The organism is Enterobacter cloacae complex sp. 302F9 (assembly GCF_050030335.1).
Lineage (GTDB): Bacteria > Pseudomonadota > Gammaproteobacteria > Enterobacterales > Enterobacteriaceae > Enterobacter > Enterobacter hormaechei_C.
Genome location: NZ_JBLGUC010000001.1, coordinates 4,112,635 through 4,169,451 on the forward strand (window position 1 = coordinate 4,112,635; position 56,817 = coordinate 4,169,451).

General features: G+C 57.2%; 53 protein-coding genes and 1 other RNA gene (2 of these 54 cut by a window edge). 30 read left to right on the plus strand and 24 right to left on the minus strand.

All coding sequences use genetic code 11. The features are described 5' to 3' along the window. The 6 genes in view from ACQG0T_RS19955 to ACQG0T_RS19980 are tightly spaced (at most 60 nt apart) and all read left to right on the plus strand, a layout consistent with a single transcriptional unit that may run on beyond the window. Positions 1-225: the 3' portion of a fimbria/pilus periplasmic chaperone gene (locus ACQG0T_RS19955; protein WP_017382407.1), read on the plus strand. 486 nt of this gene lie to the left of the window's left edge; the window shows 225 of its 711 coding nt (coding positions 487-711); its start codon lies beyond the left edge, outside the window; it ends in the stop codon at positions 223-225. Positions 226-285: 60 nt separating this feature from the next. Next, positions 286-2,910, plus strand: coding sequence for a fimbrial biogenesis usher protein (locus ACQG0T_RS19960; protein ID WP_271040465.1), 2,625 nt, complete (start codon positions 286-288; stop codon positions 2,908-2,910). Next, a complete protein-coding gene (locus ACQG0T_RS19965; RefSeq protein WP_017382409.1) occupies positions 2,911-3,918 on the plus strand; it encodes a fimbrial protein in 1,008 nt (335 codons plus the stop codon). A 9-nt stretch (positions 3,919-3,927) separates the two neighbouring features. After that, positions 3,928-4,473 carry a fimbrial protein gene (locus ACQG0T_RS19970; RefSeq protein ID WP_252052047.1) on the plus strand — a complete coding sequence of 182 codons (546 nt, stop codon included), beginning with the start codon at positions 3,928-3,930 and terminating at the stop codon, positions 4,471-4,473. Between the two features lie 9 nt (positions 4,474-4,482). After that, a complete protein-coding gene (locus ACQG0T_RS19975; RefSeq protein WP_017692635.1) occupies positions 4,483-5,004 on the plus strand; it encodes a fimbrial protein in 522 nt (173 codons plus the stop codon). Then, positions 4,997-5,713 (plus strand): fimbria/pilus periplasmic chaperone, encoded by a 717-nt coding sequence (locus ACQG0T_RS19980; RefSeq protein WP_023295473.1) that lies wholly within the window; start codon positions 4,997-4,999, stop codon positions 5,711-5,713. The genes ACQG0T_RS19975 and ACQG0T_RS19980 overlap by 8 nt, the downstream gene beginning before the upstream one ends. A 34-nt stretch (positions 5,714-5,747) precedes the next feature. Here the strand turns inward: ACQG0T_RS19980 and ACQG0T_RS19985 are convergent, their stop codons facing one another. Further along, on the minus strand, positions 5,748-6,350 hold the full coding sequence (locus ACQG0T_RS19985) for a helix-turn-helix domain-containing protein (protein WP_032655173.1): 603 nt from the start codon (positions 6,348-6,350) through the stop codon (positions 5,748-5,750). 42 nt (positions 6,351-6,392) lie between these two features. On the opposite strand from ACQG0T_RS19985, the gene ACQG0T_RS19990 reads away from it, so the two are divergent. Further along, positions 6,393-7,082, plus strand: coding sequence for a B3/B4 domain-containing protein (locus ACQG0T_RS19990; RefSeq protein ID WP_252052042.1), 690 nt, complete (start codon positions 6,393-6,395; stop codon positions 7,080-7,082). A gap of 138 nt (positions 7,083-7,220) precedes the next feature. On the opposite strand, the gene lsrG is transcribed toward ACQG0T_RS19990, so the two are convergent. The 6 genes from lsrG to lsrA are packed head-to-tail and all read right to left on the minus strand — an operon-like array spanning position 7,221 to position 12,906. Next, the gene (lsrG, locus tag ACQG0T_RS19995) at positions 7,221-7,514 is read right to left on the minus strand and encodes a (4S)-4-hydroxy-5-phosphonooxypentane-2,3-dione isomerase (RefSeq protein ID WP_023295476.1); all 294 of its coding nucleotides are present in this window, start codon (positions 7,512-7,514) and stop codon (positions 7,221-7,223) included. Beyond that, positions 7,511-8,398, minus strand: a complete 888-nt coding sequence (gene lsrF, locus ACQG0T_RS20000) for a 3-hydroxy-5-phosphonooxypentane-2,4-dione thiolase (protein ID WP_022649459.1) — start codon at positions 8,396-8,398, stop codon at positions 7,511-7,513. The genes lsrG and lsrF overlap by 4 nt, the downstream gene beginning before the upstream one ends. 11 nt (positions 8,399-8,409) lie before the next feature. Next, positions 8,410-9,411, minus strand: a complete 1,002-nt coding sequence (gene lsrB, locus ACQG0T_RS20005; RefSeq protein WP_017382416.1) for an autoinducer 2 ABC transporter substrate-binding protein LsrB — start codon at positions 9,409-9,411, stop codon at positions 8,410-8,412. 1 nt (position 9,412) lies between these two features. Then, positions 9,413-10,390 carry an autoinducer 2 ABC transporter permease LsrD gene (gene lsrD / locus ACQG0T_RS20010; RefSeq protein WP_023304471.1) on the minus strand — a complete coding sequence of 326 codons (978 nt, stop codon included), beginning with the start codon at positions 10,388-10,390 and terminating at the stop codon, positions 9,413-9,415. Further along, on the minus strand, positions 10,391-11,422 hold the full coding sequence (gene lsrC, locus ACQG0T_RS20015) for an autoinducer 2 ABC transporter permease LsrC (RefSeq protein WP_252052040.1): 1,032 nt from the start codon (positions 11,420-11,422) through the stop codon (positions 10,391-10,393). Further along, the gene (gene lsrA / locus ACQG0T_RS20020) at positions 11,419-12,906 is read right to left on the minus strand and encodes an autoinducer 2 ABC transporter ATP-binding protein LsrA (protein WP_032655185.1); all 1,488 of its coding nucleotides are present in this window, start codon (positions 12,904-12,906) and stop codon (positions 11,419-11,421) included. Before lsrA ends, lsrC begins: the two co-directional genes overlap by 4 nt. Positions 12,907-13,121: 215 nt before the next feature. Here lsrA and lsrR point away from each other — a divergent pair, with 215 nt between their 5' ends. From lsrR to ACQG0T_RS20035, 3 genes are all read left to right on the plus strand, one after another. Continuing rightward, positions 13,122-14,093, plus strand: a complete 972-nt coding sequence (lsrR, locus tag ACQG0T_RS20025; protein WP_015571933.1) for a transcriptional regulator LsrR — start codon at positions 13,122-13,124, stop codon at positions 14,091-14,093. Between the two features lie 32 nt (positions 14,094-14,125). Next, positions 14,126-15,721, plus strand: a complete 1,596-nt coding sequence (gene lsrK / locus ACQG0T_RS20030) for an autoinducer-2 kinase (protein ID WP_271040466.1) — start codon at positions 14,126-14,128, stop codon at positions 15,719-15,721. A gap of 178 nt (positions 15,722-15,899) precedes the next feature. After that, positions 15,900-17,921 (plus strand): NADPH-dependent 2,4-dienoyl-CoA reductase, encoded by a 2,022-nt coding sequence (locus ACQG0T_RS20035; RefSeq protein ID WP_109937790.1) that lies wholly within the window; start codon positions 15,900-15,902, stop codon positions 17,919-17,921. A gap of 103 nt (positions 17,922-18,024) precedes the next feature. On the opposite strand, the gene rlmG is transcribed toward ACQG0T_RS20035, so the two are convergent. Continuing rightward, positions 18,025-19,161, minus strand: coding sequence for a 23S rRNA (guanine(1835)-N(2))-methyltransferase RlmG (rlmG, locus tag ACQG0T_RS20040; protein ID WP_032649625.1), 1,137 nt, complete (start codon positions 19,159-19,161; stop codon positions 18,025-18,027). A gap of 83 nt (positions 19,162-19,244) precedes the next feature. Between rlmG and ACQG0T_RS20045 the strand changes: the two genes are divergently transcribed. The 4 genes from ACQG0T_RS20045 (at position 19,245) to sstT (ending at position 23,551) form a co-directional block, all read left to right on the plus strand. After that, positions 19,245-19,748 carry a YgjP-like metallopeptidase domain-containing protein gene (locus ACQG0T_RS20045; protein ID WP_426723863.1) on the plus strand — a complete coding sequence of 168 codons (504 nt, stop codon included), beginning with the start codon at positions 19,245-19,247 and terminating at the stop codon, positions 19,746-19,748. 70 nt (positions 19,749-19,818) lie between these two features. Next, positions 19,819-20,817 (plus strand): Gfo/Idh/MocA family protein, encoded by a 999-nt coding sequence (locus ACQG0T_RS20050; protein WP_003862623.1) that lies wholly within the window; start codon positions 19,819-19,821, stop codon positions 20,815-20,817. 251 nt (positions 20,818-21,068) lie between these two features. Further along, positions 21,069-22,034: a TerC family protein gene (locus ACQG0T_RS20055; RefSeq protein WP_017382424.1), complete on the plus strand. Its 966-nt coding sequence runs from the start codon at positions 21,069-21,071 to the stop codon at positions 22,032-22,034. Positions 22,035-22,309: 275 nt separating this feature from the next. Beyond that, complete coding sequence (gene sstT, locus ACQG0T_RS20060) at positions 22,310-23,551, plus strand: serine/threonine transporter SstT (protein ID WP_017382425.1); 1,242 nt, start codon at positions 22,310-22,312, stop codon at positions 23,549-23,551. An 86-nt stretch (positions 23,552-23,637) separates the two neighbouring features. On the opposite strand, the gene ACQG0T_RS20065 is transcribed toward sstT, so the two are convergent. After that, positions 23,638-25,125, minus strand: a complete 1,488-nt coding sequence (locus ACQG0T_RS20065) for a UxaA family hydrolase (protein WP_015571940.1) — start codon at positions 25,123-25,125, stop codon at positions 23,638-23,640. A gap of 17 nt (positions 25,126-25,142) precedes the next feature. Beyond that, positions 25,143-26,555: a glucuronate isomerase gene (gene uxaC, locus ACQG0T_RS20070; RefSeq protein ID WP_017382427.1), complete on the minus strand. Its 1,413-nt coding sequence runs from the start codon at positions 26,553-26,555 to the stop codon at positions 25,143-25,145. Positions 26,556-27,030: 475 nt separating this feature from the next. Between uxaC and ACQG0T_RS20075 the strand changes: the two genes are divergently transcribed. Then, positions 27,031-28,329 (plus strand): MFS transporter, encoded by a 1,299-nt coding sequence (locus ACQG0T_RS20075; protein ID WP_015571942.1) that lies wholly within the window; start codon positions 27,031-27,033, stop codon positions 28,327-28,329. Positions 28,330-28,459: 130 nt separating this feature from the next. On the opposite strand, the gene ACQG0T_RS20080 is transcribed toward ACQG0T_RS20075, so the two are convergent. Continuing rightward, a complete protein-coding gene (locus ACQG0T_RS20080) occupies positions 28,460-29,617 on the minus strand; it encodes a DDE-type integrase/transposase/recombinase (protein WP_023295456.1) in 1,158 nt (385 codons plus the stop codon). A gap of 207 nt (positions 29,618-29,824) precedes the next feature. Between ACQG0T_RS20080 and exuR the strand changes: the two genes are divergently transcribed. The 10 genes from exuR to ACQG0T_RS20130 all read left to right on the plus strand — a co-directional run bounded on the left by exuR (position 29,825) and on the right by ACQG0T_RS20130 (position 35,703). Next, the gene (gene exuR, locus ACQG0T_RS20085) at positions 29,825-30,601 is read left to right on the plus strand and encodes a transcriptional regulator ExuR (RefSeq protein WP_003862635.1); all 777 of its coding nucleotides are present in this window, start codon (positions 29,825-29,827) and stop codon (positions 30,599-30,601) included. Positions 30,602-30,942: 341 nt separating this feature from the next. After that, the gene (gene yqjA, locus ACQG0T_RS20090) at positions 30,943-31,605 is read left to right on the plus strand and encodes a DedA family general envelope maintenance protein YqjA (RefSeq protein ID WP_003862638.1); all 663 of its coding nucleotides are present in this window, start codon (positions 30,943-30,945) and stop codon (positions 31,603-31,605) included. A 2-nt stretch (positions 31,606-31,607) separates the two neighbouring features. Beyond that, the gene (gene mzrA / locus ACQG0T_RS20095) at positions 31,608-31,991 is read left to right on the plus strand and encodes an EnvZ/OmpR regulon moderator MzrA (protein WP_003862640.1); all 384 of its coding nucleotides are present in this window, start codon (positions 31,608-31,610) and stop codon (positions 31,989-31,991) included. A 143-nt stretch (positions 31,992-32,134) separates the two neighbouring features. Further along, the gene (locus ACQG0T_RS20100; protein WP_252052036.1) at positions 32,135-32,503 is read left to right on the plus strand and encodes a DUF1090 domain-containing protein; all 369 of its coding nucleotides are present in this window, start codon (positions 32,135-32,137) and stop codon (positions 32,501-32,503) included. A 29-nt stretch (positions 32,504-32,532) separates the two neighbouring features. Next, the gene (locus ACQG0T_RS20105) at positions 32,533-32,838 is read left to right on the plus strand and encodes a DUF883 family protein (protein ID WP_003862645.1); all 306 of its coding nucleotides are present in this window, start codon (positions 32,533-32,535) and stop codon (positions 32,836-32,838) included. A gap of 2 nt (positions 32,839-32,840) precedes the next feature. Next, complete coding sequence (locus ACQG0T_RS20110; RefSeq protein WP_003862647.1) at positions 32,841-33,239, plus strand: phage holin family protein; 399 nt, start codon at positions 32,841-32,843, stop codon at positions 33,237-33,239. After that, positions 33,236-33,532, plus strand: a complete 297-nt coding sequence (locus tag ACQG0T_RS20115; RefSeq protein ID WP_003862649.1) for a YqjK-like family protein — start codon at positions 33,236-33,238, stop codon at positions 33,530-33,532. The genes ACQG0T_RS20110 and ACQG0T_RS20115 overlap by 4 nt, the downstream gene beginning before the upstream one ends. Before the next feature lie 247 nt (positions 33,533-33,779). Continuing rightward, the gene (locus ACQG0T_RS20120) at positions 33,780-34,172 is read left to right on the plus strand and encodes a DoxX family protein (RefSeq protein ID WP_006812075.1); all 393 of its coding nucleotides are present in this window, start codon (positions 33,780-33,782) and stop codon (positions 34,170-34,172) included. Between the two features lie 72 nt (positions 34,173-34,244). Further along, positions 34,245-35,231: a glutathione S-transferase family protein gene (locus tag ACQG0T_RS20125; RefSeq protein WP_252052034.1), complete on the plus strand. Its 987-nt coding sequence runs from the start codon at positions 34,245-34,247 to the stop codon at positions 35,229-35,231. 106 nt (positions 35,232-35,337) lie between these two features. Beyond that, positions 35,338-35,703: a DUF805 domain-containing protein gene (locus ACQG0T_RS20130; RefSeq protein WP_015571946.1), complete on the plus strand. Its 366-nt coding sequence runs from the start codon at positions 35,338-35,340 to the stop codon at positions 35,701-35,703. A gap of 38 nt (positions 35,704-35,741) precedes the next feature. Here the strand turns inward: ACQG0T_RS20130 and yhaJ are convergent, their stop codons facing one another. Continuing rightward, entirely contained in the window at positions 35,742-36,644 is a 903-nt protein-coding gene (yhaJ, locus tag ACQG0T_RS20135) for a DNA-binding transcriptional regulator YhaJ (protein ID WP_003862655.1), read from the minus strand. Between the two features lie 104 nt (positions 36,645-36,748). Between yhaJ and ACQG0T_RS20140 the strand changes: the two genes are divergently transcribed. Beyond that, positions 36,749-37,450, plus strand: a complete 702-nt coding sequence (locus ACQG0T_RS20140; protein WP_017382430.1) for a pirin family protein — start codon at positions 36,749-36,751, stop codon at positions 37,448-37,450. Between the two features lie 80 nt (positions 37,451-37,530). Here the strand turns inward: ACQG0T_RS20140 and ACQG0T_RS20145 are convergent, their stop codons facing one another. From ACQG0T_RS20145 to garL, 11 genes are all read right to left on the minus strand, one after another. Beyond that, the gene (locus ACQG0T_RS20145; RefSeq protein WP_015571948.1) at positions 37,531-38,835 is read right to left on the minus strand and encodes a serine dehydratase subunit alpha family protein; all 1,305 of its coding nucleotides are present in this window, start codon (positions 38,833-38,835) and stop codon (positions 37,531-37,533) included. 20 nt (positions 38,836-38,855) lie between these two features. Next, positions 38,856-40,187 (minus strand): amino acid permease, encoded by a 1,332-nt coding sequence (locus tag ACQG0T_RS20150; RefSeq protein ID WP_017693942.1) that lies wholly within the window; start codon positions 40,185-40,187, stop codon positions 38,856-38,858. A 274-nt stretch (positions 40,188-40,461) separates the two neighbouring features. Then, a complete protein-coding gene (gene pflB, locus ACQG0T_RS20155; RefSeq protein ID WP_045338173.1) occupies positions 40,462-42,756 on the minus strand; it encodes a formate C-acetyltransferase in 2,295 nt (764 codons plus the stop codon). Between the two features lie 15 nt (positions 42,757-42,771). Next, positions 42,772-43,980 (minus strand): propionate kinase, encoded by a 1,209-nt coding sequence (gene tdcD, locus ACQG0T_RS20160; RefSeq protein WP_032618950.1) that lies wholly within the window; start codon positions 43,978-43,980, stop codon positions 42,772-42,774. 30 nt (positions 43,981-44,010) lie between these two features. Next, positions 44,011-45,342 (minus strand): threonine/serine transporter TdcC, encoded by a 1,332-nt coding sequence (tdcC, locus tag ACQG0T_RS20165; RefSeq protein WP_006812083.1) that lies wholly within the window; start codon positions 45,340-45,342, stop codon positions 44,011-44,013. Positions 45,343-45,352: 10 nt separating this feature from the next. Further along, positions 45,353-46,342 carry a bifunctional threonine ammonia-lyase/L-serine ammonia-lyase TdcB gene (tdcB, locus tag ACQG0T_RS20170; RefSeq protein WP_023304478.1) on the minus strand — a complete coding sequence of 330 codons (990 nt, stop codon included), beginning with the start codon at positions 46,340-46,342 and terminating at the stop codon, positions 45,353-45,355. A gap of 96 nt (positions 46,343-46,438) precedes the next feature. Beyond that, positions 46,439-47,359, minus strand: coding sequence for a transcriptional regulator TdcA (gene tdcA / locus ACQG0T_RS20175; RefSeq protein WP_006812085.1), 921 nt, complete (start codon positions 47,357-47,359; stop codon positions 46,439-46,441). 672 nt (positions 47,360-48,031) lie between these two features. Further along, positions 48,032-48,408, minus strand: an RNA gene (gene rnpB / locus ACQG0T_RS20180) — RNase P RNA component class A. Positions 48,409-48,440: 32 nt separating this feature from the next. Next, on the minus strand, positions 48,441-49,586 hold the full coding sequence (gene garK / locus ACQG0T_RS20185; protein ID WP_252052027.1) for a glycerate 2-kinase: 1,146 nt from the start codon (positions 49,584-49,586) through the stop codon (positions 48,441-48,443). Positions 49,587-49,642: 56 nt separating this feature from the next. Then, positions 49,643-50,533 carry a 2-hydroxy-3-oxopropionate reductase gene (gene garR / locus ACQG0T_RS20190; RefSeq protein WP_252052025.1) on the minus strand — a complete coding sequence of 297 codons (891 nt, stop codon included), beginning with the start codon at positions 50,531-50,533 and terminating at the stop codon, positions 49,643-49,645. 21 nt (positions 50,534-50,554) lie between these two features. Continuing rightward, the gene (garL, locus tag ACQG0T_RS20195) at positions 50,555-51,325 is read right to left on the minus strand and encodes a 2-dehydro-3-deoxyglucarate aldolase (protein WP_271040467.1); all 771 of its coding nucleotides are present in this window, start codon (positions 51,323-51,325) and stop codon (positions 50,555-50,557) included. Between the two features lie 367 nt (positions 51,326-51,692). On the opposite strand from garL, the gene garD reads away from it, so the two are divergent. Further along, positions 51,693-53,264: a galactarate dehydratase gene (gene garD / locus ACQG0T_RS20200; protein WP_017382436.1), complete on the plus strand. Its 1,572-nt coding sequence runs from the start codon at positions 51,693-51,695 to the stop codon at positions 53,262-53,264. A gap of 540 nt (positions 53,265-53,804) precedes the next feature. Here garD and ACQG0T_RS20205 read toward each other — a convergent pair. Continuing rightward, the gene (locus tag ACQG0T_RS20205) at positions 53,805-54,608 is read right to left on the minus strand and encodes a DeoR family transcriptional regulator (RefSeq protein ID WP_015571958.1); all 804 of its coding nucleotides are present in this window, start codon (positions 54,606-54,608) and stop codon (positions 53,805-53,807) included. A gap of 239 nt (positions 54,609-54,847) precedes the next feature. Here ACQG0T_RS20205 and kbaZ point away from each other — a divergent pair, with 239 nt between their 5' ends. The 3 genes in view from kbaZ to agaW are tightly spaced (at most 19 nt apart) and all read left to right on the plus strand, a layout consistent with a single transcriptional unit that may run on beyond the window. After that, positions 54,848-56,155 carry a tagatose-bisphosphate aldolase subunit KbaZ gene (gene kbaZ, locus ACQG0T_RS20210; protein ID WP_015571959.1) on the plus strand — a complete coding sequence of 436 codons (1,308 nt, stop codon included), beginning with the start codon at positions 54,848-54,850 and terminating at the stop codon, positions 56,153-56,155. A gap of 19 nt (positions 56,156-56,174) precedes the next feature. Then, positions 56,175-56,648, plus strand: a complete 474-nt coding sequence (gene agaV / locus ACQG0T_RS20215) for a PTS N-acetylgalactosamine transporter subunit IIB (protein ID WP_003861728.1) — start codon at positions 56,175-56,177, stop codon at positions 56,646-56,648. A 10-nt stretch (positions 56,649-56,658) separates the two neighbouring features. Further along, a protein-coding gene (gene agaW / locus ACQG0T_RS20220; RefSeq protein ID WP_003861730.1) for a PTS N-acetylgalactosamine transporter subunit IIC crosses the window boundary here: on the plus strand, positions 56,659-56,817 show its 5' portion. It continues 621 nt past the right edge of the window; 159 of the gene's 780 nt are visible here — the first part of the coding sequence; it begins with the start codon at positions 56,659-56,661; its stop codon lies off the right edge, out of view.

Below are 56,817 nucleotides of genomic sequence, written 5' to 3' on the forward strand. Positions count from 1 at the left end.
TTAACCTGCTCAGTCACCAATGGAAAAGTCACTATTACCAATCCATCGCCTTATTACGTTTCGTTGGTTCAGTTTTTCGTCGGCAACACGCAACTGGCAAATAACATGGTAGCACCCAAAAATAACCTGGTGGTGGAGATCCCCGGTGGCGGCACTGGCAGCGTGAGGTTTCAGACCGTTAATGACTTTGGTGCCAACACGCCCGTTCAGTCATGCGCGAAATAAGTCGTATACGGCGTTACGTATGACGTTTTGTCATTAAAAGCCTCGCAGGTAAGGGAAGACATGAAGCGTGTTCAGCCACGAAGATTTAACGCGCTCGTCAGAGCGTCGCTAACGCCGCTGGCGTTGACGATTGCGGGACTCCTTTCGTCCATCACCGTGCGCGCGGAGTATTTTTTTAACCCGGCATTTTTGTCGAGCGATCCTTCCGCCGTGGCGGATCTCTCCCGTTTTTCAACAAATGGCCAGGCGCCGGGCGTCTATCGCGTGGATCTCTGGCTGAATGGAACATTTGTCACCACCCGCGATATCAACTTTATCGCCAGAACCGTAACGGACGGAGCCGTACAGGGCGACGACACGGGGCTAATGGCCTGCCTGACGCCCAAAGCGTATGAAAACCTGGGCGTCAACGTTCAGGCATTCCCGGCGCTGGCCGCCGCGAAAGCCGACAGCTGCGTGGACATTGCCGCCATTATTCCGGCCGCTGCCACTCTCTTTAATTTCGAACAGCAGCGTCTGGAAATCAGCATTCCGCAGGCCGCATTACGCAACAACGCGCGCGGCTATATCCCGCCAGAGCAGTGGGATGAAGGTATTAACGCTCTGCTGCTGAACTATAACTTTAGCGGCTCATACAGCCGCGATCGCAGCGAAAACGGCACAACCCACAAAAGCTATTTCCTCGGCCTGAACAGCGGGGTGAATCTTGGTGCGTGGCTTCTGCGGGACTACTCGACGTGGAACTACTATAACAGCGACGAGAACCGCCATAGCGAATGGGAACATATCAACACCTATCTTGAGCGGACGGTGATTCCGCTAAAGGGCAGACTGACGGTGGGCGATAGCTATACCTCGTCGGAAATTTTCGACAGCCTTCCCTTTCGCGGCGCGCAGATCGCCTCGGACGACAACATGCTGCCAGACAGCATGAAAGGCTTTGCGCCCACCATTCGCGGGATTGCCAAAAGCAACGCGCAGGTCACCATCAAGCAGAACGGCTATAGTCTTTACCAGAGCTACGTTCCGCCCGGCGCCTTCGCCATTAACGATCTCTTCCCAACCTCCTCCAGCGGCGACCTCACGGTGGAAGTGAAGGAGACGGACGGCAGTATCTCCCGCTATTCCGTTCCTTACTCCGCCGTACCGCTCCTCCAGCGCGAAGGGCGGGTGAAGTATGCCCTGACGGCGGCACAGTACCGCAGCAATAACGGTCAGCAGGACGAGGTGAATTTTGCCCAGGGCACGCTGATTTGGGGGCTACCGCAGGGCGTAACCGTCTATGGCGGCTCACAGCTTTCCGGCGATTATCACGCGCTGGCTCTTGGCGCTGGCCTCAATATGGGCAACTTTGGCGCCGTCTCTCTCGACGTTACCCACGCGCGCAGTACGCTGGCCGACGACACCAGCCATACGGGGCAGTCTCTTCGTTTCCTGTATGCCAAATCCCTCAACAAGATGGGTACGAACTTCCAGCTGCTGGGCTACCGCTACTCCACGTCCGGGTTCTATAACCTGGATGAGACAACCTACACACATATGCAGGGCTATACGGGCGATGCGGAGCAGGATGACGCGAATGAGGCCACGAACTGGCTGGACTACTACAACCTCAACTGGACTAAACGCGGCAAGCTTCAATTCAATATTTCGCAGCAGCTAGGCGGGCTCGGCTCGCTGTTCGTGACCGGAAGCCAGCAGAGCTACTGGCACACGGACGACAAAAACACGCTCGTCCAGGTGGGATACAGCGGTACCTGGGCCGGGATCTCATACAGCCTGACCTACAACTACAACAAATCGCCGGGCATGTCGGATAGCGATGAGATTTATGCGATTAACCTTTCCTTCCCGCTTAGCCAGTGGCTTTCACCTGCCAATGACGTCAGTCAGAAGCGGAACTACGCCTATGCCACCTACGGCATGAGCGCCAATAAACATGGAGAAACATCTCAGAACGCGGGGATTAACGGCACGCTGCTGGCGGAGAACAACCTTAACTACAGCGTGCAGGAAGGTTATGCCAGCCAGGGGGCTGGCTCGCAAGGTTCCGCCAGTCTGGAATACGATGCCGCCTACGGCAACGCCAGCCTGGGCTACAACTACAGCGATAACGGCGATTATCGGGAAGTGACCTACGGCCTGAGCGGAGGCGTGGTAGCCCACCGCAACGGCATCACCTTAAGCCAGCCACTGGGTGATACCAACGTGCTGATTGCCGTACCGGGCGCGGCGGACGTCAGCGTCGAGAATGAACCCGGTATCCATACCGACGGACGCGGCTATGCGGTGGTGCCTTACGCCTCGGCATACCATCTGAACAGGATGGCGCTGGACATTAACTCCCTCTCAGACGCCATGGATATCGATGATGCCGTCACCAGCGTGGTGCCGACCCATGGCGCCATTGTGCGCGCCACGTTTAACGCCCGCCTGGGCGCACGCGCGCTGGTAACGCTGCGCTACCACGGCAAGCCGGTGCCGTTTGGCGCCATGGTTTCCCGCGACGATAACGGCAGCGACACCATCGTAGGCGAAGAAGGCGAAACCTACCTCTCCGGCCTGAGCCAAAAGGGAGTGTTGAAGGCGCAATGGGGAGAAGGGGCGGATAAGCGCTGTACGGCCAACTACCACTTACCTGAAAGCAAACAGCCGCTGCTGCGGATCACCATGGAGTGTTCATAAATGAAATTAAGGATGATGCTTCTCTCTGCCGCTGGGCTACTTTTTTCGCTGAGCAGCCTGGCCGCAACGTGCAAAAACGCTAACGGCGGAATTTCCATGGTGAATTACGATCTGACCACCACGCTCACCACGGATCAAAACATCAAGGGCAACGGTACAGAGCTGAACCGAACCCAGGATATCCACGTCAACGCCACCTGTCCCCCAGGCAACTGGGAGAAGCGCACCTATCGTACCTATATCTCACCTTTCCCCGTGGTCAAAACGGAAGGCGAGTGGAAATATTTACAGCTTGATCCGGATTATATTATCGGTGCGATGAAAATCCATGATGCCACCATCGGCGATTTTTATCCGCCGGTGGAGTATGTCCACATGGGGGGGCACGAAGAGGTGGATACGGGCGGCGTCTTCCCGGTGAACGACAGCAATCTGACCTTCAAAATACAGATTGTCAGGCCGTTCATCGGCTCGGTCGTGATCCCGCCGAAACTGATGTTTAACGTCTATGTCACCACGACGGAAAATGACCGGCCCACCGTAATCGTTTATCAGATCACCTACAGCGGCGTAATAACCGTCCCGCAAAACTGCGTGATTAACGCCGGGCAAACCGTCACCGTCGATTTTGGGGCACTCTACCACGGCGATTTCACCCAGGCCGGACAGCGACCCGACAGCGTAGCGCCAAAAACCTTTACCGTGCCGATCGAATGCAACGCTGATGTCAACTCACCGGCGCAGCTCACCCTGCGGGTACAGGGGACGGCAGACGCTCGTTTCGCCAACGCGCTGGCGACGGATAACCCGGACGTGGCCGTCGTCGTGACCAGCCCGCAGGGCGAGATCCTGCGGCCAAACGTGTTCTCAAGCAGCGTCCCCTTTACCACGGATACGTCAGGACGCGCGGACGTGACGCTGCAAGCCTACCCCATCAGCACCACCGGGCAGTCGCCAGAGCTGGGCGTCTTCAGGGCGCTGGCGCTGTTACGCATTGATTTCGCCTGAGGAAGCGTAATGACCATTTCATGGAAAAACACCGTATGGCTGAGCGTGGCCCTGTTAAACCCGCCGCTGGTGAAGGCTGACGACACAAGCTTTAACGTGCAGTTTATCGGCACCATCGTTGGGGAATCCTGTAACGTCGATACTAACAGCGCAGAGCAAACGATCGACCTGGGTGAATTTACGACAGAGGAATTTCCGCGCGTGGGTGCCACGACACCGGAAAAGCAGTTTGCCATCACGCTCAAAAACTGCACCCGCGCAATCGGCGGCACGACCGTCTGGTTTACCGGCGACGCGGACGCCAACGATCCCACGCTGCTTGCCCTCTCAGATACGGGAAAAGGGACGCAGCACATGATGGCGACCGGACTGGCAGTCGAGCTGCTCGACTGCGCGCGGGCGTCTGTCCCGATCAATAATACCGAGTCGCCGCTATATCCCCTGCTGCCGGGCGATAACACACTGACCTTCTTCCTGCGCTATAAATCTACGCTGCCGACGGTCACCACCGGCAACGCCACCGCCGTGATGTATTTCGATCTGCTTTACCAGTAAGGAGACAGAATGACGATCCTGAACAGGTTATTTATCTGTTGCGCGCTGCTGTTGTCAGGCAAGACGCTCGCCCATGACGGCACGGTCTATATTACCGGCGTGGTGAAAGGCAAAACCTGTATTGTCTCCCCCGGCTCGGAACAGCTGGTAGTGGAGATGCATGATGTGGCGGCCCGCCAGCTGGCCGGGCAAAAAAACGAAACGCCCTATGAGCCGTTCACTATTAACCTTGAAGCCTGCGGCGCCGGGTTATCCGCCGTCAGCACCCATTTTGAAGGCACGCCGGACGGTAACAATAGCGATCTGCTGGCCCTGACCGGCGGGCCGGACTATGCAACCGGCGTGGCTATCGGCCTCTATAATCCTGATAAATCGCTGATCGCCATGGGGGATGAAAGCCTGCCGTTCGCGCTAAGCAATGACCAGACCACCCTGGCGCTGCATTTTTACGCCCGCTACCTCGCCGTGACGAACGCCGTTACGCCGGGGGTGGCTAACGCTGCCGCCACCTTTGTGCTGACCTATGCGTGAGGCCAGCCTGCTGAAAAAAGCGGGGATAGCCCTGCTGACCGCCGCGTCTTTCTGGCTCTTGCCTGCTCAGGCCGGGGTGGTGATTGGCGGCACGCGGTTTGTTTATCCTCAGGATCAGCGCGCTATCAGCGTCACCGTGCGCAATAAGTCCTCGCTGCCGTATCTGATTGGCACAAAAATTTATCGCGGCGGCCGATGGCCGGGGGCGCAGCAGCCCCCCGAAGCGGCCACCGCGTGGTTTACCGCGACGCCGCCACTTTTTGCACTCCAGCCCGGACGTGAGAATAAGATCCGTCTGTTTCGCGCCGATGCGCCGCTTCCTGCCGATCGCGAAACGCTTTTCACGCTAAGCATTGCCTCCATTCCGGCCAGCCAGCGTCACAGCGATAACGTTCAGATGGCGGTACGTTCCAGCATGAAGTTTATCTATCGCCCGGAGGGGCTTCAGGGCGAACCGGCGCTGGCCTATCGTCAGCTACGCTGGCAGCTGACCGCCGACGGGCTGACGGTTGAAAACCCGTCGCCTTATTACGTCACGCTGTATCAGCTTTCCGTTAACGGAACGCGGGTGGATAACGCCGGCGTTGTCGCCCCTCTGAGCCAGCGACAAACGGACTGGTGTAAAGGGACTGCCAGGTGCCAGCTCACCTGGCAGTCGCTGAGCGACGAGGGGCGGATATTGCCCTCGATCGCCCGCACGGTGAAATAATTGCTCGCGGGGGTATCCTGGCAGCGGACCGACACTAGCGGTGAAACTCCGCTACCGTCATGGTAAAGCGCAGCACTTTTTCTCCCTCATTGGCATAGCCGTGCGCCGCTTCCGTTTTCGCTACCGCCGACGCGCCAGCATTAACCTGTACCACCGTCTCGTCCACCGTCAGGGTTAACATGCCTTCGTTCACGTGCAGCAGCTCAAAGGTTCCCGCCGGATGCCCCGAAGAGGTAAAGCGCTCTCCCGGCTGCATCTCCCACTGCCACAGCTCAATCATGTCCGGGCCTGCGGTGCCTGCCAGCAATCTGGCATAACCGCCCTGTGCGCCCTGCCACAGAACCGGGATCGCCTCTTCCTGAATAATGTGTACCTGCGGCTCGCTGGAGACGTTAACGATGTCTGCCACCGAGACGCCAAGCGCGGCGGCCAGTTTGCACAGAATGGCAATGCTGGGGTTGGCAGCCCCTTTTTCGATCTCCACCAGCATGCCTTTGCTGACGCTGGCGCGGCGGGAAAGCTCGTCCAGCGACAGCTTTTTCTCTTTCCGCCAGCTGCGGATACGGTTCGCCACGGCCAGGCTTACCTGGGCAACATCGGCGCCCGCATCGGTCATTATATTGACTTTATCAGTCATTGGTCACTACCATGGTATAAAACAGTCAATACAGGATTATTTATGTCTCTTGTAACACCGTCAATAGATTCGCGTCTTGTCGGGATCGCGCCCGGCTTTCGGGCGTTGAGCATTCAGGTTGAAGCCGCCCCGATTACCCAACCGGAGGTTGCGCCCGCCGCGCTGGCGCGGGCCTGCCAACAGATGCTCAATGATGATCTGCCCTGGGCAGAAAATCACCTCGCCGCCTGGGATGAGGTGTTTAAAGCCTTTGGTGCAAAACCCAAACGTACGCCCTGCTCGGCCTCGGCCCTGCGCAAGCGCGTGATGAGAGACGGTTCGCTGCCGCCGCTCGACCCGGTGGTGGATGTCTATAATGCCATCAGTATCCGCTACGCTATTCCGGTAGGGGGAGAAAATCTGGCGGCTTACTCGGGAGCGCCGCGCCTGACGCTGGCCGACGGCAGCGAGCCGTTTGATACCTTTAAAGAAGGTGAGCCGGTTGTAGAAAATCCGGAGCCAGGCGAAGTTATCTGGCGTGACGATCTCGGCGTCACCTGCCGCCGCTGGAACTGGCGACAGGGGGTACGCACGCGTCTGGACAGCCAGGCGCAATCCATGTGGTTTATTCTCGAAAGCCTGCCGTCGATGCCGCTGGCGGCATTACAGGAAGCTGGCGATGAGCTGGTGAGCAATCTGCAAAAGCTGATGCCGGGCGCGACGGCGCGTGTTCAGTTGCTGGAGCTGGCGTGAACAACGCCGGGTGGCGCTTCGCTTACCCGGCCTACAAATACTGCATATGTAGGCCCGGTAAGCGTTAGCGCCACCGGGCAAACACCGCACCATCTCGCCCCCTAGGCCCGGTAAGCGCAGCGCCACCGGGCAAAGCCGCTACTCCGGCAACAACCCCACAAAACAGCGTTTTTTGCGCGGCTCTGACATCAGCTCTTCAAGCTTATCCACGCACGCCAGATAGTGTGGCGTTTGCTTATGCGCCAGCACCGCCGCTTCGTCTTTATAGGCTTCGTAGATAAAGAAGCGGGTTTTCACCCGCGGGTCCTGCAAGACATCAAAGCGCAGGTTTCCCGGCTCCTTGATGGCCCCCTCGTGGTTGGCGCGAAATACCTCCAGAAACTCGTCCACCCGCTCGGGTTTAATATTAATCTCCACCAGCGTCACGTTCATTTTGCTTCTCCCTGTTTCTCTTCCTGCCAGAACTGGAACGCCTCCCGGGCGCTCATGTTCTCGTGAACGACTTTCTTCACCGCCTTCAGCATGGCGAGTGGCGCGCTGGACTGGAAGATGTTGCGCCCCATGTCCACGCCGGATGCGCCCTGGTCAATCGCCCGCCAGCACATCTCCAGCGCCTCGTGCTCTGGCAGTTTTTTGCCCCCGGCGATGACGATCGGCACCGGGCAGCTGGCGGTCACTTTTTCAAAGCCCTCGTCCACGTAGTAGGTTTTGACGAACTGCGCTCCCATTTCGGCGGCGATGCGGCTGGCAAGCGAGAAATAGCGCGCGTCACGCGCCATCTCTTTCCCCACGCCCGTCACCGCCAGCGTCGGCATGCCGTAGCGCGCCCCCGCATCCACCAGCTTGATGATGTTGTTGATCGACTGATGCTCAAACGGGCTTCCGATATACACCTGCGCCGCCACCGCGCAGACGTTCAGGCGCAGCGCGTCTTCCATCGCCACCGCCACGCACTCGTTGGACAGCTCGCCCAGAATCGAGTTACCGCCGGAGGCGCGCAGCACCACCGGTTTGTTCGTGGCGGCTGGCACCTGGCTCCTGAGGATGCCGCGGGTGCACATCAGCACGTCGGTTTCACCAAACAGCGGCGCGATGGAGAGATCGATACGCTCAAGGCCGGTGGTCGGCCCCTGAAAGTAGCCGTGGTCAAAGGCCAGCATCACCGTGCGGTTGCTCTGTGGGTTGAAGATGCGCGAAAGCCTCGACTGCATGCCCCAGTCCAGCGAGCCGCAGCCCTTCAGGGTGTACGGCACATTCTGCTGCGGCGTGCCGATGCCAAAATCCTTGCCGTCTTTGATGTCATCTAAATCAGCCATTTGCTCCCCCGTCAGAAATCGTATTTGTTGATGTTCTCTTTGGTGAACACCACCCGCTCCGGCAGCAGCACGATGCCGTTGCCCTTCGCCTCATACTGGTAGCCCTGCACGCTGTTCGGCTCGACCTTCAGCGTCCCGATATCTTTCACGTCGACGCTGTCGCCAGGGTTAAGATCGCCTTTTTTCAGTAAACGATCGGCGACATTGACCGCAATTTTGCCCTGTTGCACCACATCCCACAGGCCGAAGGCTTTCACCGTGCCGCGCTCAACGTACGGGCGCATCACGTTCGGCGTGCTGAAGCCGACAATCGCCACCCCTTCCCGTTTCAGGTTTTCCGCCGCCTGTGCCGCGGCTGGCAGGGCGTTGGCGTCCGGGGCGATGATCGCATCCAGATCCGGATAGGCTTTTAAGATCCCTTCGGCGGTTTGCAGAGATTTGGTGGCGTCGTTATAGCCAAACTGGGTGGTGACGACCTGCCACTGAGGATGATCTTTCTCGATTTTGGCCTTTGCCTCTTTCACCCACTGGTTCTGGTCGGTAACGGTCGGGCTGGAGTAGAAGAACGCCACTTTCGCGTTCGGTTTGGTGACCTGTTTGCCCGCCATCTCCACCAGCAGGCCGCCGAGCTGCTCCGGCGTTCCCTGGTTGATGTAGATGCTGCGGCACTCCGGTTTGGTGTCGGAGTCCCAGGTCAGGACCTTCACGCCGCGCTGCATCGCGCGCTTTAGCGCCGGGCAGAGACCGTCCGGCGACACGGCAGAGACGATGATGGCGTTATAGCCCTGGTTGACGAAATTATTGATGAGCTGCACCTGGCCGGAGACGCTCGGCTCGGTCGGGCCGTCGTAGGTCACGTCCACGCCAAGATCTTTCCCCGCCTCTTTCGCGCCGTTGCCGCCGCTGGTGAAGAATCCCACGCCTACCAGTTTCGGGATAAAGGCAATGCGGTCCGCCGCCTGCGCCGAAGCGAAGCTGAGGGCCATTGCCAGGACGAATAGTTTTGTTTTCATCTTACGCTCCGGATAGTTTTCTGAAGAGAGAACGCACCCATTCGCGGTGCAGACTCAGCGAACGTCCCATCACCACCACAACCAGCAGCGCCCCTGACAGCGCGCTCGACACCTGGTTGGGGATGCCGACCATCTGTAAACCCTGTTGCAGGTACCCCACCAGCAGCGCCGCCAGCGCCGTACCGACAACCGAACCTGACCCGCCGTAGATATTTGCCCCGCCGAGTACGGCGGCGGTGAGCGCGGGCATGAGTAAATCGCGCCCCAGATCCGAGCGCGCGGAACCGAAATAGGAAACCATCACCAGCGCGGCAACCGCCGAGGCTACCCCCACCAGGCCGTACAGCGCGTACGGCATGCCGTTCACCGACAGCGCCGCATAGCGCGCCGCGCGCGGATTCTGGCCGATTAAAAACAGATGCCGACCAAAGCGCCCGCGGTGGGTAATCAGCCAGAAGAAAGCGGTAATCACCGCGAACAGCACCAGCGGGATCGGCAGGCCCACCACCGTGAGGTTAGTGAAGGTGGTAAAGCTGTCCGGGAAGCCGCCGATCCCCTCGTAGCCCGTCGCCCCCGCCATGCCGGAGAGCAGCAGCGCCCCGCCGCCGTAGAGGTAGAGCGTGCCGAGGGTAATGACCAACGGGCTGATGCCGGTGTAGTGGATCAGCGCCGCATTCACCAGCCCGCACAGCAGGCCGAGCAGCAGCGTCAGAGGGATGGCAACCGCCATCGGCCACCCTGCCTGCATCATCACCCCCAGCGCGATGGCGCACAGGCCGATGGTTGAGCCGAGGGAAATATCGATCCCGCCGCTGATAATCACCAGCGTAAGCGGCAGCGCCACGATGCCAATGCAGATAAAGTCGCTGGTGCTGAACAGCAGCATGTTGATATCAAGCATGCGCGGGTTGATGGCGCCGAAGAGCAGGATCTCCAGCACCAGTAAAATCAGCAGCGCGCTTTCCCAGTTAAGCCTCATTTACGCCACCTCTTTTTTGCGTTTGGGAAACGGGGTAACGTGCTTTCCCCCTTTGTTACCCGGCTGGAAACGGCTGTATTTCAGCGCCCGCTGATGCCGTGAGAGCGCCTGACGCAGCCGCCCGTCGAGCACCAGCACACCCAGCAGCACCAGCCCGGCGATAAAGTCGTTCCACCAGGCCGGGAGCCGGAACAGCACCAGCACGGTATCGATTTGGGTGAGGAAGAATGCTCCCAGCAGAGCACCGATCAGCGTGCCCGTGCCGCCCAGCAGTGAAATGCCACCGAGCACGCAGGCGGCGATGGCTTTCATCTCCAGCCCGCTGCCGGTCTGGTTGGGCACAAAGCCAATCTGCGCGGCAAACACAATCCCGGCGCAGGCCGCCAGCATGCCGTTGAGGGTAAAGGCGATCATGCGGGTGCGGTTCACCGCCACGCCCAGCTGGCGCGCGGCGGCGAGGTTATCCCCCACGGCGTAAAAATCACGTCCAAAGGCGGTGCGCGACAGCGTCCACGCGCCGATGGCCGCGATAATCAACACCAGCATGCCGAGCGGCGAAATGCCGACGGCGGCGAACTCAGAGAGAGATTTCAGCCCCGGCGGCAGCCCTTCTATCCACTTCCCGCCGGTCCACAGCAGCATCGCCCCACGATACAGCCCCAGCGTGCCGAGGGTGGCGACAATCGCCGGAATGCGCAGGCCCACCACCAGAAAACCGTTGAACGCCCCCGCCAGCGCGCCAATCGACAGCGCGAAGAGAATGGAAACGGGCAGGCTATAGCCGCTGTTCAGCGCCACGCCAACGGCGATCGCCGAAAGCCCGACGGTGGAGCCGACGGAGACGTCAATATTGCGGGTCAGCATCACCAGCGCCGCGCCGATGGCCAGCAGGATCAAGATCTGCGAGCTAGCGAATATCATCCCCAGCGTCTGTAAGCTCAGGTAGGACGGGTTCAGCGCCACCAGCACGGCAAAGAGCGCCAGAATGGCGAGAAACGCGCTCAGCTCGCGGTTTTTCAGTAAGATCTTCATGATTGCCCTCCAAACGCCAGCGCCATCATCCGGTCGAGGCTGACGGCCTGGCGCGGCAGCTCGCCGCTGAGTACGCCCTGGTGCATTACCAGCACCCGATCCGCGAGGCCGGGAAACTCATCGAGATCGCTTGAGATCATCAGCACCGCCACGTTCTGCGCCGCCACGCTTTTCAGCAGCTGATAAATATCGGCGCGCGCCGATACGTCCACGCCGCGCGTCGGTTCATCGACGATCAGCAGCAGCGGATTGGCCTCCAGACAGCGCGCCAGCAGCACCTTCTGCTGATTACCACCGGAGAGCGTGCGCACGGTTTGATCCGCATGGTTGAGCTTGATCCCCAGCGCCCGGTGATAGCGTTCCACTACCGCAGACTCCCGCTTTCGCTGCTGCCAGAGCGACGGCTCGTTCAGCGCCACGGTGTTCCAGCGGATCGGCGCGTCGAGAAACAGGCCGGACACCTGCCTGTCTTCCGGCAGATAGACCAGCCCTTTTTGCAGGCGTGAACTGACCGGATCGGCGGTGATCTCCTGGCTCTCCAGCCACACCCGCCCGCCGCGAACCGGACGCAGGCCGTAGAGCGTTTCGGCAAACTCGGTGCGCCCGGACCCCACCAGCCCGGCCAGACCGACAATCTCCCCGGCGTAAATCTCAAGGCTGAGATCGATAAAGCCCTCCCCGGTGAGCGCTTCCACGCGCAGCACGGGAAAATCCTGCGCCTGGGTGCGGCGGTTGCCCGGCAGCGCCAGCCACAGCTTTTGCGTATCGCTCAGGGATGCTTCCCGGCTTACAGGCGTCATGGCGGCGATCAGGGCGTTATCGTCAAAATGCGCAGTTTCGCCGCTGAGCACCACCGCGCCGTCGCGCATCACTGAGACGTGACTCGCCAGCTGTCGAATCTCCGGCAGCTTATGCGAGATAAAAACAATCCCGACGCCAAGATCCTGCAAGGCGCGGATCTGGCGAAACAGCCGTTCGGTTTCACCGGGCGTCAGCGAGGCCGTGGGTTCATCAAGGATCAGAATTCTGGCGTTGCGCATCAGCCCGCGCAGGATCTCCACCATCTGCTGGTCCGCCACCTCGAGGGTGCTGGCGGTAGCGTCGAGGTTAAGCTGGCATTGCAGCTGCCGGAGTTTTTCCGCCAGGCGTTTTTCCCGATCGCGCTCTCGCGGCAGACGAAACAGGATGTTTTCCCGCACCGTCAGGTTGGGAAATAGCAGCGGCTCCTGCGGCACCAGATAAATGCCTAACCTGTGCGCCTGCGCCGGGGTAAGCCGTGCAAAAGACTCACCCGCCACCGAAAGTTCACCGCTATCCGGGGTTTCTACCCCGGCGATGATCTTCATCAGCGTCGATTTTCCCGCGCCGTTACCGCCCATCAGCGCATGCACCTGCCCCGCAAGCAGCGTGAAATCAATGCCTTTTAAGACCGGTACGCCTGAAAACTGCTTGCTGATATCACGCGCGTCGAGAAGTGGTGTCATCATCGCTCCGCTATTGAACAAATGATTTTTAGATTTAATAATGTTCAAAAGCGTAGACGGTGAACTATATTTACAACCGTGCAGGGATCACAGTTTTATCGATTGAGATTCAGATAAAGCGGAAACGATCGAAAAGATCCGTTTTGTCGCGTGGCTCACATTTTCACGTCGCACCATCACGAACATATGATCTAAATTTTTATAAGAGTTCAATTATGAGCGATAAACGCACTGCGGAAGAAGGACGGTTTGCCGGGCTGGCACTGGCGGAAGAGGAGCTGGTGGCGCGCGTGGCCTGGTGCTACTACCACGACGGGCTGACCCAGAACGACATCGGCGAACGGCTCGGGCTGCCGCGTCTGAAGATCTCCCGCCTGCTGGAGAAAGGCCGTCAGTCCGGGGTGATCCGCGTGCAGATCAACTCCCGCTACGAGGGCTGCCTGGCGCTGGAAACCGAGCTGCAACAACGATTTGGCCTGAAGCTGGTGCGCGTGATGCCCGCCCTGAATACGCCGCCGATGAACGTGCGGCTGGGCATTGGCGCGGCACAGTCGCTGATGGGCGTACTGCAACCCGGCCAGCTGTTAGCGGTGGGCTTCGGTGAAACCACCATGAGCAGTCTGCAACACTTAAGCGGCTTTATCAGCTCGCAGCAGATCCGCCTGGTGACGCTCTCCGGCGGCGTCGGGCCGTATATGACCGGTATCGGCCAGCTGGATGCAGCCTGTAGCGTCAGCATGATCCCCGCCCCGCTTCGCGTGTCATCCGCTGAAGTCGCCGGGATCTTAAAGCGCGAAACCAGCGTGCGGGACGTGATCCTCGCCGCCACCGCGGCTGACGTGGCGGTGGTCGGGATTGGCTCGGTAAACCAGCGCCGTGACGCGACGATACTGCGCTCCGGCTATATCAGCGAAGGTGAACAGCTGATGTACGCCCGTAAAGGCGCGGTGGGCGATATCCTCGGCTATTTCCTCAATGCCGAAGGGGAATGCGTTGAGGAGCTGGAGATCCACAAAGAATTACTGGGCGTCACGCTCGATGAACTGGCGCAGCTGCCCACCATCGTAGGCGTGGCCGGAGGGGAAGAGAAAGCCGATGCGATTTATGCCGCACTGAAAGGTCGCCGTATTAATGGCCTGGTGACGGAAGAGACGACAGCCCGCGCGGTGCTGGCTCTGGCCGGATAAGAGCAGCCCTGCGCCTGACACGAGGCAAGCTCATGAGTTACCTTTTAGCGTTAGATGCAGGGACAGGCAGCGTTCGCGCCGTGATTTTTGATTTACAGGGCAACCAGATTGCCGTTGGCCAGGCCGAGTGGAAGCACCTGAGCGTGGAGAACGTGCCGGGCTCGATGGAGTTCGACCTCGACACCAACTGGCGGCTGGCCTGCCGGTGTATTCATCAGGCGCTGGAGCGCGCACGCCTGAGCGCGGCGGATATTCAGTCCGTCGCCTGCTGCTCGATGCGCGAAGGGATTGTGCTGTACGACCGCAACGGCGAGGCTATCTGGGCCTGCGCCAACGTCGACGCCCGCGCCAGCCGCGAGGTGGCTGAACTCAAAGAGATCCACGACTACCGGTTTGAATCCGAAGTGTATGATGTTTCCGGCCAGACGCTTGCCCTCAGCGCCATGCCGCGCCTGCTGTGGCTGGCGCACCATCGTCCGGATATTTATCGTAAAGCCGCCACCATCACCATGATCAGCGACTGGCTGGCGGCGAAGCTCTCCGGTGAGCTGGCGGTCGATCCGTCCAATGCGGGCACCACCGGCATGCTGGATCTCTTCTCCCGCGACTGGCGTCCGGCGCTGCTCGACATGGCCGGGCTGCGCGCCGATATTCTCTCTCCGGTGAAAGAGACCGGCACCGTGCTGGGCGCTGTCACCAAAGAAGCTGCGCAGCAGAGCGGCCTGCGCGAAGGCACACCGGTGGTGATGGGCGGCGGCGACGTGCAGCTGGGCTGTCTGGGGCTGGGCGTGGTGCGCGCCGGACAAACGGCGGTTCTCGGCGGCACCTTCTGGCAGCAGGTGGTGAATCTGCCGCAGGTGCGCACCGACCCTGAGATGAACATCCGCGTAAACCCGCACGTCATCCCCGGCATGGCGCAGGCGGAGTCGATCAGCTTCTTTACCGGGCTAACCATGCGCTGGTTCCGCGACGCCTTCTGCGCCGAAGAGAAGCTGATTGCCAAACGAATGGGAATGGACACCTACTCCCTGCTCGAAGAGATGGCGAGCCGCGTCCCGGCGGGCTCCCACGGCGTGATGCCGATCTTCTCCGACGCGATGCATTTTAAGCAGTGGTATCACGCAGCGCCGTCGTTTATTAACCTCTCCATCGACCCGGAAAAGTGCAACAAAGCGACGCTGTTCCGCGCGCTGGAAGAGAACGCGGCCATCGTCTCGGCCTGCAACCTGGCGCAGATTTCGCGCTTCTCCGGCGTGACGTTTGAGAGCCTGGTGTTTGCGGGCGGCGGGGCCAAAGGCGCCCTGTGGAGCCAGATTTTAAGCGACGTTACCGGGCTGCCGGTGCGCGTGCCGGAAGTCAAAGAGGCAACGGCGCTGGGTTGCGCGATTGCGGCAGGTGCTGGCGCGGGGTTGTTTGCGGATATGGCTTCGACGGGCGAGCGGCTGGTGAAGTGGAGCCGCGAGTTCACGCCGAACCCGCAGCACCGCGAGCTGTACGACGGCATGATGCAGAAATGGCAGGCGGTGTATGCCGACCAGCTTGGGCTGGTGGACAGCGGGCTGACGACGTCGATGTGGCAGGCACCGGGGCTGGTGCGGGCATCCCCCTCACCCCGGCCCTCTCCCTAAGGGAGAGGGAGATTAAGTCCCCTCTCCCTGTGGGAGAGGGTTAGGGTGAGGGCATCAGGCCACACCAATATTTGAATCCCATCACATTCACTGCATTCCCCTTTTCCCTTTTACTCCCCGCTGGCTAAATTAGTAACTCATCCGACCACATAACAATAATTTTACACTGGAAGAGACTATGAACCGCTACCCGTCGCTATTCGCCCCCCTCGATCTTGGGTTTACCACCCTTAAAAACCGCGTGTTAATGGGCTCAATGCATACCGGGCTGGAGGAGCGTCCGGACGGGGCTGAACGTCTGGCGGCCTTCTATGCCGAGCGCGCGCGCCACGGGGTGGCGCTGATTGTCACCGGCGGCGTAGCCCCTGCACCTTCCGGGGTGACGATGGAGGGCGGCGCGGTATTGAACGATGCGTCACAGCTGCCGCACCACCGCATTGTGACCGACGCGGTCCACCGCGAGGGCGGCAAAATCGCCCTGCAAATTCTGCATACCGGGCGCTACAGCTATCAGCCGAACCTGGTTGCCCCCTCGGCTATTCAGGCGCCGATTAACCGCTTTACTCCCCATGCCCTCAGCCACGACGAGATCCTGGCGCTGATAGACGATTTTGCCCGCTGCGCGGCGCTGGCGCGGGAAGCGGGCTACGACGGGGTGGAGGTGATGGGCTCGGAAGGGTATCTGATCAACGAATTCCTCGCCGCCCGCACCAACCAGCGCGACGACGAATGGGGTGGCGACTATGGCCGCCGGATGCGTTTTGCCGTGGAGGTGGTGCGTGCGGTGCGTGAACGTGCGGGTGCGGATTTTATTATCATCTTCCGCCTGTCGATGCTTGACCTGGTGGAGGGCGGCGGCACCTTCGACGAAACCGTGCAGCTGGCGCAGGCGATTGAAGCCGCTGGCGCCACCATCATCAACACCGGGATTGGCTGGCACGAAGCGCGCATCCCGACCATCGCTACGCCGGTGCCGCGCGCGGCGTTCAGCTGGGTAACGCGCAAGCTGAAAGGCAAAGTCTCCGTTCCACTGGTCACCACCAACCGCATTAACGATCCGCAGGTGGCGGAGGATGTGATCTCACGCGGCGATGCCGATATGGTATCGATGGCGCGCCCGTTCCTCGCGGATGCCGAACTGCTCTCCAAAGCGCAAAGCGGCCGTGCGGACGAGATTAATACCTGCATCGGCTGTAACCAGGCGTGTCTGGATCAGATCTTCGTCGGCAAGGTCACCTCCTGCCTCGTTAACCCCCGCGCCTGCCATGAAACCAAAATGCCGATCGTTCCTGCGGTCAACAAGAAGCGTCTGGCCGTGGTGGGTGCAGGGCCGGCGGGCCTGGCGTTTGCAGTCAATGCCGCCTCGCGCGGGCACAGCGTGACGCTGTTTGATGCGCTGGCGGAAATCGGCGGGCAGTTTACTATCGCCAGACAGATCCCCGGCAAAGAGGAGTTCTACGAAACGCTGCGCTATTACCGCCGGATGATCGAGGTGACGGGCGTCGATCTGCGGCTTAAACAGTTTGTCAGCGCGGCGGATCTGATCGGTTTCGACGAGGTGATCCTCGCGAGTGGGATCGCCCCGCGCACGCCAGCGATCGAAGGCATCGATCATCCGAAGGTATTGAGCTATCTGGATGTATTAAGGGACAAAGCGCCGGTTGGCGAGAAGGTGGCGATCATCGGCTGCGGCGGGATCGGTTTTGATACCGCGATGTATTTAAGCCAGCCGGGCGAAGCCACCAGCCAGAACATCGCTGAGTTCTGCGTGGAATGGGGCATTGATACCAGCCTCAGTCAGTCCGGTGGTTTACGCCCGGAAGGTCCGCAGCTGCCGAAAAGCCCGCGTCAGATCGTGATGCTCCAGCGTAAAGCCAGCAAGCCGGGTGAAGGGCTGGGGAAAACCACGGGCTGGATCCACCGCGCCACCCTGCTCTCGCGCGGGGTGAAGATGATCCCGGGGGTGAGCTACCAGAAGATCGACGACGACGGGCTGCACGTGCTGATCGGCGGCGAACCGCAACTGCTGCGCGTGGATCATGTGATTTTGTGCGCCGGGCAGGAGCCGAAGCGGGATCTGGCGGATCCGCTGCGTGAGGCGGGAAAAACGGTGCATTTGATCGGCGGGTGCGATGTGGCGATGGAGCTGGATGCGCGGCGGGCAATTGCGCAGGGGACGAAGTTAGCTCTGGCGATCTAGGGCATTGCCGGGCGGCGCTTCGCTTGCCCGGCCTACGGGTTCGAGGCCATTGTAGGCCCGGTAAGCGAAGCGCCACCGGGCATCAGGCCGCACATACCCAATCTTACCGACGACGCCCCAGCTTCACCGATTTCAGCACCACGAATTTGTTATTGGTGGCAATGGTGACGCAGTTGCCGAAAATCTTCTTCAGCTTGTGGAAGTAGTCCAGGTGGCGGTTGGCCACGATATACAGCTCGCCGTTGATTTTCAGGCAGCGGCGCGCGTGGTGGAACATCTCCCACGCGACGTTATCCGTCAGGGCGTGCTTCTGGTGGAACGGCGGGTTACAGAATACCGCGTTGAAGCGGAAAGGCTCTACGCCCGACAGCGCGTTATTGATCATAAACTCGCAGCGATCCAGTGCCTCCGGCAGGTTGGTTTCCACGTTCAGACGGCTGGACGCCACCGCCATTGGCGATTCGTCGCTGAACACCACGCTGGCCTCCGGGTTCTTCGCCAGCAGCGTCAGGCCAATCACGCCGTTACCGCAGCCGAGATCAACGATTTCCCCTTCCAGGTTTTCCGGCAGGTGTTCCATAAAGAAGCGTGCGCCGATATCCAGACCGGTGCGGGAGAAAACGTTCGCGTGGTTGTGGATGGTCCAGTCGGTACCTTCCAGTTTCCAGCTCAGCGTCTCCGGCGCGTCGGCCAGCGCCGGTGCGCTGAAGGTACAGTTGATCAGGCGCGCTTTTTTCCAGGCAAGCGTAGTGGTGGTCGGGCCGAGCACTTTCTCGAACAATTCCAGCGTCGAGGTGTGAATATCGCGCGCTTTGGCACCCGCGATAATACGCGTATCCGGCGTGACGACCTTACGCAGCGCGCGAAGCTGCTGCTCCAGCAGCGCCATGGTTTTGGGCACTTTAATCAGCACCACGCCCGGCGCCTGCGGGTAGTCCGCGGTGCTGTCGAGGAACTTCACGCTGGATTCGTCGATATCGTTGTGACGCAGGTTTTCACGCGTCGCCAGCTCGCTTAAGTAAGAATCGCCGATACTGTAAGGCGCATGTTCCGCCAGCGCGCAGGCCAGCGCGCCAAACGCGTCATTCAGGATCAGAACCGGGCCGCTGATTTCAGTCCCATCCAACTGTTGCAGCAGATATTCATCCGCCGCTTCCCACGCCTGAAGCGGGTTAACGTCGTCCGTTTCCGGGAAACGTTTAAGGTTGAGTGAACGGAAACCGTTGTCTAAGTGGCTCATCGGCCCTCCTGAATGGTAAAATTTGGCGTATCCCTGAAAAGGGTGCGTGAGTATACCCGTTTTCACACTATTTTGGGGTTTTGATGAACCAGCTGACTTATCTCCAGGGCTATCCGGAGCATTTACTTTCCCAGGTTCGTGACCTGATTGCCGCGGGAAAGCTCGGTGCGGTGCTGGAAAAACGCTACCCGGGCACGCATGATTTCGCGACTGACAAAGCCCTCTGGCAGTATACGCAGGATCTGAAAAACCAGTATCTTAAGAGCGCTCCGCCGATCAACAAGGTGATGTACGACAATAAGATCCACGTGCTGAAAAACGCGCTCGGCCTGCATACCGCCATCTCCCGCGTACAGGGCGGCAAGCTGAAGGCCAAAGCGGAGATCCGCGTCGCGACCGCCTTTCGCAATGCGCCGGAAGCCTTTCTGCGGATGATCGTGGTGCACGAGCTGGCGCACCTGAAAGAGAAAGAGCACGACAAAGCGTTCTACTCACTGTGCTGCCATATGGAGCCGCAGTACCACCTGCTGGAGTTTGATACCCGTTTGTGGCTGACGCATTTATCGTTAAAGAGTAATGCGCAGTAGCGCACGCGAAATGTCATGATGACGTGCTACAGTGGCTTTAGGTTCCCTGCTACGGAGTACGTAAACGTTTATGATACGTTTCGCAGTCATCGGTACGAACTGGATCACGCGCCAGTTCGTCGACGCCGCCCACGAAACCGGCAAATATAAGCTCACCGCAGTCTATTCCCGCAGCCTTGAGCAGGCGCAGAGTTTTGCGAATGACTACCTGGTTGAACATCTGTTCACCTCGCTCGATGAGATGGCGCAAAGCGACGCCATTGACGCGGTCTATATCGCCAGCCCGAATTCTCTGCACTTCCCGCAAACGAAGCTGTTCCTCAGCCACAAAAAGCATGTGATCTGCGAGAAGCCGCTCGCCTCGAATATTGAGGAAGTGGAAGCCGCCATTGCGCTTGCCCGCGAAAACCAGGTGGTGCTGTTTGAAGCGTTCAAAACCGCCAGCCTGCCGAACTTCCTGCTGTTGCAGCAATCGCTGCCGAAAATTGGCAAAGTGCGTAAAGCCTTTATCAACTACTGCCAGTATTCCTCGCGCTACCAGCGCTACCTGGACGGCGAAAACCCGAACACCTTTAACCCGGCCTTCTCGAATGGCTCGATTATGGATATCGGTTTTTACTGCCTGGCCTCTGCGGTCGCCCTGTGGGGTGAACCGCACGGCGTAACCGCCACCGCCAGCCTGCTGGAAAGCGGCGTGGATGCACACGGCGTTGTGGTGCTGGACTACGGTGATTTTAGCGTGACGTTGCAGCACTCGAAGGTCAGTGACTCCGTACTGCCAAGCGAAATTCAGGGCGAAGACGGCTCGCTGGTGATCGAAAAAATCTCCGAATGCCAGAAGCTAAGCATCGTTCCCCGCGGCGGCAAAGCGCAGGAGCTGACGCAGCCTCAGCATATTAACACTATGCTCTATGAGGCAGAGGTCTTCGCCCGTCTGGTAGAAGACAACGAAGTGAACCACCCGGGGCTGGCGATCAGCCGCACCACGGCGAAGCTGCAAACGGAGATCCGCCGACAGACTGGCGTGATCTTCCCCGCAGACGGCGTGAATGTGGAAGCCGTCGCGTAAAACTGTGTAATGAAATCGTGCAGACCATTGACGAAACCGATGGTCTGACATAATTTGTTACCTGCAAAGGGGAGTAACTTCTTCGCCGGTGGATCGTCATTACGATGCGTGCAAAACCGCATCCGGTCGCCGGGCAACCTTCGTGGTTGTAAGTGAGACCTTGCCGGAAGGCGAGGTCTATGCATAAAAAGCTAACGGCTATCGTCTTCTGACCATGGCCGTTTTTGTTTTTTATGTGTAAGGAAAATAGTATGCATTCTGTCGGCACTCCAATGCTGTGGGGCGGATTCGCGGTTGTCGTGCTCATCATGCTGGCAATCGACCTCTTTTTGCAGGGTCGTCGCGGCGAGCACGGCATGAGCGTCAAGCAAGCCGCCGTCTGGTCGCTGGTATGGGTTACCCTCTCACTCCTCTTCTGCGCCGCCTTCTGGTGGTATCTGGCCTCAACCGAAGGCCGCGCGGTGGCCGATCCTCAGGCACTCGCCTTCCTCACCGGCTATCTGATTGAAAAAGCGCTGGCGGTTGATAACGTCTTCGTCTGGCTGATGCTGTTCAGCTACTTCGCCGTACCTGCGGCTCTGCAACGTCGCGTGCTGGTGTACGGCGTGCTGGGCGCTATTGTCCTGCGTACCATCATGATCTTCGCCGGTAGCTGGCTGATTACCCAGTTCGAATGGCTGCTGTATGTGTTTGGCGCGTTCCTGCTGTTCACCGGGGTAAAAATGGCGCTGGCGAAAGAAGACGATACCGGTATCGGTGATAAGCCGCTGGTGAAGTGGATCCGGGGTCATCTGCGCATGACGGACAAGATCGAGAGCGAGCATTTCTTCGTGCGTAAGAACGGCCTGCTGTTCGCCACCCCGCTGCTGCTGGTGCTGATTCTGGTCGAACTGAGCGACGTGATTTTCGCGGTGGACAGTATCCCGGCTATCTTTGCGGTCACTACCGACCCGTTCATCGTGCTGACCTCTAACCTGTTCGCCATCCTCGGCCTGCGTGCGATGTACTTCCTGCTGGCGGGTGCGGCAGAGCGCTTCTCAATGCTGAAGTACGGTCTGTCGGTGATTCTGGTGTTTATCGGTATCAAGATGCTGATCGTCGATTTCTACCATATTCCTATCGCCATTTCGCTCGGCGTGGTGTTTGGCATTCTGCTGGTGACGCTGATTATCAATACCTGGGTTAACCGCCAGCACGATAAGAAGCAGCAGGCTTAGTGCAACGTTCGGTGCGGGCTGATGCCCTCACCCCAACCCTCTCCCACAGGGAGAGGGGGAAATGCAATGTAGGCCGGGTAAGCGTAGCGCCACCCGGCACTTTCGTTAACCAATAGTTAAAAAACATGACGCAACACGTAAAATCCAGCATTTTACGCTTCCGCCTTTCGCTGCTTTCCCTGATACTCAACCAGGCAAACAAATACTTACATCCGGACACAAATGTGACTTAGAGCACATCCAGGATGGAACGCAATTTCACTCAGGAATAACGTATGAGCACACAATCACGCGGTCTGTTCGCGCGCCTGGCGCAGGGCAGTCTTGTAAAACAAATTCTGGTCGGGTTGGTACTGGGTATTCTGCTGGCGATGGTGTCAAAACCTGCCGCGGAAGCGACGGGGCTGCTCGGCACCCTTTTCGTTGGCGCACTTAAGGCCGTCGCCCCGGTACTGGTGCTGATGCTGGTGATGGCGTCGATTGCCAACCACCAGCACGGACAAAAAACCAACATTCGCCCTATTCTGTTCCTGTATCTGCTGGGAACCTTCTCTGCTGCCTTAACGGCCGTGGTGTTTAGCTTCCTGTTCCCGTCCACGCTGCACCTGACCAGCGCGGCCGGTGATATCACCCCGCCGTCCGGGATTGTGGAAGTGCTTCGCGGTCTGCTGATGAGCATGGTCTCTAACCCCGTCACCGCGCTGATGAACGCGAACTACATCGGCATCCTGGTCTGGGCGATCGGTCTGGGCTTCGCGCTGCGTCATGGTAACGAGACCACGAAAAACCTGGTGAACGATATGTCCAACGCTGTCACCTTTATGGTGAAGCTGGTGATTCGCTTTGCGCCAGTCGGGATCTTTGGTCTGGTTTCTTCGACGCTGGCCACCACCGGTTTCGATGCACTGTGGGGCTACGCGCAGCTGCTGGTCGTCCTGGTCGGCTGTATGCTGCTGGTGGCGCTGGTGATCAACCCGCTGCTGGTGTTCTGGCAGATCCGCCGCAACCCGTATCCGCTGGTGCTGACCTGCCTGCGTGAAAGCGGCGTTTATGCCTTCTTCACCCGCAGCTCGGCGGCAAACATTCCGGTCAACATGGCGCTGGCGGAGAAGCTGAATCTGGATCGCGATACCTATTCGGTGTCGATTCCTCTGGGTGCAACCGTGAACATGGCAGGTGCGGCGATCACCATCACCGTGCTGACGCTGGCGGCGGTGCATACGCTGGGCATTCCGGTGGATCTGCCAACCGCGCTGCTGCTGAGCGTCGTTGCATCACTGTGTGCCTGTGGCGCATCCGGCGTGGCGGGCGGCTCGCTGCTGCTGATCCCGCTGGCCTGTAACATGTTCGGTATTCCGAACGAGATTGCCATGCAGGTTGTCGCGGTCGGCTTCATTATCGGCGTATTGCAGGATTCCTGCGAAACCGCGCTGAACTCCTCTACCGACGTGCTGTTTACCGCAGCGGCCTGTCAGGCGGAAGACGCGCGTTTAGCGAAGAACGCCCTGCGCAGTTAAAAAGAAAAGCCCGGTGGCGGCTACGCCTTACCGGGCCTACAGGGTTTAGTAGGTCGGGTAAGCGCTAGCGCCCCCCGACAAAGCACTTATAGCGTCACACCACTCTTAAAGATCGCCAGCTCGCGGAAGTCGTTCTTCTCGTTGCAGGTCTGCCTGCCGCTGGCAAATTCCACAATCGTGTCCACGAATTCGCTCAGCAGCTGCGGCATCGCTTTGCCGTGGATCAGCTGGCCGGCATCAAAGTCGATCCAGTGTTTTTTCTTCGCCGCCAGCTCGCTGTTAGTGGCGATTTTCACCGTTGGCACAAATCCGCCGTACGGCGTGCCGCGCCCGGTGCTGAACAGCACCATGTGACAGCCCGCTCCCGCCAGCGCACTGGTGGCGACCGCATCGTTGCCCGGTGCGCTCAGCAGGTTCAGACCGTGCGTTTTCAGCCGTTCACCGTAGCGCAGCACGTCCACTACCTGGCTGGCCCCGGCTTTCTGAGTGCAGCCCAGGGATTTCTCTTCCAGCGTGGTGATCCCGCCCGCCTTGTTACCCGGCGACGGGTTCTCATAAATCGGCTGGTTATGGGCGATGAAGTACTGTTTGAAATCGTTGACCATGGTGACGGTCTTCTCAAAGGTCTCTTCGTCGCGGCAGTGGCTCATCAGAATGCGCTCTGCGCCGAACATCTCCGGCACTTCGGTCAGCACCGTGGTGCCGCCGTTGGCGATGACGTAATCTGAGAAGCGGCCCAGCATCGGGTTAGCGGTAATGCCGGAAAGCCCGTCAGATCCGCCGCACTCCAGGCCAAACTTCAGTTCACTCAGCTTGCCCGGCTCGCGCTTGTCGTGACGCATCACCTCATACAGCTGGTGCAGCTGTTCAACGCCCGCTTCCACTTCGTCGTCCTGGTGCTGACACACCATAAAGTGCACGCGCTCAGGATCGAACTCGCCCAGCGTGTCGCGGAAGGCGTCGACCTGATTGTTTTCACAGCCGAGGCCAATCACCAGCACCGCCCCTGCGTTCGGGTGGCGCACCATATTTTGCAGCATGGTGCGGGTATTGATGTGGTCGTCGCCCAGCTGGGAACAACCGTAGGTATGGCTGAACAGATGCACGCCGTCGGTGCCTTCAGCATTGTTGGTCTCTTTCAGGAAACGCGTCTGAATTTGACGCGCAATCCCGTTCACGCAGCCAACGGTCGGGAGGATCCACAGTTCATTGCGGATCCCCACCTCCCCGCTGGCGCGGCGGTAGATCTGCACCTCACGATCGGCCGCCTGTCCTTCTTCTGCCTGGAAGTCAGGTTGATAGCTGTACTCGTCCAGATCGCTGAGATTGGTGCGGGTATTGTGGGAATGAATGTATTCACCCGGCGCAATATCCGCCAGCGCATGACCGATGGGCAAACCGTACTTCACCACGTTCTCCCCTTTCGCGATGGGGATCAGGGCAAACTTATGTCCACGTCCAATGGCCTGGCGTAACGTCACCGACTGGTTGTCGAAGGTCACTTCCGTCCCTTCGGCTAAATCGGCCAGCGCGACGGCAACGTTATCCAGCGAATGGATTTTGATGTATTGCATATCAACCTCAAACGGCCTTAGTTCAGTTCAATGGCGAAGTAGTCACGCGCATTGTTAAAGCAGATGTTTCTCACCATTTCACCCAGCAGCTGGATATCCGCTGGCGCTTCGCCCGCGTGCACCCAGCGGCCAATCATCTGGCACAGAATGCGGCGGAAATATTCATGGCGGGTATAGGAGAGGAAACTGCGGCTGTCGGTCAGCATGCCAACGAAGCGGCTCAGCAGGCCGAGCTGCGCTAGCTGCGTCATCTGACGCTCCATGCCGTCTTTCTGATCGTTAAACCACCAGCCGGAACCGAACTGCATCTTGCCCGGCATCCCTTCGCCCTGGAAGTTGCCGATCATAGTGCCCAGCACTTCGTTATCGCGCGGGTTCAGGCAGTACAGAATGGTTTTTGGCAGCAGGTTTTGCTCGTTCTGTTTGCTCAGCAGTTTTGACAGCTCTTCCGCCATCGGACGGTCGTTGATGGAGTCAAAGCCTACGTCCGCGCCCAGCAGTTTGAACTGACGCTGGTTGTTATTACGCAGCGCGCCGATGTGATACTGCTGAACCCAGCCGCGACGGGCATATTCCGCACCGAGGAACACCAGCACCGCGGTTTTAAACTGCGCCACTTCGTGCTCGCTCAGGGCTTCGCCGGAGAGACGACGCGCCAGAATACTGTCCAGCTCAGCTTCACTGGATTCCGCGAACAGCACTACGTCCAGCGCGTGGTCAGACACTTTACAGCCGTGTGCGGCAAAGTGATCCAGACGTTTGGTCAGCGCGGTTTGCAGATCGCCAAAGCGACGAATGTCGGTATCCGAAACTTCCGCCAGCTTCGCCATGTAGTCGTTAAAGGTCGGCAGCTCGATGTTGAAGGCTTTATCCGGGCGCCAGCTTGGCAGCACTTTGATGTCAAACGTGCTGTCCTTCGCGACAACCGCGTGATGTTCCAGAGAGTCGACCGGATCGTCGGTGGTGCCCACCATCTTCACGTTCATCTGCTGCATGATGCCGCGCGCCGAGAAGCTATCCTGCGCCAGCAGTTCGTTGCACTGATCCCAGATTTCATCCGCCGTGGCGGGAGAGAGCAGCTTGCCGGTGATACCAAACGGACGACGCAGTTCGAGGTGCGTCCAGTGGTATAACGGGTTACCGATGGTGTGAGGAACGGTAGCGGCCCAGGCGTCAAACTTCTCGCGATCGGTCGCGTCGCCGGTACACAGGCGCTCGGCCACGCCGTTGGTGCGCATTGCGCGCCACTTATAGTGGTCACCCTTCAGCCAGATATCATACAGGTTTTTGAAACGGTAATTTTCGGCAACCTGCTGCGGCGGTAAATGGCAGTGGTAATCGAAAATCGGCTGGTCTTTTGCGTAGTCGTGGTACAGGCGGCGAGCAAATTCGGTATCTAGCAGAAAATCGTCGGTCATAAACGGTGTCATTATCGTCTTCCTCATTACGGGAGCGTCAGAAAGCTTATGTTCAGATGCTGCAAAGTTATCACACCAATTTCCAGAGTCCGACGTTTTTTTCGTGAGTTAGATCAATAAACGTCGACAAATAAATTACCCTCAAAGGGGTAAACCCTCTCGCAGACCGCGCCAGTTCTGGCTTTGCGCGCGCCGCATAATGTCCCTACAAAGATTCACACTTTTGTGATGTCACTCACCTTTTAAAGTTGTATGACAAGTTATCTTTTCGCCGTCGCAAACTATAAGCCGACGGAATGCATTACCGGTGTTTGAGACATCGGATTTAACGGTACGGAAGCCGACTTAGCACGATTACTTATGGCAAGGTTCGGGCCGTTCCGGGACAGGTTCCCGGTTACGCCCCTCCCGTTACAGAACAACTCCCGGCAACGGTTGAGTTGTTGCCGTGTCCCGACACGGAAATAACATAACGATGAGGTTTTACATGCGTAAAATTAAAGGGTTACGTTGGTACATGATCGCACTGGTGACGCTCGGCACCGTGCTGGGCTACCTGACACGTAACACCGTGGCAGCAGCGGCGCCAACGTTGATGGAAGAGTTACATATCTCCACGCAGCAATACTCTTACATCATTGCGGCTTACTCTGCCGCTTACACCGTAATGCAGCCTGTTGCAGGTTATGTTCTTGATATTCTGGGTACAAAAATTGGTTATGCCTTCTTCGCTGTAGCCTGGGCCGTCTTCTGTGGGGCGACCGCGCTGGCCGGCAGCTGGGGCGGACTGGCGCTGGCGCGTGGTGCGGTAGGTGCTGCCGAAGCAGCGATGATCCCCGCGGGTCTGAAAGCCAGCTCTGAATGGTTCCCGGCAAAAGAGCGTTCAATCGCTGTCGGTTACTTCAACGTAGGCTCCTCCATCGGGGCGATGATTGCTCCGCCACTGGTGGTGTGGGCGATTGTGATGCACAGCTGGCAGATGGCGTTCATCATCTCCGGTGTGCTGAGCTTTGCCTGGGCCATGGCGTGGCTGATCTTCTATAAACACCCGCGCGACCAGAAAAAGCTGTCTGACGAAGAACGTGACTACATTATTAATGGTCAGGAATCCCAGCATCAGACTGACAACGGCAAAAAGATGTCCGTCTGGCAGATCCTGGGCACCCGTCAGTTCTGGGGTATCGCTCTGCCACGCTTCCTGGCAGAACCGGCCTGGGGTACGTTTAACGCCTGGATCCCGCTGTTCATGTTTAAAGTTTACGGCTTTAACCTGAAAGAGATCGCGATGTTCGCCTGGATGCCAATGCTGTTTGCAGACCTGGGCTGTATCGTCGGCGGCTACCTGCCACCGCTGTTCCAGCGCTGGTTTGGCGTGAACCTGATTGTGTCCCGTAAGATGGTGGTCACCATGGGCGCCCTGCTGATGATCGGCCCGGGCATGATCGGCCTGTTCACCAGCCCTTACGTGGCTATCGCCCTGCTGTGTATCGGGGGCTTTGCTCACCAGTCTCTTTCCGGTGCGCTTATTACGCTCTCGTCCGACGTGTTTGGTCGTAACGAAGTCGCTACCGCCAACGGCCTGACCGGTATGGCCGCCTGGACCGCAAGTACACTGTTTGCGCTGGTGGTCGGCGCGCTGGCAGATACGATTGGTTTCAGCCCGCTGTTCGCGGTACTGGCTATCTTCGACCTGATGGGTGCGGTGGTTATCTGGACGGTGCTGAAGAGCAAATCCGCCGATGAACTGGCGAAAGAGTCCCTTGGGGGACCGGCGACGCAGAGTTAGCGTTGTTGTGCCGGGTGGCGGCTCCGCCTTACCCGGCCTACAAAACCCAATAAAATCGTAGGCCGGGTAAGCGCAGTGTATGACCGGATACATAGGTGACAGATCAGACCGGGAACATAGGTAACACTTTTCAGTCTATCCGAAGCACACTCTGGGTTTTTCGGTCGTAGTACGCAAGCGTTATTCCGTTAAAGATGATGGCCTCCAGGCCATCATCCTGTTCTTCCAGCATGATGTACTCATCAGTCAGCGCTTCACTCAGGAACACCGTCCCCTTTTTACCCATATAGAGTGTCCCCCTTGATTTCACCCTGTAGACCGTACCGCCTTCCGGATAAGCATATTCAGGAACCCTGCCATCCCAGTGCCGGCCTGAGGGCTGCCAGACCGTTCCGGGCGTTGCACCCGCCAGGGCTTCATGCGGCCTTTCGTAGTTAAACTCTTCCCGGTAGTCACTGAACCACCGCTGTTGTTCTTCCATCGTCATAAAGGTGTTGCCCTGTTTTACTGCACTTTTCAGCGAACGATGCATTCGCTCATGACGGCCGTTTTCTTCCGGATGCCCCTTTCTGATTCGTTCCGGTCTGATGCCCAGCTTTATCAGCCAGACGGCAAGGCGACTTAACCCGGCGATACCTGTTCCTGCGAAAGGCTGACCATTATCCGTTCTCAGGACTTCCGGCAGACCGTACTCCAGGAACGCATCCGTCAGGCACTGCCTGACGAAGGGCTCGCTCTCCCGGTCCGTTCCCCGGCAGCTTAGAAGATACCGGCTGTGATTGTCGGTCAGGGTGAAGGGATGACAGTATTTCCGGCTCAGCAGCCTGAACTTGCCTTTAAAATCAGCGCTCCAGACCTGATTGTTCTCACTGATGATGGTCAGGGGCTGGCGATTGCCCGGGGTTCTGCGTTTTCGCTTTTTATCGGGAACCAGGCCTTCACGCTTGAGGATATCGCCGATAGTGCTGGCAGCAGGGACGGTAAAATCGACGTGATGATTGAGCAGCCACATCCGCAGTTTTTTGGGGCCCCAGTCAGGGTGTTTCTGCCTCAGGGCCGTAAGCTGCCCGGCGATATCATCAGGAACGGTCCGGGAGTGGGAGTGCGGAGCACGCGACCGGTCAGAGAGAGATGACAGGTCAGAGGGGTCAAAACGCTGAAGCCATTTGTAACCGGTTTTTCGGCTGATGCCGAAAAGACGGCAGAGGGCTGAAAAAGAATCCGTACCTGCATGGCAGGCACGGATAAAATCAAGGCGTTGCATAGGTCGGGTCTCAGTCCAGGGCATAGCGAGTCTCCTCTTCTATGCCAGTTATAACTGTTACCCATGTATCCGGTCTAAAGTGTTACCCATGTTTCCGGTTCATACCGCAGCGCCACCCGGCAAAATCTTCTCAAAAGCCGCCTACGGGCGGCTTTTTTCATGGTGAAATCTGGAGAGTGGCACGCAAAAGTGGTATAACAAATCATTCGCCGTACCCTGCCTGGAGCGCATATGGAAATCACCGAATCACGTCGTTTATATCAACAACTTGCCGCCGAGCTGAAAGATCGCATCGAGCAAGGGGTCTATCTTGTCGGTGATAAACTTCCCGCTGAGCGTTTCATTGCGGATGAAAAAAGCGTCAGCCGTACGGTGGTCCGCGAAGCCATCATCATGCTGGAAGTGGAAGGGTATGTTGAGGTACGCAAAGGTTCCGGCATTCATGTGATTTCCAGCCAGGCGAAACACTCCCCCACCCCGGACGAAAGTCTGGAGTTTGCCAGCTACGGTCCGTTTGAGCTTCTCCAGGCTCGCCAGCTGATTGAAAGCAACATTGCGGAATTTGCTGCGACGCAGGTGACCAAACAGGACATCATGAAGCTGATGGAAATCCAGGATCATGCGCGTAAAGAAAAATGTTTCCGCGATTCCGAATGGGACCTGCAATTCCACGTCCAGGTCGCCCTTGCGACTCAGAATACGGCGCTGGCGGCAATCGTTGAAAAAATGTGGACTCAGCGCGTTCACAACCCGTACTGGAAGAAATTACACGATCACATTGATTCCCGCACGGTAGACAACTGGTGTGACGACCACGACCAGATTCTTAAGGCTCTGATTCGTAAAGATCCGCATGCGGCGAAACTGGCAATGTGGCAGCACCTGGAGAACACCAAACAGATGCTGTTTAATGAAACAAGTGATGACTTTGAATTTAACGCTGACCGCTATCTTTTTGCCGATAATCCGGTCGTTCACCTCGATACCGCGACCAATCTCGCAAAATAACGCCCCGAACTGCTGGCAGGCGCACCGCCGCGCCTTCCGGCCAGACAGGGTAAGAAAACCTCTATAGTGTCAGCCTTTGTAAAATTTCTCGCTCCCCTCCGTGGCTTACGCCAAAATCGTGTTTCCCCTCAAATTCTGTGACGCAGAACGTCGGGCTTTGTTACAATTGGATTCACTTCGTTATTTTGTAAGTTAGTGCTTGCTAACCAGCCAATTAACAGGGAACAGTGTTGGCCACACATCAATGTGTCCGCGAGCGACCATAATGAAATCATAACAATGTCGCCGTGCTGTTTTCCCGAATGACAGGCGTGACGTTAACCGATTTCCAGGAACACTGAATGGAACTTTTGACCCAACTACTGAACGCCCTCTGGGCTCAGGATTTCGAAACGCTGGCCAACCCGTCCATGATTGGCATGCTCTACTTTGTGTTATTTATGATCCTGTTCCTTGAGAACGGTCTGCTGCCTGCTGCCTTTTTACCCGGCGACAGCCTGCTGGTGCTGGTCGGGGTGCTCTGTGCAAAAGGGGCGATGGCTTTCCCGCAAACGGTCCTGCTTTTGACCATTGCCGCCAGCCTGGGCTGCTGGGTGAGTTACATTCAGGGGCGATGGCTGGGTAACACGCGAATCGTTCAGAACTGGCTTTCGCACCTTCCGGCCCATTACCACCAGCGAGCGCACCACCTTTTCCATAAGCATGGGCTTTCCGCCTTACTGATCGGCCGCTTTATCGCATTCGTACGCACCCTGCTGCCCACCATTGCGGGCTTGTCCGGCCTGAGCAGTACGCGCTTCCAGTTCTTTAACTGGATGAGCGGCTTGCTGTGGGTGCTGATCCTGACCACGCTCGGCTACGCGCTGGGTAAAACGCCGGTCTTTATGAAATATGAAGATCAGCTGATGTCTTGCCTGATGCTGCTGCCCGTCGTTCTGCTGGTGTTTGGCCTGGTCGGGTCCCTGGTCGTACTGTGGAAGAAGAAATACGGAGCCAGGGGTTAACGATGGTTATCTCCCCGCTCGCGCTGCGCCGCTTCTCTTACGCTATCGTCGCGCTGATGATGTTCAGCGCTCTTATCCTGCTGTGGTCTGCGCTACAGCATCAGGAGTCGACGCTGGCTATCCGTCCTGTGAGCCAGGGAACCAGCGTGCCGGATGGTTTTTCCATCTGGCATCATCTGGACGCAAACGGGATCCGCTTTAAGAGCATCACGCCGCAAGACGATGTGCTGCTGATAAAATTTGACTCCAGTGCGCAAAGCGCCGCGGCGAAAGCCGTGCTGGACCGCACGCTGCCGCAGGGTTACATCATTGCGCAACAGGATGATGACAGCCACGTAGCATCCTGGATGTCACGGTTACGCGACACGTCGCATCGATTTGGTTAACGACTAAGATTCCGAATATTTTCACCTACTTTGGTGAAACTCCCGTTTACTTACTATGCTTAAGTACGCGGAGCACCCCTCAGATGTTCTCCGCATAGTTCTGGAACACGGCTTACGCCGTAACACAATGGAAGGTTTCTATAATGAAATACCGCATCACTCTGGCTCTGGCCCTTTTTTCTTTAAGCACAGCTTCCTTCGCTATGTCTCTTTGTCAGGAGAAAGAACAGGATATCCAACGCGAAATCAGTTATGCCGAAAAGCATAACAATCAGCACCGGATCGACGGGCTGAAAAAAGCGTTGAGCGAAGTGAAAGACAACTGTACGGACAGCAAGCTGCGTGCCGATCATCAGGAAAAAATCGCTGAACAGAAGGACGAGATAGCCGAGCGCCGTCAAGACCTACAGGAAGCGAAAGAGAAAGGTGATGCGAAAAAAATTGCCAAGCGCGAGAGGAAGTTGCAAGAGGCGCAGGACGAACTGAAAGCGCTGGAAGCTCGCGATTATTGAGTTAACGGAAATCTCAACAGGAGAGAATCATGTCAAAAGATACAACTTCAGAAAATCTGCGCGCTGAACTGAAATCCCTGGCGGACACCCTGGAAGAGGTGCTGAACTCTTCTGCGGATAAATCGAAAGAAGAAGTAAGTAAACTGCGCAGCAAAGCGGAGCAGGCACTGAAAGAGAGCCGTTACCGTCTGGGTGAAACCGGTGATGCGCTGGCGAAACAGACCCGCGAAGCGGCAGCGCGCGCAGACGAATATGTACGTGATAATCCATGGACGGGTGTAGGTATTGGCGCCGCAGTGGGTGTGGTGCTGGGTGTCCTGCTGACGCGTCGTTGATTATGGAAGATCCACGTCACGCACAAGGGCCTGCTAAAAACGTCCTCGGCATCGGCCAGCGTATTCTTACGACGCTGGTCGGGATTGCCGAAACGCGCGTCCGGCTTGCGGTAGTGGAGCTGGAAGAGGAGAAAGCCAACCTCTTCCAGATGCTGCTCATGCTTGGGCTTACGATGCTCTTTGCCGCGTTTGGTCTGATGAGCCTGATGGTGTTAATCATCTGGGCTATCGACCCACAGTATCGTCTGAACGCGATGATTGCGACTACCGTGGTTCTGCTGGTGGCGGCGCTGATAGGCGGTATCTGGACCCTGCATAAAGCGCGCACGTCGACCTTCCTGCGCCATACGCGCCAGGAGCTGGCCAACGACCGCGCCCTGCTGGAGGATGATAAGTCGTGAGCGACAAAGCCGAACGTCAAAAGCGGAAAGCGTATCTGTTGAGCCAAATCCAGCAGCAGCGGCTGGATTTGTCTGCCAGCCGTCGAGACTGGGTTGAAGCCACGCATCGGTTTGACCGCGGCTGGAACACGGTCCTGAGCCTGCGCTCATGGGCGCTGGTCGGCAGCAGCGTGATGGCGATCTGGTCGGTTCGGCATCCTAACATGCTGATCCGCTGGGCACGCCGCGGCTTTGGCGCCTGGAGCGCCTGGCGTCTGGTGAAAACCACGCTGCGACAACAGCAGTTGCGCTAGCCTTCTTGCCGGGTGACGCTGCGCTTACCCGGCCTACGATTGCGTGTAGGCCGGGTAAGGCGTAGCCGCCACCCGGCAAAATCCCCTCCCTTACTCAATATCTTTGAAGAAGATTAACAGTTTTCCTTGCTAACATTTGCCATCCGCCCCGTTTACACTCCTCTCCATCGACAGCAAAGACGCGGTATCTACCCGAATTTGCAAGCAAATAACGTTTAGCCGCTGATGTGGTTTCCTGGAGAGTAAAATGAAAAAATTAGAAGATGTTGGTGTACTGGTAGCGCGTATTCTGATGCCTGTTCTGTTCATCACCGCAGGCTGGGGCAAAATTACCGGCTATGCGGGCACTCAGCAGTATATGGAAGCGATGGGCGTGCCGGGGTTCCTGCTGCCACTGACCATTCTGCTTGAGTTCGGCGGCGGCCTGGCAGTGCTGTTCGGTTTCCTGACCCGCACTACGGCGCTGTTCACCGCAGGCTTTACCCTGCTGACCGCGTTCATCTTCCACAGCAACTTTGCGGAAGGCGTGAACTCCCTGATGTTCATGAAAAACCTGACCATCGCGGGCGGCTTCCTGCTGCTGGCTATCACGGGTCCGGGCGCCTACAGCATCGACCGTCTTCTGAATAAGAAGTGGTAAGCAGGCTATACTGATTACATTCAAAGCGAGGAGACATCTCCTCGCTTTTGCTATCTGACGGAGGAGTAAAAAATGGGACAACTCGTAGACGGCGTCTGGCAGGATGTCTGGTATGACACCAAATCCACCGGTGGACGCTTTAAGCGCTCTGTTTCGGCCTTCCGTAACTGGCTGACCGCCAACGGCGCACCCGGCCCGAGTGGCGAAGGGGGCTTTGCGGCGGAAAAAGATCGTTATCATCTGTATGTTTCTCTCGCCTGTCCGTGGGCGCACCGCACGCTGATTGTGCGCAAACTTAAAGGTCTCGAATCGTTAATTCCGGTTTCGGTGGTCAACCCGCTGATGCTGGAAAACGGCTGGACGTTCGACAGTGGCTTCCCGGCCGCGACGGGTGATGAGCTTTATCATCACGATTTCCTGTATCAGCTCTATCTGCGCGCCGATCCGCACTACACCGGACGCGTAACGGTGCCTGTGCTGTGGGACAAGAAAAACCAGACGATCGTCAGCAATGAATCCGCTGAAATCATTCGCATGTTCAATACCGCGTTTGACGCGCACGGTGCCCGCGCCGGGGATTACTACCCGGTTGAGCTGCGCGAGAAAATTGACGAGCTGAACGGCTGGATCTACGACAACGTTAACAACGGCGTCTACAAAGCGGGCTTTGCCACCAGTCAGGAAGCGTACGACGAAGCGGTCGGCAACGTGTTTGGATCCCTGGAGCGCCTGGAGCAGATCCTCGGCCAGCATCGTTATTTAGCGGGCGATCGCCTCACCGAAGCAGACATCCGCCTGTGGACGACGCTGATCCGCTTTGATCCGGTATATGTCACCCACTTCAAGTGCGACAAGCATCGCATCAGTGATTACCTGAACCTGCACGGTTTCATGCGCGACATCTATCAGATGCCGGGGATTGCGGAGACGGTCAATTTTGACCATATTCGCACCCACTATTTCCGCAGTCATAAGACCATCAACCCAACGGGCATTATCTCCATTGGCCCGTGGCAGGACCTGGATGAACCGCACGGGCGCGACGTGCGTTTCGGATAATTATTTAGGGAATCAATTGATTCCCTTTTTTAATTCACAGCATACATCTATCCTTACCTCGATCGCTTAGAAAACAAGTGATTGACTGATTAAGAGGCAAGGAAAAATGGACTGGTATTTAAAGGTACTGCGCAACTACGTTGGATTTGGTGGCCGTGCCCGCCGTAAAGAGTACTGGATGTTCGTTCTGGTGAACTTCGTCCTGATTATGGTGCTGGGCATTGTGGACAAGATCCTCGGCTGGGAACGCGAGGGGGGTGAAGGCATTCTCACCACCATTTATGGTGTGTTAGTTCTGCTGCCTTCATGGGCCGTACTGTTTCGTCGTCTCCACGACACAGATCGTTCGGCGTGGTGGCTGCTGTTGCTGTTGATCCCGCTTATCGGCTGGATCGTGATTTTGATTTTCAACTGTCAGAGCGGAACGCCGGGCGAAAACCGCTTTGGTCCGGATCCTAAGGCAAGCGCGTAAATTCTGCCCGGTGGCGCATACGCTTACCGGGCCTACGCTTATTTGTTGTGGTGGGCAAAGAGCTTGGGAATTTCACGCAAACACCACGATTTGGCTTCGCCCATGCTGTCGCGACGCCACGCCATAATGATATCCACTTCGCTGGTGTATTCCGGGCTGACGACGCGCAGCCGCCCTTCTGCAATGTCCTTTTCGACAAACGGATACGGCATAGTCGCCACGCCCAGCCCCGCCAGGAGTGCCTGTCGCTTATCTTCCAGCGACGTTACCGTCAGTCGCGGCTGTTTATCCAGCAACTGTACCGTTAACACCGGGCGCTCTCGGGCGGTATCCGCGACCGCCACACCGCGGTATTTCACGCGCGTGACCTCAGAGAGCGGCTCCGGCTCCTGATGGATCGGGTGATCCGGGGCGGCGACGTAGACGTTCATCACGCTGTACAGTTTGCGCGAATTGATTTCTGACGATGAGCGGAAATGCATGTCCGGCGCAATCACGATATCCGCCCTGCCCGTCTCAAGACGCTCCCACGCCCCGGCCAGCACCTCAGTGATGATCGATAGCTGGGTATTGGCTTTCGCGGCCAGTCTGTCCACCAGCGGGAATAGCGCCTCGGTGGGCACCAGCGCTTCGGTCACCAGCGTCAGATGGGTTTCCCAGCCGCGGGCCAGCGCTTCGGCATCCGTCGTCAGCTTATCCGCCGCTTCCAGCAGCACACGACCGCGCTCCAGCAGCATTCGGCCAACGTTAGTGAATTTTGTTCGATGACCGGAACGATCGAAGAGCACAACATCCAGCTCCTCTTCCAGCTTTTGCATGGTATAGCTCAGGGCAGACGGAACGCGCCCCAGTTCATCTGCCGCCGCGGCAAAACTGCCGCGCCTGTCAATCGCGTCCATGACGCGAAGCGCCTCAAGCGTCAATGCTCTCTCTTTAGCCATCTCGTTCTCATTCAGGAAATTTGAACATACCAGGCAGAATATCTGGCTAACAATACAGCGTCCATACCTTTACCATTGATTTAGTGTAAAGAGAGGTCAAGTTTATGATTACGACAAGAACAGCGAAACAGTGCGGACAAGCCGATTTCGGTTGGTTGCAGGCCCGCTACACCTTTTCCTTTGGACACTACTTTGACCCTAAACTCCTCGGTTACGCTTCACTGCGCGTATTGAATCAGGAAGTGCTCGCCCCGGGCGCGTCCTTCCAGCCGCGCACATACCCTAAAGTCGATATCCTGAACCTGATCCTGGAAGGCGAGGCAGAATACCGCGATAGCGAGGGCAATCATGTCCAGGCGAAGGCTGGCGAGGCGCTGTTAATTTCCACGCAGCCAGGTATTAGCTACAGCGAGCATAACCTCAGCAAAGATAAAACGCTGACCCGCATGCAGCTGTGGCTGGATGCCTGTCCGGAGCGGGAAAATCCGCTGGTGCAAAAAATCGATCTGAAGGGCGGTAAACAGCAGCTGATTGCCTCGCCAGACGGCAGCAAAGGCAGCTTGCAGTTGCGCCAGCAGGTGTGGCTGCACCATATCGAACTGAAAAAAGGTGAACAGGCGAGCTTCCAGCTTCATGGCCCGCGTGCCTATTTGCAGTCCATTCACGGAACGGTGCATGCGGTCACGCATACGGAAGAGAAAGAAGCGCTCACCTGCGGTGACGGGGCGTTTATTCGTGACGAAGCGAATATCACCCTGGTTGCCGATACGCCGCTGCGCGCGCTGCTGATTGATTTGCCGGTTTAAGATCAACACGCCCCCTCGCTCGATCGGTTCCCTCTCCCTATGGGAGAGGGTTAGGGTCAGGGGTAACGGGTTGGATTAAATCACAACACCTTACTCGCCATAATTTCAATAATCTGCCGGTCCGTCGCCTGCATTGAGCGGCACGCCAGGGCGCACAGGTTAGAGATAGACTGTTCCACGTCGTGCGCCACAATCCCCTCGTTACCCGTCACGGCAGTATCATCCAGCGCCATCATCACGGCTTTCCAGGCGCTGGTGACGCTGGTCGAGACCTTCATTGCGCAGCTGTTAGAGGCCCCATCGCAGATCATCCCGCTCACGTCGCCGATCATACTGCCGATCGCCATGGCAATGGTCTGGTAAGATCCGCCCATCAGCCACGCCATCCCCGCCGCTGCCCCCATTCCGGCCGTTGTCGCCGCGCACAACGCGGACAAGCGCGGAAGCTGGTAGTGGATATAGATAGCCGACAGATGCGAGAGCATCAGCGCCCGCGCCAGCCGTTCGTCATCGGCCTGAACGTGCTCAGCCACCACCACTACCGGCATGGTGGCGGTGATGCCCTGATTCCCGGAACCCGAGTTGCTCATCGCCGGCAGCGTCGCGCCTCCCATGCGGGCATCCGAGGCTGCGCTGGTGCGGATAATAATGTCTGAACCCAGATCCTGCGCCATCCAGCCGCGTGCGCGCTGTTTATTGAGCGTCGCGCCAATATGCAGCCCCCAGTTGCCACGCAAACCTTCGCGGGAGAGCGCATCGTTCAGCCGCCCCGCATCGAGGATAAAGCGGATCGCGTCAAACGGCACCTGCTCTACAAACTCAAGGATCTGCGACAGCGTGGTGGTCGAGAGTACCGCCAGCGGATCGTCGTTGTTCTGGCTCTGACGATCGTCAAGCCTGAAGCGCGTTTCGCCCTGACAAACTACCTCCACCACGCGAGTGTGCCCGCCAGCGATGGTCACCATCGCCGAGGATTCACCGACGTAAACGCAGGCGCGTGAGTAGAGGATCTCCTCGCACGGCTCCTGCAATTTCACCTGCACCAGACCTGCGTTCAGCAGTGCTTTGGCGCGCGTTAGCGCCTCGGCCGACGCGTCTTTCAACACCTCCAGCCCGGCGTGTGCATTACCGCCTGTCGCCCCCAGCGCGGCCGCGATGGGTAAACCGACCATACCGGTGCCGGGCACCGTTACGCCAAGCCCGTTTTTCATCAGGTTCGGCGATACCCACGCCTCGATACGCGTCACCTCACCGTCAAGCTGTCCGGCAGCCATCGCGCACGCCAGCGCCAGCGAGACGGGTTCGGTACAGCCCAGCGCAGGCTTTACCTCTTCCTGCACAGCGCGAATAAAATGGTTCCATAAAGGATTAATTTGCTCAGACATCGTTACGACCTTATTTAACCTCATGAGAAGGCGAGGAAAGGAGAAACACAAAGCAGCAGCCCGGTAATCACAATAATCACCAGCGATACGCCTTTATATTTATGAAGTGCGGGCACTTTGTAGACCAGCCACGCCGGAATTAAGCAGCCCACCATCCCGAAAATAGGGCTACAGATGGAGGTGAAGCTCAGCACCGGCGCGTTTAACACAATCGCGCTCCAGGCCAGCAGGATAGCGAACAGCATAATCCCGCGCTGGACGGTGCTTTCATTGATTTTCTCCGCCGGCATTTTGCGGCGCAGGATGTTCATCACGATGCCCTGCGTCGCCTCACGAAAGCCGAGATAGACGCCAAAGAACGCGGTCATCACGGCAAAAATGTTGAGGATCACGCTGACGATTTTGACCCAGCCCGCACCGTCACCGCTGATGAACTGTGCTGCGATTGCCAGGGCGGAAATATTCTGCTCGTAGGCTTTTACCGCCTCGTCGTGCCCCATCGCCAGCGTAAAGGAGACCGCGTAGAAAAAGACCGTCACAAACAGCACGCCAAAAGCGATATTCATTGCCCGCAGCGCCTTATGACGCGCCACCTCTACGGATTTTTCCCGTGAACGATAGGAAATCACCATCGGGCTTAATGTCTGAATAAACAGAATGGAGGTTAAGGTGAAAGGCAGCGTAATAATGGCATTTTTAATCAGCAGGCCCATCGGCGGCAGCATACCGACGTTGGCTAAATGCCAGAGGCCAATCATCGAAAGCCCCAGCGCCGCCACCACAAATAATTTGGTCAGCACCATCAGGCTGGAGACTTTAAACAGCAGTTTTTCACCGCGCGACGAAATGGCGACCAGAATGCAGATCAGGAATAAGCCGTAGAACGGATTTTCCGACAGCAAACCGTCGGTTACGCCGAAGGTGTGTAGGTAGGATGCGCTGTCGTTGGTGATAGCCGTGGAATAGACAAACATCCAGATCACCAGCATCACAAAATAAAGCGCACCCAATAAGATGCCCCAGTTTTTACCTAAATAACCGCTAATGACGCTCGGGTAATCTTTGCATTCCGGTGATTCCGCCAGCGTATTAATAAACAGGCGCTGGAACAGGTACATAGCCGGATAACCAATTATCGACGAGAGTAAAAACACCCACAGCCCCATTAACCCGACCTGCACCGGAAGAAAAACGATACCCGCGCCGATAGCCATCCCGATACTCATGATGACCCAGCCCGTATCGGTGCTGTCGAATTTGATCGCCTCTCGCCATTCGCTTTCGCTCATTCCCGCCCGCCTTGCCGCAGGGGAATCACTCACAATCACACTGCTGTTTGTTGCCATATTCATTGGGCACTCGCTTATTTTGTAGGGTAACTGGTTGTTTTTATAAGGTTCCGATCGCCAGCGATTGCGAGTCAGAGGGTGCAGGTGTGAGTTATTGATATGGGAAGATCATATCCGGAGCGCGGGAGAAAAAAGTCACAACTTTTATAGGGATTTTCTAAAGCGAGAGAATAATATTACTTCGGGATAGCAGAAAGGAGAGTAAGTTTTCTAAAATTGACGACGTTCACAAAATTAAAAGCCTCCCCATTTGAGGAGGCTGAAGATGAAGCCTGTATTACATCGCCTGCGTAAACGTCCTCGAAATCACGTCCTGCTGCTGCTCGCGCGTCAGGGCGTTAAACCGCACCGCATAACCTGAAACGCGGATCGTCAGGTTCGGATAGTTCTCCGGATGGGCGACGGCATCCAGCAGCATCTCCCGGTTCATCACGTTGACGTTCAGGTGTTGCCCGCCCTCAATGGTCGCTTCGTGGTGGAAGTATCCGTCCAGCAGCCCGACAAGGTTGGTTTTGCGCACCGGCTCGTCCTTGCCCAGTGCCTGCGGCACGATGGAGAAGGTGTAGGAGATCCCGTCTTTGGCGTAGGTGAACGGCAGCTTGGCGACCGAGGTTAACGACGCCACCGCCCCTTTTCTGTCGCGCCCGTGCATCGGGTTGGCGCCAGGCGCAAACGGCGTGCCGCCGCGACGTCCGTCCGGCGTGTTGCCGGTCTTCTGCCCGTAAACCACGTTGGAGGTGATGGTCAGGATCGACTGCGTCGGTACCGCGTTGCGGTACGTCGGCAGCGCCTGGATTTTCTTCATAAAGCGCTCAACCAGATCGCAGGCGATACTGTCCACGCGATCGTCGTTGTTGCCGTACTGCGGATAGTCGCCTTCGATGACGAAATCCACCGCCAGACCGGTGTGGTCGCGCACCGGTTTTACCGTGGCGTATTTGATGGCCGACAGGGAATCCGCCGCCACCGACAGCCCGGCAATGCCGCAGGCCATGGTGCGGTAGACGTCCCGGTCGTGCAGCGCCATCAGCGAGGCTTCGTAGCTGTATTTATCATGCATATAGTGAATGAGATTCAGCGCGCTGATGTACTGCACCGCCAGCCAGTCCATGAAGTGATCGAGGCTCGCCATTACGGTGTCGTAATCCAGTACCTCCTCCAGCAGCGGCTCGGTTTTCGGCCCCACCTGGATCTTCAGCTTCTCATCCACCCCGCCGTTGATTGCATACAGCAGCGTTTTCGCCAGGTTGGCGCGTGCGCCGAAGAACTGCATCTGCTTGCCGATCACCATCGGGCTGACGCAGCAGGCAATGGCGTAGTCGTCGCTGTTGAAGTCGGCGCGCATCAGATCGTCGTTCTCGTATTGCAGCGAGGAGGTGACGATCGACACCTGCGCGGCGTATTTCTTGAACGCGATCGGCAGTTGTTCGGACCAGAGGATCGTCAGGTTTGGCTCCGGCGCAGGCCCCATGGTGTGCAGGGTATGCAGGTAGCGGAAGCTGTTTTTGGTCACCAGCGTGCGGCCATCCAGCCCCATGCCGCCAATCACTTCCGTGGCCCAGATCGGATCGCCGGAGAAGAGCGTGTCGAACTCCGGCGTGCGCAGGAAGCGTACCATGCGGATCTTCATGATGAAGTGGTCGATCAGCTCCTGGGCCTGCACCTCATTCAGCCGTCCTGCCTGCATGTCGCGTTCAATGTAGATATCAAGGAACGAGGCCGTGCGCCCCAGCGACATCGCCCCGCCATTCTGGGATTTCACTGCGGCAAGGTAGGCAAAGTAGACCCACTGCACCGCTTCCTGCGCATTCATCGCCGGACGTGAAATATCAAAGCCATAGTTCGCCGCCATCTGCTGGATCTGGAGCAACGCACGTTTATGCTCCGCCAGCTCCTCGCGCAGGCGGATCGTGGCCTCCAGATCTTCTCCGCGCTCCAGTTTCCCCTGGAGATCGGCGAACTGAAGTTCACGCTCGCGCACCAGATAGCTGATGCCGTACAGCGCCACGCGACGGTAGTCGCCGATGATGCGTCCGCGCCCGTAGCCGTCCGGCAGACCGGTCAGCACGCCCGATTTGCGGCAGCGCAACATCTCCGGGGAGTAAACGTCAAACACGCCCTGGTTGTGGGTTTTGCGCAGGTCTGTGAAGAGATATTCAAACTGCGGATCCATCTCGCGACCGTAGGCTTCGAACGAGCTGCGGATCATGTTGATCCCGCCGTACGGATGCAGGGCGCGCTTGAGCGGCTTGTCGGTTTGCAGGCCGACGATCGTCTCCAGCTCCTGATCAATATAGCCCGGCCCGTGCGCGGTAATGGTAGTGGCGATGTTGGTGTCAAAATCCACCGGAGCGTGAGTAGCATTCTCCTGACGAATGCCGACCATCACCTTCTGCCACAGCGCCGTCGTTGCTGGCGTCGCCTGCGCGAGGAAAGCTTCATCGCCTTCATAAGGGGTGTAGTTATGCTGAATAAAATCGCGCACGTTAATGGCGTTTTTCCATTCTTCACCGCGAAACCCGGCCCATGCATCGCTGTAAGGCGCGACGCCCGTATCGATTGTTACTTTCATCAGATTCTCGCTTTATCAGGCGTAAGCCGCAGCCGGAGTAACCTTCCCAAGACGGAGGGCGTCCAGTGCGATCATTTTTTCTTCATTGGTAGGGATCACCGCGCAGGCCGCGCGGGACGACTCGGTGGAGATCACGCGCTCGCCCGCGCTGCCCGGCAGGGCATTTTTGGACTCGTCGAGGATGATGCCAAACACCTTAAGATGCTCCACCACCAGCGCGCGGATAAGCACGGAGTTCTCACCGATCCCGCCGGTAAACACCACGCCATCCAGACGGTGCAGGGACGCGGCATGACCGGCGATATGTCGCGCAATCCGGTGGACAAAGGTCTTTATTGCCAGCCGCGCCCGCTCGTTGCCGTCATGCCAGGCTTTCTCCAGCGCGCGCAAATCGGAGGAGATGCCAGAGATCCCCAGCAGCCCGGACTCTTTGTTGACCACGCGCTCCAGATCCTCGAACGACTGGCCGGTCTGCCGGGCAATCCACGCCATCGCGCCAAAATCCACGTCGCCGCAGCGCGTGCCCATCACCAGTCCTTCAAGCGGCGTCATCCCCATGGACGTGTCCACGCTTACGCCGTTACGCACCGCGCAGATGGACGCCCCGTTGCCGAGATGGGCAATCACCAGGCCGCTGTCATCGGGAGAGAGCCCGAGCAGCGCGTGCGCCTGCGCCGACACGTAGCGGTGAGAGGTGCCGTGGAAACCGTAGCGACGCACGCCCAACTCTTCAAAATAGCGGTACGGCAAGCCGTACAAATACGCCTGCGGCGCCATGGTCTGGTGGAAGCTGGTATCAAATACCGCCACCTGCTGCACGCCGGGGAACAGGCGCCCGGCGGCTTCCACGCCGCTCAGGTTGGCGTAGTTATGCAGCGGCGCCAGCGGGGAGACCTGGCGGATCTGCGCCATCACCTCTTCCGTGATCAGGGTCGACTCGCTGAAGAGGTCGCCGCCGTGGGCAATGCGATGGCCAATCAAGGCCACGCTGCCCATCAGGTTGCGTTTCTCCAGCTCCAGGGCGATGGCGGCCAGCGCCCCTTCGTAGTCCTGGTGAGCCAGTCTGACCGGCTCACCCCCATTCACGGAAATAAAGGCTTTTTCTGTGTTGATGCCGTCCGCAATGCCCGTCATCAGGGCATCGCAGCCTGCGGCGTCCAGCACCGAGAACTTAACAGAGGACGATCCGCAGTTAATGACCAGTACTACCGGAAACTCAATCATGGTATGGCTCCGCTCTTCCTGAGCTTTGGTTTAAAACAGTTTGTACACGATGTTCAGAATGGTCAGCAGGCCGACCACGGTTACGAAGATGTTCTCGGTCCGGCCTTTGTATTTCGCCAGCGCAGGCGCCTTGCGGATGGCGTACATCGGCAGCAGGCACAGCAGAGAGGCGATAATTGGCGCACCCATGGCTTCAATAAGGTCCAGGATGTTCGGGTTGGCGTAGGCCACAATCCAGGTGGAGCCCATGATGAAGACCATGCTGATGGTGTTCAGCTTGCCCACGGAGACTTTCTTCTTGTCGCCCTTGTAACCGAACTTGAGGATCAGACCGTTCAGCCCCTCCAGCGTGCCCAGATAGTGGCCGAAGAAGGATTTAAAGATAGCGACCAGCGCGATGATGGAGGCGCCGTATTCCAGCACCGTGGCGAACGTGGATTTACTGCCTGACATCGACGCGAAGTGGTTCGCCAGGTAAGAGAGCACCGGAATGTTCTGCGCTTTGGCGTCCGCCATGTTCTGCGGAGAGAGCGTAAACAGGCAGCTAAAGGCGAAGAACATCACCACCGCCACCATCAGCAGGCTGGCGCGACCGATGATTTTGGAACATTTCTGCTCGGTAAACTCTTTCCCGAACTCCGGTTCGTACTCTTCGCGCTTGGAGACCACAAACGAGGAGACGATAGGCGAGAAGTTGAAGGAGAAGACCATGATGGAGATCCCCAGCCACACCGTGACCAGAATGCCGTCATGACCGGTGAAGGCGATATCGCTCAGGTTAACCTGGTCGATCACCGCCGAGTTCCAGTACGGGATCAGCGAGAGAGAAATTAACACCAGGCTGGCGATGAACGGGAACACCAGGTAGCTCATCACTTTCACCATCAGGTCTTTACCGAACCAGATAACAAAGGCCATCAGCAGCAGCAGGAACAGCGCCACCACGCCGCGGTTCAGGGCGGGCATCTGGAGCTGGTTTTCCCAGAAGGTCATAAAGGTGTTGGTAATGGTGACGCCGTAAATCCACAGCAGCGGGCAAATGGCAAAGAAGTAGAGGAAGGTGATCACCACCCCGCCGGTCTTACCAAAATGCTCCTCCACCGTTTCGGTGATGTTGCCGGAGACGTTACTGCCGGACAAACACAGACGCGCCAGCGCGCGGTGGCAGTAAAAGGCAATCGGGAACGCGAGTACCAGCATCAGCAGGATAGGGATCAGGCCGCCAAAGCCTGCACGGATAGGGAAGAACAGCACGCCTGCGCCAATGGCGGTACCAAACAGGCCGAGCGTCCAGGTGGTATCCGATTTACGCCAGGTGGACGTTTTTGTCTGGCCAACGATAATGCTTTCTGTGTTGCTCATAAGTCATCCTTTATGCGTCAACGAAGCCGGTAATTTGGGAAACACGGGAGAGATCAATATTGCCGCCGGAAATAATGCAGACGGTTTTTCGGCCCTGAATATAGTGGTCCAGCTTGCCGCTTAATAACGCCGCGCACGCCAGCGCACCGGCACCTTCCGTGACCACCTTATTTCGCTGAATAAGCGCGATCATGCTGTTGCGAATCTCGTCTTCGCTGACCAGCACAATGTCATCGACTAATTCACGAACAATTTCGAAGGTTAAATTACCTGGGCGAGACACGTCGCAGCCGTCAGCTAATGTGCCGGTAACACGATGACTGGTTATTTCTCCGGCCTGATACGATGCCGCCATTCCGTGCACATTTTCAGACTGCACGCCGATAATATTGATAGTCGGGTTGATGGATTTAATTGCTGTCGCAATACCGGCAATTAAACCGCCGCCGCCGATGGGGACAATCACGTTATCCACGTCATATAAATCTTCGAGGATTTCCAGGCCGATGGTGCCCTGGCCGGCAATGACTTTCGGATCGTCGTAAGGCGGGATAAAAATGCGCCCTTCCATCTCGACGATTTCGCTCACTTTGGCGATGGTGTCGTTAAAGTTCTCGCCGTGCAGCACCACTTCGGCAGAGTAGTCACGCGTGGCGGCAACCTTGGATTTCGGCGCGCCCATCGGCATGACCACTTTGCCGTCGATGCCGAGCATGGCGCAGGAGAGAGAGACCCCCTGCGCGTGGTTCCCTGCGGAACAGGCCACCACGCCCTTGCGTTTTTCCGCATCGGTCAGCGAGCTTAATTTATTAAAAGCCCCACGTATTTTAAACGAACCGGTACGCTGCATATTTTCAAACTTCAGGAATATCTCACCCTTACACCGTTCGCTCAGATAATTCGAGCGCGGCATACCGGTTTTATAGATCTTTCCCGCCAGTCTTTTTCTGGCGTCCTGAATATCTTCAATGGTCACCGGGAGATCGTAAGTAATGTGCATAATATCCTCGTTATAATAATTCATTGTTTTCAGGCAAAGTCAGGGTATCAGAGCGTTAAAAAGCGTCGCTCCGGGTGTTTTAAATCATCATTATTTCTATCGTCGTTTTTCGATATTCATCGAAGAATATTGTTTTGCCAGTTCAACTAATACTGACGCCGATTTTTTAATACTGTAATTTTTTGACCACACGGCGGCATAACGCGCCACGGGTAATTCATCTTCCACCGGCAGAACAATAAACTGGTCCGAGCCGAATGGCGCAATCATGTCACGGGGGATCACCGTAAGGTAATCGGCATTGAGGACAAGGTTATAGATGGTGACGACGGAATCGGTCTGGACGATGTTTTCAATGCTGATGTGGTTGTCTTGCAGGGTGGTCAGGAGTTCGTTGTAGTAGCCCATATCGGTTTGCGGCATCACCCACTGCTCGTGCGTGAGCGATGCCAGTCTGGTCGGGCCGGTACACGTTCGTGATTTACTCGCCACCAGCACAAACTCGGATTCAAACAGTGGCTCAACGTGAAGATCCTGAAGCTGCATCCCGTCGCTCAGCGTGCCGATGGCGAAATCCAGCCGGCCATCGCGAATGGCGGGCAGGAATGAAGAGAGCTGCGCTTCATACATTGAGACGCGCGCTTTCGGGAACACTTCCTTGAATTTTTTGATCATCCCGGACAGGAAGGTGAAGCCAATCAGCGACGGATAGCCAAAAGAGACGTCCATGACGGTACTGAAACTGAGGCTGTTAATCTCGCTCACCATGTTTTTCATTTCGCGGGTGATCGACTCAGCGTAGGACAGCAGCACCTGACCGGCGGCAGTGAGTTTTACGCCGGTGTTCTTACGCACCATCACTTCCACCCCAAAGTAGGATTCGATGTCGCTGATGATTTTGCTGACGGCAGGTTGCGTCAGCCCCAGTTGTCTTGCAGCAGAACCTATGGAGCCACTTTTGATGACTTCCTGAAATACCACGAGGTGCTGTGTTTTCGGTAGAATAATAGTATTCATAATATTCTGCGCTTATTTCCCTATGACGCAGCGGATTCTACCCAATATTGTTTCAGGGGGTATGTGCTGTTACTCACAATTTGCCAGGACGCTCTGTTTTCAACCGCACCCGAAATCTATTTATGTCTTTATAAATCAAATACTTATTACAATAAAAATACGCATTTACGCTGATATTGATCAATAAAAAACGCGGTAATAAATTTATTTTATGGCAATAACCAGCGTGAATTTTTTTGCCTTAAAAATATTAATAAAGGCTATCTTTCAGGCAATTAAAGGTTAATAAAACACCATTGTTCCTTTAAAACATTTTTGTGGTTTATCAACTTTACCAGGAATATTTATTCACTTTCCGGTTAAAGAGTGGGATATATCACACATTCACCAGAAGAATGTTTTTAGATTCAATATTAAATTATCAAATGAATAACATTCGGCATCACTGACTAAACATTTACAACATCTGCTCAACACTAAAATTTTCTAATTTCATAGCGTTAAATTTTGTGATTACGATCATGCGCAGCAGATGAGAGGAATGCACAGTCAGGCAAATAGTGAAATGTGCTTAGCATCGCAAAATTGAGAATTAATGTCGTTTGGCGCTTCGCTTACCCGGCCTGCAACCTTCTGAAAGCAAAAACCCCGCCGAAGCGGGGTTTCGTAAGAAGTTGAAGCTGACCGATAAGCCGGGTTCTGTCGTGGACAGTCATTCATCTAGGCCAGCAATCGCTCACTGGCTCAAGCAGCCTACCCGGGTTCAATACGGGCCGTACCATGTGAACCCCTATTTGGCCTTGCTCCGGGTGGAGTTTACCGTGCCACGGACTGTTACCAGCCGCGCGGTGCGCTCTTACCGCACCCTTTCACCCTTACCTGATCCCGCTTGCGCGGGCCATCGGCGGTTTGCTCTCTGTTGCACTGGTCGTGGGTTTCCCCCCCAGGCGTTACCTGGCACCCTGCCCTGTGGAGCCCGGACTTTCCTCCCCTCCGCCCGTCTCCCCCGAAAGGGACGACGACGAAGCGGCGACTGTCTGGTCAGCTTCGGCGCGCAGTATAGAGGGTTTGCGCGCCGCTGTCACCCCTGGCTACGCATGCCTACCTGCAATGTGGCCGCGATATTCCGCGAGGCGCGGTAAATGTTGTCATACGCTCCCTGGAACGCCTCTTCCAGTGAGCCGATGCGGGTCAGTACGCTGAACACCGCGTCGATGCCGTACTGATGCACCACACCCACATCCTGCGTCAGACTTCCGGCAATCCCGATCACCGGCTTATGGTATTTTTTGGCGACGCTCGCCACACCGACGGGCACTTTGCCATTAATGCTCTGGCTGTCGATGCGCCCTTCCCCGGTCAGCACCCACGTGCAGTCGTGAATATGTTCTTCAAGATTGAGCGCCTGAGTGACAATCTCGATGCCGCTTTTCAGCTCAGCGCCCAGGAAGGCCATCAGCGCTGCGCCCATGCCGCCCGCGGCGCCAGCCCCCGGAACCCGGTTGACGTCAATGCGCAGCGATTTTTTGATCACCCCGGCGTAGTGGTTAAGATTGGCGTCGAGTTCGAGGATCATCTCCTCCGTGGCGCCTTTTTGCGGGCCAAAGATACGCGACGCGCCGCTTTCACCGACCAGCGGATTCGTCACGTCACAGGCGACGCGGATTGCGCATCCCTGAAGACGCGGATCGAGATCGGAAATATCAATCCGGTTAAGCGCCATCAGGCTGCCGCCGCCGTAGCCGATCTCCGTCCCGTTCGCATCCGTAAACTTCGCGCCCAGCGCCTGCATCATACCCGCGCCCCCATCGTTGGTTGCGCTCCCGCCGATACCGATAATGATGTTGCGCGCGCCTTTATCCAGCGCGCTGAGGATCAGCTCCCCCGTCCCGCGCGACGTCGTGACCAGCGGGTTACGCTGCGCGGGAGGAACAAGCACCAGGCCGCTGGCGGCGGCCATCTCGATAAACGCGGTGGTACCGTCGCCCGAGATCCCCCAACTGGCCTTCACCTTTTCCCCTAACGGGCCGGTGACGACAGCCTGCTGCCAGGTGCCCTGCGTCGCAGCGATCATCGCTTCAACCGTACCTTCTCCGCCGTCAGCAACGGGAACAGACACGTAATGAGCGTCGGGGAAAATTTCCCGAAATCCTTTTTCTATCGCCTGCGCCACCTCGGTGGCAGACAGGCTTTCTTTATAAGAGTCTGGCGCGATTACGATTTTCATAGTTGTATGCCTGAGCCGTAGGCCCGGTAAGCGTAACGCCACCGGGCAGGACGTCATTAGCGAGCAATTTCAACCTTCGCCAGTTTTTCGTAATAGCACGCTAACGCGCTGTGATCGGCGGTACCCAGACCGTCCGCACGCAGCGCCTGCATCATCTCCATGACGGCGGCAGTCAGCGGCAGTTGCGCGCCCACGCCGTGGGAGGTATCCAGCGCATTCGCCAGATCCTTAATGTGCAGATCGATGCGGAAGCCCGGCCTGAAGTTACGATCCATCACCATCGGCGCCTTGGCATCCAGCACGGTGCTGCCCGCCAGACCACCGCGAATGGCCTGATAGACCAGATCCGGATTAACGCCCGCTTTGGTGGCCAGCGTCAGCGCTTCGGACATGGCCGCGATGTTCAACGCCACAATCACCTGGTTTGCCAGCTTGGTGACGTTGCCTGCGCCAATTTCACCGGTGTGCACCACGGAGCCAGCCATGGCTTTCATCAGGTCGTAGTATTTGTCGAACACAGCTTTATCGCCCCCCACCATCACCGACAGGGTGCCGTCGATGGCTTTCGGTTCGCCGCCGCTGACCGGCGCATCCAGCATTTCCACGCCTTTCACTTTCAGCGCCTCGCTGATTTCGCGGCTTGCCAGCGGTGCGATAGAACTCATGTCGATCACCACCAGACCCGGCTTCGCGCCGTCGATAATGCCGTTCTCACCCAGCGCCACCTCTTTCACGTGCGGGGAGTTTGGCAGCATGGTGATAATCACATCGCACTGCTCAGCAATCGCTTTTGCGGTTGTCGCCGTTTCTGCGCCAGCCGCAATCACCTCTGCCACCGCGTCTGAATTATGATCTAAAACCACCAGTGAGTAACCTGCTTTGATGAGGTTTTTGCTCATTGGTTTGCCCATGATACCCAGGCCAATAAAACCCACTTTCAGCGTCATAATCTGTTTCCTCAATGATGGTTATTTTTTAAAAGCGTCCGCTAATTTCTGCGTGGCGGCGCGGAATACGCCGAGATCGCTGCCGACGGCGACAAACGTTGCGCCCCACTCCAGGTAGCGGCGGGCATCGGCTTCCACTGGCGCCAGAATGCCGCACGGTTTACCGTGCGCTTTGGCACAGGCAAAAATGTGCTGAATTGCGCGCTGCACGTCCGGATGGCTGGCGTTGCCCAGATGACCAAAGGCGGCCGCCAGATCGCTCGGGCCGACGAAAATGCCGTCTACCCCCTCCGTCGCGGCAATAGCGTCGACGTTATCGACCCCCTGCTGGCTCTCGATCTGAACCAGAATGGTGATGTTCTTGTTGGACTGAGCGAAATAGTCCGGCACGGTGCCAAACATGTTGGCGCGGTGCGAGACGGACACGCCGCGGATCCCTTCCGGTGGATAGCGGGTCGCCGCCACGGCCAGCACCGCTTCTTCTTCCGTTTCAACAAACGGGATCAGGAAGTTGTAGAAGCCGATATCCAGCAGACGCTTGATGATCACCGGCTCGTTGGTGGGCACACGCACCACCGGCGCGCTGTGGCTGCCTTTCAGCGCCATCAGCTGCGGAATAAACGTGTTGATATCGTTTGGCGCATGTTCGCCGTCCAGCACCAGCCAGTCGAACCCGGCCAGGCCCAGCACTTCGGTGCTGATGGGGTTGGCCAGCGCAGACCAGCAGCCAATCTGAATCTGGTGCGCCGCGAGGGCAGCTTTAAATTTATTCGGGAAGATGTCGTTACTCATTACTTATACCTTTTTTAATTCCGCAGTTTTAGCCAGTAGCTTTTCTTATTTATTCCGACTCAGCGTCAGCGTTATATTTATTTTCCTGACTGAATTTTGGCGTTATAAAATCGTCATTCAGTATAATCGTCACCACCCGGCAGCACATTGTCTCAATGCTCAATTATCCAACGGGAGTGGCACGCTATTTTGAGCATATGCCCAACACAGTGGGCGCTGATGCACAGAATCAACGATTAGTGGTTCGGGAGCGATCGCGATCACATTCTCACCTTTCCTCTCCTGGCATTCTTTATTTCCTCAATAAGAAACAATTAACCATCTGGCTATATTTAGTATCAGATATTTTGCTGGAGAAGAGTGAACAATGGCCGATATTGAAATTCGACAGGCGTCGCCGACGGCGTTCTATATAAAAGTGCACGATACCGATAACGTGGCGATTATTGTCAACGACAATGGCTTAAAAGCTGGCACCCGCTTTCCGGATGGCCTGGAGCTGATTGAGCACATTCCGCAGGGGCATAAAGTCGCACTGGTCGATATCCCGGCGCAGGGCGAAATCGTGCGCTACGGCGAAGTCATCGGCTATGCGGTGCGCGCTATCCCGCAGGGTAGCTGGATTGAGGAGTCGCTGGTTGAGCTGCCCACCGCCCCGCCGCTGGAGTCGTTGCCGCTGGCTACCCGCGTCCCTGAGCCGTTGCCTCCGCTGGAGGGTTATACCTTCGAGGGTTACCGCAACGCGGATGGCAGCGTGGGAACCAAAAACCTGCTTGGCATCACCACCAGCGTGCATTGCGTGGCGGGCGTAGTGGATTATGTGGTGAAAATTATTGAGCGCGATCTGTTGCCGAAATACCCCAACGTTGACGGCGTGGTGGGTCTTAACCACCTGTACGGCTGCGGCGTGGCGATCAACGCGCCCGCAGCGGTCGTGCCGATCCGCACGATTCACAATATCGCCCTTAACCCAAACTTTGGCGGTGAGGTCATGGTGATTGGTCTCGGCTGTGAAAAATTGCAGCCAGAACGCCTGTTGCAGGGTACGGAAGATGTGAAAGCCATTCCGGTTGACGATGCCAGTGTTGTGCGACTTCAGGATGAACACCATGTCGGCTTCAGATCGATGGTCGACGACATTTTACAGGTGGCAGAGCGCCATCTGGAGAAGCTGAACAAACGCCAGCGTGAAACCTGCCCGGCCTCTGAACTGGTCGTTGGGACACAGTGTGGCGGCAGCGATGCGTTTTCCGGCGTCACCGCCAACCCGGCAGTCGGTTATGCCTCCGATCTGTTCGTGCGCTGCGGCGCCACGGTGATGTTCTCCGAAGTCACCGAAGTACGTGATGCTATCCACCTGCTCACGCCGCGCGCCGTCAACGAAGAGGTGGGCAAACGCCTGCTGGAGGAGATGGCCTGGTACGATAACTATCTCGACATGGGCAAAACCGACCGCAGCGCCAACCCGTCTCCGGGTAACAAGAAAGGCGGTCTGGCCAACGTGGTGGAAAAGGCCCTCGGGTCGATTGCCAAATCCGGCCAGAGCGCGATTGTGGAAGTGCTCTCCCCTGGCCAGCGACCAACCAAACGCGGTCTGATCTACGCGGCAACGCCTGCCAGTGATTTCGTGTGCGGTACCCAGCAGGTAGCATCCGGCATTACGGTACAGGTCTTTACCACCGGGCGCGGCACGCCGTACGGCCTGATGGCGGTACCGGTGATCAAAATGGCGACCCGCACCGAGCTGGCAAACCGCTGGTATGACTTAATGGATATCAACGCGGGCACCATCGCCACCGGGGAAGAGAGTATTGAAGAGGTGGGCTGGAAGCTGTTCCACTTCATTCTGGATGTGGCAAGCGGGCGGAAGAAAACCTTCTCCGATCAATGGGGATTGCATAACTCGCTGGCGGTGTTTAACCCGGCGCCGGTGACCTGATGGCCCCTCACCCTGCCCTCTCCCCACCGGGGAGAGGGTAAAAAACCGCACCGGGCAGTCCCCTCCCCCCTATGGGGCTGAGGGTTCCCCACAAAATAATGCCTGCACAGACGGCCCCCTCTCCCTTGAGGGAGAGGGCTGGGGTGAGGGGGAACATACGGCTCTGGTGGTCATTCCGTTCACTTTATGTTCCTTGCTACTCTGTCACGACATGACCGGTGAACGTGCCAGGGTGGCTCAGTCGCCACCACCCTGGCGACCCGGGCTTCCAGCGGTAAATCGCCGCTTCGCGGTGCCTTCGGCTTATTCCTTCCGGCTTATCGGGGACGGGCGGAGGTAACATCCCTGTAAAGCCCGCCCTCTCGGCGCATCCCTGCGCCTCGCCCCGGCCTACAGGAAACGCCTCAGCGATTTACAGCCGGACCGAGGCATCGCTGAAAGCCCTCAGTTATTCTGAGGCAACGTTATCGCTTTTGCTTTCAAATTACTGGGGGACCCTCTCCCTATGGGGAGAGGGTTAGGGAGAGGGGAAAAGCCTCTTTAGACCAGCACCACATCGATCCCGCTTTTGCGTAATCCTTCAAGGCTTTCCGCCGGAATGCCTTCATCAACGATAATCATGTCGATCCGCTGGGTATCAATAATTTTATGCAGGCTTGAACGATTAAACTTGCTGGAGTCCGTGACAACGATAATACGCTCCGCCACCTCGCACATTTTGCGGTTCAGACGGGCTTCATCCTCGTTGTGCGTACTCACCCCCCGGTCGAGATCGATGGCATCGACGCCCAGGAAAAGCAGGTCAAAATGGTAATTCTGTAAGGACTGCTCCGCCTGGTCGCCGTAGAAGGACTGCGACTGACGGCGCAAGTGCCCGCCGGTCATCAGCAGCTCCACGCCCTCCGCTTCCAGCAGCGCGTTTGCCACGTTCATCCCGTTGGTCATGGCAATGACATCGGTGTGCTGGCGCAGCATGCGGGCAATTTCAAAGGTTGTGGTGCCGGAGTCCAGAATAATGCGGTGACCCGGCTTCACCAGTTCAGCCGCCGCCTGCGCGATGCTGCGCTTCACTGCCGTATTAAGGGAACTTTTGTCCTCAACGGACGGCTCCACGCCGGGGGCATTGCCTTCGCAAATCAGCGCGCCGCCGTAAGCGCGAACGGCAATCCCCTGCTTTTCCAGAAAGGCCAGATCGTTACGGATCGTTACCGTCGACACGCCGTATAAAAGAGAAAGATCGTTAACCTGCACGCTTCCCTGCGCCCGCAACCGCTGAATGATCTGCTCTCGCCTTTCACTGGTGCCGGTGATGCGCTTCTCTGCGGATGAATCGGTGCTGCTCATACGAGCTCCTTAGTAAATACACTTTCGTTTCATTTCGTTTTGCTTATTAACGCCTTTCTTTTGAGGGAATGCAAGCCCTGTATGGTGGGCAGACGCAAGCTTTACCGCCGCTGAAACCTTTCATTATGTTTCTTTTGTGAAACAGATCGGAAAACTATTATCTTTCGTTTTATTTTTACCTCACCATAATGCAGTATCAAATGAAACAAAACGAAAGATAAATACCAACACCATCCGAAATGGAGAGGAAAGTGAAACATCTGACAGAAATGGTGGAACAACATAAACGGGGGAATACAAACGGGATTTATGCCGTCTGTTCCGCACATCCACTGGTACTTGAAGCTGCACTACGTTACGCCCATTCACAACAGACGCCCCTGCTGATAGAAGCCACCTCAAACCAGGTGGATCAGTTTGGCGGTTATACCGGTATGACGCCCGCCGATTTTTATGGGTTTGTCTGCAAGCTGGCGGGATCTCTTGGTTTCCCCACCTCGCAGCTGATCCTTGGCGGCGATCATTTAGGTCCAAACCGCTGGCAAAACCTGCCGGCTTCGCAGGCGATGGCGAACGCCGACGATCTGATCAGAAGCTACGTGGCGGCCGGATTTAAAAAAATTCACCTCGATTGCAGCATGTCCTGCGAAGACGACCCGGTTCCGTTAACCGATGCAATCGTTGCCGGGCGTGCCGCTCGGCTGGCTAAAATTGCCGAAACCACCTGTCTCGAGCAATTTGGCGTAGCCGATCTGGTCTACGTTATCGGCACGGAAGTTCCGGTTCCAGGTGGGGCACACGAGACGCTGACCGAGCTTGAGGTCACCACGCCAGAGGCGGCACGCGCCACGCTTGAGGCACACCGCCACGCATTCGAGAAGGAAGGGTTAAGCGACATCTGGCCGCGCATTATTGGCCTGGTGGTTCAGCCTGGCGTTGAGTTCGACCATACGCACGTTTGTGACTATCAACCGCATAAAGCCGTCGCGCTGAGCGAGATGGTTGAAGCCTACGACACACTTGTATTTGAAGCACACTCTACCGATTACCAGACGCCGCAGGCGCTGCGCCAGTTGGTGAAAGATCACTTCGCCATTCTGAAAGTCGGCCCTGCGCTAACCTTCGCGCTGCGCGAAGCGCTGTTCTCACTGGCAGCAATTGAAGAAGAGCTGCTGCCAGCAAAAGCCTGCTCAGGGCTGCGTCACGTCCTGGAAAACGTGATGCTCGATCGCCCGGAATACTGGCAAAGCCACTATCACGGCGACGGCAATGCCCGTCGCCTGGCGCGCGGTTACAGCTATTCCGACCGCGTGCGCTATTACTGGCCAGACAGCCAGATTGACGACGCCTTTGAGCGGCTGGTACGCAACCTGGCGGATGAACCGATCCCGCTGCCGCTGATCAGCCAGTATCTGCCGTTGCAGTACAGCAAAGTTCGCGATGGCGCTCTCAGGTCCACACCACGGGAACTCATCCTCGACCACATTCAGGACATACTCCAGCAGTACCATGCCGCCTGCGAAGGCGTAACGACTCAACACGCATAATTAAAAAGAGGAAAACGCTATGCCAAACATTGTCTTATGCCGCATTGATGAACGCCTGATCCACGGTCAGGTGGGCGTACAGTGGGTGGGGTTTGCGGGGGCGAACCTGGTGCTGGTGGCAAATGACGAGGTTGCAGACGATCCGGTTCAGCAAAACCTGATGGAGATGGTGCTGGCGGAAGGCATCGCCGTGCGTTTCTGGTCCCTGCAAAAAGTGATCGACAACATTCATCGCGCCGCCGACCGGCAGAAAATTCTGCTGGTCTGTAAAACACCGGCTGATTTTTTAACGCTGGTCGAGGGCGGCGTGCCCATCACCCGTATTAACGTCGGAAATATGCATTACGCCAGTGGCAAACAGCAAATTGCCAAAACGGTATCTGTAGACGCGAACGATATCGCCGCGTTTAACGGCCTGAAGGCGGCCGGAGTGGAATGCTTCGTTCAGGGCGTTCCAACAGAGACTGCTTTGGATCTCTTTAAACTGCTCTGAGGGATTCACAATGGAAATCAGTCTGTTGCAGGCTTTCGCGCTGGGGCTTCTCGCCTTTATAGCGGGCCTGGATATGTTTAACGGCTTAACACACATGCACCGTCCGGTGGTACTCGGGCCACTGGTTGGCCTGATTCTGGGCGATTTGCACACCGGAATTCTGACCGGC

Excerpts from the sequence above, each read along its gene's own strand:
- ACQG0T_RS20145 (WP_015571948.1), bottom strand. The coding sequence starts at position 38,835 with ATGTCTGAGCAAATTAATCCTTTATGGAACCATTTTATTCGCGCTGTG.
- pflB (WP_045338173.1), bottom strand. The coding sequence starts at position 42,756 with ATGAAAGTAACAATCGATACGGGCGTCGCGCCTTACAGCGATGCATGG.
- ACQG0T_RS19965 (WP_017382409.1), top strand. The coding sequence starts at position 2,911 with ATGAAATTAAGGATGATGCTTCTCTCTGCCGCTGGGCTACTTTTTTCG.
- ACQG0T_RS19980 (WP_023295473.1), top strand. The coding sequence starts at position 4,997 with ATGCGTGAGGCCAGCCTGCTGAAAAAAGCGGGGATAGCCCTGCTGACC.
- exuR (WP_003862635.1), top strand. The coding sequence starts at position 29,825 with ATGGAAATCACCGAATCACGTCGTTTATATCAACAACTTGCCGCCGAG.
- agaV (WP_003861728.1), top strand. The coding sequence starts at position 56,175 with ATGCCAAACATTGTCTTATGCCGCATTGATGAACGCCTGATCCACGGT.
- lsrB (WP_017382416.1), bottom strand. The coding sequence starts at position 9,411 with ATGAAAACAAAACTATTCGTCCTGGCAATGGCCCTCAGCTTCGCTTCG.
- ACQG0T_RS20050 (WP_003862623.1), top strand. The coding sequence starts at position 19,819 with ATGATACGTTTCGCAGTCATCGGTACGAACTGGATCACGCGCCAGTTC.
- yqjA (WP_003862638.1), top strand. The coding sequence starts at position 30,943 with ATGGAACTTTTGACCCAACTACTGAACGCCCTCTGGGCTCAGGATTTC.
- lsrC (WP_252052040.1), bottom strand. The coding sequence starts at position 11,422 with ATGAAGATCTTACTGAAAAACCGCGAGCTGAGCGCGTTTCTCGCCATT.
- ACQG0T_RS19985 (WP_032655173.1), bottom strand. The coding sequence starts at position 6,350 with ATGACTGATAAAGTCAATATAATGACCGATGCGGGCGCCGATGTTGCC.
- lsrA (WP_032655185.1), bottom strand. The coding sequence starts at position 12,906 with ATGACACCACTTCTCGACGCGCGTGATATCAGCAAGCAGTTTTCAGGC.
- ACQG0T_RS20140 (WP_017382430.1), top strand. The coding sequence starts at position 36,749 with ATGATTACGACAAGAACAGCGAAACAGTGCGGACAAGCCGATTTCGGT.
- ACQG0T_RS20205 (WP_015571958.1), bottom strand. The coding sequence starts at position 54,608 with ATGAGCAGCACCGATTCATCCGCAGAGAAGCGCATCACCGGCACCAGT.
- ACQG0T_RS20065 (WP_015571940.1), bottom strand. The coding sequence starts at position 25,125 with ATGCAATACATCAAAATCCATTCGCTGGATAACGTTGCCGTCGCGCTG.
- ACQG0T_RS20125 (WP_252052034.1), top strand. The coding sequence starts at position 34,245 with ATGGGACAACTCGTAGACGGCGTCTGGCAGGATGTCTGGTATGACACC.
- mzrA (WP_003862640.1), top strand. The coding sequence starts at position 31,608 with ATGGTTATCTCCCCGCTCGCGCTGCGCCGCTTCTCTTACGCTATCGTC.
- lsrD (WP_023304471.1), bottom strand. The coding sequence starts at position 10,390 with ATGAGGCTTAACTGGGAAAGCGCGCTGCTGATTTTACTGGTGCTGGAG.
- rlmG (WP_032649625.1), bottom strand. The coding sequence starts at position 19,161 with ATGAGCCACTTAGACAACGGTTTCCGTTCACTCAACCTTAAACGTTTC.
- ACQG0T_RS19970 (WP_252052047.1), top strand. The coding sequence starts at position 3,928 with ATGACCATTTCATGGAAAAACACCGTATGGCTGAGCGTGGCCCTGTTA.
- ACQG0T_RS20105 (WP_003862645.1), top strand. The coding sequence starts at position 32,533 with ATGTCAAAAGATACAACTTCAGAAAATCTGCGCGCTGAACTGAAATCC.
- ACQG0T_RS20080 (WP_023295456.1), bottom strand. The coding sequence starts at position 29,617 with ATGCCCTGGACTGAGACCCGACCTATGCAACGCCTTGATTTTATCCGT.
- ACQG0T_RS20035 (WP_109937790.1), top strand. The coding sequence starts at position 15,900 with ATGAACCGCTACCCGTCGCTATTCGCCCCCCTCGATCTTGGGTTTACC.
- ACQG0T_RS20100 (WP_252052036.1), top strand. The coding sequence starts at position 32,135 with ATGAAATACCGCATCACTCTGGCTCTGGCCCTTTTTTCTTTAAGCACA.
- uxaC (WP_017382427.1), bottom strand. The coding sequence starts at position 26,555 with ATGACACCGTTTATGACCGACGATTTTCTGCTAGATACCGAATTTGCT.
- ACQG0T_RS20120 (WP_006812075.1), top strand. The coding sequence starts at position 33,780 with ATGAAAAAATTAGAAGATGTTGGTGTACTGGTAGCGCGTATTCTGATG.
- ACQG0T_RS20110 (WP_003862647.1), top strand. The coding sequence starts at position 32,841 with ATGGAAGATCCACGTCACGCACAAGGGCCTGCTAAAAACGTCCTCGGC.
- tdcD (WP_032618950.1), bottom strand. The coding sequence starts at position 43,980 with ATGATTGAGTTTCCGGTAGTACTGGTCATTAACTGCGGATCGTCCTCT.
- yhaJ (WP_003862655.1), bottom strand. The coding sequence starts at position 36,644 with ATGGCTAAAGAGAGAGCATTGACGCTTGAGGCGCTTCGCGTCATGGAC.
- lsrR (WP_015571933.1), top strand. The coding sequence starts at position 13,122 with ATGAGCGATAAACGCACTGCGGAAGAAGGACGGTTTGCCGGGCTGGCA.
- lsrF (WP_022649459.1), bottom strand. The coding sequence starts at position 8,398 with ATGGCTGATTTAGATGACATCAAAGACGGCAAGGATTTTGGCATCGGC.
- ACQG0T_RS20055 (WP_017382424.1), top strand. The coding sequence starts at position 21,069 with ATGCATTCTGTCGGCACTCCAATGCTGTGGGGCGGATTCGCGGTTGTC.
- ACQG0T_RS19960 (WP_271040465.1), top strand. The coding sequence starts at position 286 with ATGAAGCGTGTTCAGCCACGAAGATTTAACGCGCTCGTCAGAGCGTCG.
- lsrG (WP_023295476.1), bottom strand. The coding sequence starts at position 7,514 with ATGAACGTGACGCTGGTGGAGATTAATATTAAACCCGAGCGGGTGGAC.
- kbaZ (WP_015571959.1), top strand. The coding sequence starts at position 54,848 with ATGGAGAGGAAAGTGAAACATCTGACAGAAATGGTGGAACAACATAAA.
- lsrK (WP_271040466.1), top strand. The coding sequence starts at position 14,126 with ATGAGTTACCTTTTAGCGTTAGATGCAGGGACAGGCAGCGTTCGCGCC.
- sstT (WP_017382425.1), top strand. The coding sequence starts at position 22,310 with ATGAGCACACAATCACGCGGTCTGTTCGCGCGCCTGGCGCAGGGCAGT.
- ACQG0T_RS19975 (WP_017692635.1), top strand. The coding sequence starts at position 4,483 with ATGACGATCCTGAACAGGTTATTTATCTGTTGCGCGCTGCTGTTGTCA.
- garD (WP_017382436.1), top strand. The coding sequence starts at position 51,693 with ATGGCCGATATTGAAATTCGACAGGCGTCGCCGACGGCGTTCTATATA.
- ACQG0T_RS20130 (WP_015571946.1), top strand. The coding sequence starts at position 35,338 with ATGGACTGGTATTTAAAGGTACTGCGCAACTACGTTGGATTTGGTGGC.
- ACQG0T_RS20150 (WP_017693942.1), bottom strand. The coding sequence starts at position 40,187 with ATGAATATGGCAACAAACAGCAGTGTGATTGTGAGTGATTCCCCTGCG.
- garR (WP_252052025.1), bottom strand. The coding sequence starts at position 50,533 with ATGACGCTGAAAGTGGGTTTTATTGGCCTGGGTATCATGGGCAAACCA.
- tdcC (WP_006812083.1), bottom strand. The coding sequence starts at position 45,342 with ATGAGCAACACAGAAAGCATTATCGTTGGCCAGACAAAAACGTCCACC.
- ACQG0T_RS19990 (WP_252052042.1), top strand. The coding sequence starts at position 6,393 with ATGTCTCTTGTAACACCGTCAATAGATTCGCGTCTTGTCGGGATCGCG.
- ACQG0T_RS20045 (WP_426723863.1), top strand. The coding sequence starts at position 19,245 with ATGAACCAGCTGACTTATCTCCAGGGCTATCCGGAGCATTTACTTTCC.
- tdcA (WP_006812085.1), bottom strand. The coding sequence starts at position 47,359 with ATGAATACTATTATTCTACCGAAAACACAGCACCTCGTGGTATTTCAG.
- tdcB (WP_023304478.1), bottom strand. The coding sequence starts at position 46,342 with ATGCACATTACTTACGATCTCCCGGTGACCATTGAAGATATTCAGGAC.
- ACQG0T_RS20075 (WP_015571942.1), top strand. The coding sequence starts at position 27,031 with ATGCGTAAAATTAAAGGGTTACGTTGGTACATGATCGCACTGGTGACG.
- garL (WP_271040467.1), bottom strand. The coding sequence starts at position 51,325 with ATGAGTAACGACATCTTCCCGAATAAATTTAAAGCTGCCCTCGCGGCG.
- garK (WP_252052027.1), bottom strand. The coding sequence starts at position 49,586 with ATGAAAATCGTAATCGCGCCAGACTCTTATAAAGAAAGCCTGTCTGCC.